The sequence below is a fragment of the Micromonospora zhanjiangensis genome, assembly GCF_042650605.1.
Classification (GTDB): Bacteria; Actinomycetota; Actinomycetes; order Mycobacteriales; family Micromonosporaceae; genus Micromonospora_J; species Micromonospora_J zhanjiangensis.
The window spans coordinates 170,808-226,174 of the sequence record NZ_JBHSBN010000007.1 but is presented as its reverse complement, the minus strand read 5'-3'; the positions used below and the strand labels follow the sequence as shown (position 1 = coordinate 226,174).

General features: G+C 73.1%; 55 protein-coding genes (2 of these 55 cut by a window edge). 20 read left to right on the top strand and 35 right to left on the bottom strand.

Annotated features, from left to right (window positions below; translation table 11 throughout):
• On the bottom strand, positions 1-1,355 hold the 5' portion of the coding sequence (locus ACFOX0_RS13380) for an ATP-dependent DNA helicase UvrD2 (protein WP_377545275.1). 904 nt of this gene lie to the left of the window's left edge; the window shows 1,355 of its 2,259 coding nt (coding positions 1-1,355); its start codon is at positions 1,353-1,355; its stop codon lies beyond the left edge, outside the window.
• Positions 1,356-1,446: 91 nt separating this feature from the next.
• On the opposite strand from ACFOX0_RS13380, the gene ACFOX0_RS13375 reads away from it, so the two are divergent.
• The 3 genes from ACFOX0_RS13375 (at position 1,447) to ACFOX0_RS13365 (ending at position 3,138) form a co-directional block, all read left to right on the top strand.
• Positions 1,447-1,689 (top strand): mycoredoxin, encoded by a 243-nt coding sequence (locus ACFOX0_RS13375; RefSeq protein ID WP_377545273.1) that lies wholly within the window; start codon positions 1,447-1,449, stop codon positions 1,687-1,689.
• Between the two features lie 191 nt (positions 1,690-1,880).
• Positions 1,881-2,861 (top strand): helix-turn-helix domain-containing protein, encoded by a 981-nt coding sequence (locus ACFOX0_RS13370; protein ID WP_377545271.1) that lies wholly within the window; start codon positions 1,881-1,883, stop codon positions 2,859-2,861.
• Between the two features lie 64 nt (positions 2,862-2,925).
• Positions 2,926-3,138, top strand: a complete 213-nt coding sequence (locus ACFOX0_RS13365; protein ID WP_377545269.1) for a DUF397 domain-containing protein — start codon at positions 2,926-2,928, stop codon at positions 3,136-3,138.
• A 170-nt stretch (positions 3,139-3,308) separates the two neighbouring features.
• Here the strand turns inward: ACFOX0_RS13365 and ACFOX0_RS13360 are convergent, their stop codons facing one another.
• Positions 3,309-3,437 carry a hypothetical protein gene (locus ACFOX0_RS13360; RefSeq protein WP_377545267.1) on the bottom strand — a complete coding sequence of 43 codons (129 nt, stop codon included), beginning with the start codon at positions 3,435-3,437 and terminating at the stop codon, positions 3,309-3,311.
• Between the two features lie 12 nt (positions 3,438-3,449).
• Here ACFOX0_RS13360 and ACFOX0_RS13355 point away from each other — a divergent pair, with 12 nt between their 5' ends.
• Positions 3,450-3,740, top strand: coding sequence for a hypothetical protein (locus ACFOX0_RS13355; RefSeq protein ID WP_377545265.1), 291 nt, complete (start codon positions 3,450-3,452; stop codon positions 3,738-3,740).
• 164 nt (positions 3,741-3,904) lie between these two features.
• Here ACFOX0_RS13355 and nudC read toward each other — a convergent pair whose 3' ends face one another.
• Genes nudC through ACFOX0_RS13340 form a run of 3 tightly spaced genes read right to left on the bottom strand, consistent with a single transcriptional unit; the run spans position 3,905 to position 7,502 of the window.
• Positions 3,905-4,873 (bottom strand): NAD(+) diphosphatase, encoded by a 969-nt coding sequence (gene nudC / locus ACFOX0_RS13350; protein WP_377545263.1) that lies wholly within the window; start codon positions 4,871-4,873, stop codon positions 3,905-3,907.
• The gene (locus ACFOX0_RS13345) at positions 4,870-6,195 is read right to left on the bottom strand and encodes a M16 family metallopeptidase (RefSeq protein WP_377545261.1); all 1,326 of its coding nucleotides are present in this window, start codon (positions 6,193-6,195) and stop codon (positions 4,870-4,872) included. The genes nudC and ACFOX0_RS13345 overlap by 4 nt, the downstream gene beginning before the upstream one ends.
• On the bottom strand, positions 6,192-7,502 hold the full coding sequence (locus tag ACFOX0_RS13340; protein WP_377545259.1) for a M16 family metallopeptidase: 1,311 nt from the start codon (positions 7,500-7,502) through the stop codon (positions 6,192-6,194). Before ACFOX0_RS13340 ends, ACFOX0_RS13345 begins: the two co-directional genes overlap by 4 nt.
• 203 nt (positions 7,503-7,705) lie before the next feature.
• Here ACFOX0_RS13340 and ACFOX0_RS13335 point away from each other — a divergent pair, with 203 nt between their 5' ends.
• From ACFOX0_RS13335 to ACFOX0_RS13325, 3 genes are read left to right on the top strand one after another with little or no spacing between them, the layout of a single operon-like run.
• Positions 7,706-8,767, top strand: a complete 1,062-nt coding sequence (locus ACFOX0_RS13335; RefSeq protein WP_377545257.1) for an ABC transporter substrate-binding protein — start codon at positions 7,706-7,708, stop codon at positions 8,765-8,767.
• On the top strand, positions 8,764-9,543 hold the full coding sequence (locus ACFOX0_RS13330; RefSeq protein WP_377545255.1) for an ABC transporter ATP-binding protein: 780 nt from the start codon (positions 8,764-8,766) through the stop codon (positions 9,541-9,543). Before ACFOX0_RS13335 ends, ACFOX0_RS13330 begins: the two co-directional genes overlap by 4 nt.
• Positions 9,533-10,414, top strand: a complete 882-nt coding sequence (locus tag ACFOX0_RS13325) for an ABC transporter permease (protein WP_377545253.1) — start codon at positions 9,533-9,535, stop codon at positions 10,412-10,414. Before ACFOX0_RS13330 ends, ACFOX0_RS13325 begins: the two co-directional genes overlap by 11 nt.
• Before the next feature lie 164 nt (positions 10,415-10,578).
• Here the strand turns inward: ACFOX0_RS13325 and ACFOX0_RS13320 are convergent, their stop codons facing one another.
• Positions 10,579-10,782: a hypothetical protein gene (locus ACFOX0_RS13320; RefSeq protein WP_377545251.1), complete on the bottom strand. Its 204-nt coding sequence runs from the start codon at positions 10,780-10,782 to the stop codon at positions 10,579-10,581.
• A 188-nt stretch (positions 10,783-10,970) separates the two neighbouring features.
• Between ACFOX0_RS13320 and ACFOX0_RS13315 the strand changes: the two genes are divergently transcribed.
• On the top strand, positions 10,971-11,378 hold the full coding sequence (locus ACFOX0_RS13315; protein ID WP_377545249.1) for a pilus assembly protein CpaE: 408 nt from the start codon (positions 10,971-10,973) through the stop codon (positions 11,376-11,378).
• A 158-nt stretch (positions 11,379-11,536) separates the two neighbouring features.
• Here ACFOX0_RS13315 and ACFOX0_RS13310 read toward each other — a convergent pair whose 3' ends face one another.
• The 7 genes from ACFOX0_RS13310 to ACFOX0_RS13280 form a co-directional block, all read right to left on the bottom strand.
• Positions 11,537-12,190, bottom strand: coding sequence for a class I SAM-dependent methyltransferase (locus ACFOX0_RS13310; protein WP_377545247.1), 654 nt, complete (start codon positions 12,188-12,190; stop codon positions 11,537-11,539).
• 117 nt (positions 12,191-12,307) lie between these two features.
• Positions 12,308-13,621: a DEAD/DEAH box helicase gene (locus tag ACFOX0_RS13305; protein ID WP_377545245.1), complete on the bottom strand. Its 1,314-nt coding sequence runs from the start codon at positions 13,619-13,621 to the stop codon at positions 12,308-12,310.
• Between the two features lie 344 nt (positions 13,622-13,965).
• A complete protein-coding gene (cspE, locus tag ACFOX0_RS13300; protein WP_007464836.1) occupies positions 13,966-14,169 on the bottom strand; it encodes a transcription antiterminator/RNA stability regulator CspE in 204 nt (67 codons plus the stop codon).
• Between the two features lie 285 nt (positions 14,170-14,454).
• A complete protein-coding gene (locus tag ACFOX0_RS13295; RefSeq protein ID WP_377545243.1) occupies positions 14,455-17,829 on the bottom strand; it encodes an ATP-dependent helicase in 3,375 nt (1,124 codons plus the stop codon).
• On the bottom strand, positions 17,826-21,347 hold the full coding sequence (locus ACFOX0_RS13290) for an ATP-dependent helicase (RefSeq protein ID WP_377545462.1): 3,522 nt from the start codon (positions 21,345-21,347) through the stop codon (positions 17,826-17,828). Before ACFOX0_RS13290 ends, ACFOX0_RS13295 begins: the two co-directional genes overlap by 4 nt.
• Positions 21,348-21,470: 123 nt before the next feature.
• Entirely contained in the window at positions 21,471-22,016 is a 546-nt protein-coding gene (locus ACFOX0_RS13285) for an LOG family protein (RefSeq protein WP_377545241.1), read from the bottom strand.
• A 3-nt stretch (positions 22,017-22,019) separates the two neighbouring features.
• Entirely contained in the window at positions 22,020-22,862 is an 843-nt protein-coding gene (locus ACFOX0_RS13280) for an LOG family protein (RefSeq protein WP_377545239.1), read from the bottom strand.
• 177 nt (positions 22,863-23,039) lie between these two features.
• On the opposite strand from ACFOX0_RS13280, the gene ACFOX0_RS13275 reads away from it, so the two are divergent.
• Positions 23,040-23,207 carry a hypothetical protein gene (locus ACFOX0_RS13275; protein WP_377545237.1) on the top strand — a complete coding sequence of 56 codons (168 nt, stop codon included), beginning with the start codon at positions 23,040-23,042 and terminating at the stop codon, positions 23,205-23,207.
• 19 nt (positions 23,208-23,226) lie between these two features.
• On the opposite strand, the gene dapE is transcribed toward ACFOX0_RS13275, so the two are convergent.
• Complete coding sequence (dapE, locus tag ACFOX0_RS13270; protein ID WP_377545235.1) at positions 23,227-24,300, bottom strand: succinyl-diaminopimelate desuccinylase; 1,074 nt, start codon at positions 24,298-24,300, stop codon at positions 23,227-23,229.
• 92 nt (positions 24,301-24,392) lie between these two features.
• Here dapE and dapD point away from each other — a divergent pair, with 92 nt between their 5' ends.
• From dapD to ACFOX0_RS13250, 4 genes are all read left to right on the top strand, one after another.
• Positions 24,393-25,352, top strand: a complete 960-nt coding sequence (gene dapD, locus ACFOX0_RS13265; protein ID WP_377545233.1) for a 2,3,4,5-tetrahydropyridine-2,6-dicarboxylate N-succinyltransferase — start codon at positions 24,393-24,395, stop codon at positions 25,350-25,352.
• Between the two features lie 154 nt (positions 25,353-25,506).
• Entirely contained in the window at positions 25,507-28,110 is a 2,604-nt protein-coding gene (locus tag ACFOX0_RS13260; RefSeq protein ID WP_377545231.1) for a hypothetical protein, read from the top strand.
• A gap of 82 nt (positions 28,111-28,192) precedes the next feature.
• The gene (locus tag ACFOX0_RS13255; RefSeq protein ID WP_377545229.1) at positions 28,193-28,399 is read left to right on the top strand and encodes a ribbon-helix-helix domain-containing protein; all 207 of its coding nucleotides are present in this window, start codon (positions 28,193-28,195) and stop codon (positions 28,397-28,399) included.
• The gene (locus tag ACFOX0_RS13250; RefSeq protein ID WP_377545227.1) at positions 28,393-28,710 is read left to right on the top strand and encodes a type II toxin-antitoxin system PemK/MazF family toxin; all 318 of its coding nucleotides are present in this window, start codon (positions 28,393-28,395) and stop codon (positions 28,708-28,710) included. Before ACFOX0_RS13255 ends, ACFOX0_RS13250 begins: the two co-directional genes overlap by 7 nt.
• 32 nt (positions 28,711-28,742) lie before the next feature.
• Here the strand turns inward: ACFOX0_RS13250 and ACFOX0_RS13245 are convergent, their stop codons facing one another.
• The 3 genes from ACFOX0_RS13245 to ACFOX0_RS13235 are packed head-to-tail and all read right to left on the bottom strand — an operon-like array spanning position 28,743 to position 30,406.
• Positions 28,743-29,405 (bottom strand): SanA/YdcF family protein, encoded by a 663-nt coding sequence (locus ACFOX0_RS13245; protein WP_377545225.1) that lies wholly within the window; start codon positions 29,403-29,405, stop codon positions 28,743-28,745.
• Positions 29,406-29,447: 42 nt separating this feature from the next.
• Positions 29,448-29,648 carry a DUF397 domain-containing protein gene (locus tag ACFOX0_RS13240; protein WP_377545223.1) on the bottom strand — a complete coding sequence of 67 codons (201 nt, stop codon included), beginning with the start codon at positions 29,646-29,648 and terminating at the stop codon, positions 29,448-29,450.
• Positions 29,639-30,406 carry a helix-turn-helix domain-containing protein gene (locus ACFOX0_RS13235; protein WP_377545221.1) on the bottom strand — a complete coding sequence of 256 codons (768 nt, stop codon included), beginning with the start codon at positions 30,404-30,406 and terminating at the stop codon, positions 29,639-29,641. The genes ACFOX0_RS13240 and ACFOX0_RS13235 overlap by 10 nt, the downstream gene beginning before the upstream one ends.
• A gap of 198 nt (positions 30,407-30,604) precedes the next feature.
• Here ACFOX0_RS13235 and ACFOX0_RS13230 point away from each other — a divergent pair, with 198 nt between their 5' ends.
• A complete protein-coding gene (locus tag ACFOX0_RS13230; RefSeq protein WP_377545219.1) occupies positions 30,605-30,895 on the top strand; it encodes a hypothetical protein in 291 nt (96 codons plus the stop codon).
• Positions 30,896-31,009: 114 nt separating this feature from the next.
• Here ACFOX0_RS13230 and ACFOX0_RS13225 read toward each other — a convergent pair whose 3' ends face one another.
• Positions 31,010-31,603 carry a PadR family transcriptional regulator gene (locus ACFOX0_RS13225; RefSeq protein WP_377545217.1) on the bottom strand — a complete coding sequence of 198 codons (594 nt, stop codon included), beginning with the start codon at positions 31,601-31,603 and terminating at the stop codon, positions 31,010-31,012.
• Positions 31,604-31,897: 294 nt separating this feature from the next.
• On the opposite strand from ACFOX0_RS13225, the gene ACFOX0_RS13220 reads away from it, so the two are divergent.
• The 3 genes from ACFOX0_RS13220 to ACFOX0_RS13210 are packed head-to-tail and all read left to right on the top strand — an operon-like array spanning position 31,898 to position 33,611.
• On the top strand, positions 31,898-32,545 hold the full coding sequence (locus tag ACFOX0_RS13220) for a hypothetical protein (RefSeq protein WP_377545216.1): 648 nt from the start codon (positions 31,898-31,900) through the stop codon (positions 32,543-32,545).
• The gene (locus ACFOX0_RS13215) at positions 32,542-32,997 is read left to right on the top strand and encodes a phage holin family protein (RefSeq protein ID WP_377545215.1); all 456 of its coding nucleotides are present in this window, start codon (positions 32,542-32,544) and stop codon (positions 32,995-32,997) included. The genes ACFOX0_RS13220 and ACFOX0_RS13215 overlap by 4 nt, the downstream gene beginning before the upstream one ends.
• Positions 32,997-33,611, top strand: coding sequence for a DUF3618 domain-containing protein (locus ACFOX0_RS13210; RefSeq protein WP_377545214.1), 615 nt, complete (start codon positions 32,997-32,999; stop codon positions 33,609-33,611). Before ACFOX0_RS13215 ends, ACFOX0_RS13210 begins: the two co-directional genes overlap by 1 nt.
• 103 nt (positions 33,612-33,714) lie before the next feature.
• Here the strand turns inward: ACFOX0_RS13210 and ACFOX0_RS13205 are convergent, their stop codons facing one another.
• The 9 genes from ACFOX0_RS13205 to fdxA form a co-directional block, all read right to left on the bottom strand.
• On the bottom strand, positions 33,715-35,004 hold the full coding sequence (locus tag ACFOX0_RS13205; RefSeq protein WP_377545212.1) for a M20 metallopeptidase family protein: 1,290 nt from the start codon (positions 35,002-35,004) through the stop codon (positions 33,715-33,717).
• Between the two features lie 30 nt (positions 35,005-35,034).
• Entirely contained in the window at positions 35,035-35,910 is an 876-nt protein-coding gene (locus ACFOX0_RS13200) for a carbohydrate ABC transporter permease (protein WP_377545210.1), read from the bottom strand.
• The gene (locus tag ACFOX0_RS13195) at positions 35,907-36,353 is read right to left on the bottom strand and encodes a carbohydrate ABC transporter permease (RefSeq protein ID WP_377545208.1); all 447 of its coding nucleotides are present in this window, start codon (positions 36,351-36,353) and stop codon (positions 35,907-35,909) included. Before ACFOX0_RS13195 ends, ACFOX0_RS13200 begins: the two co-directional genes overlap by 4 nt.
• 322 nt (positions 36,354-36,675) lie before the next feature.
• Entirely contained in the window at positions 36,676-37,926 is a 1,251-nt protein-coding gene (locus ACFOX0_RS13190) for an HNH endonuclease signature motif containing protein (protein WP_377545460.1), read from the bottom strand.
• 484 nt (positions 37,927-38,410) lie between these two features.
• A complete protein-coding gene (locus tag ACFOX0_RS13185; protein WP_377545458.1) occupies positions 38,411-39,055 on the bottom strand; it encodes a nucleoside/nucleotide kinase family protein in 645 nt (214 codons plus the stop codon).
• 150 nt (positions 39,056-39,205) lie between these two features.
• Entirely contained in the window at positions 39,206-39,871 is a 666-nt protein-coding gene (locus ACFOX0_RS13180; RefSeq protein ID WP_377545207.1) for an SIMPL domain-containing protein, read from the bottom strand.
• A gap of 198 nt (positions 39,872-40,069) precedes the next feature.
• The gene (locus tag ACFOX0_RS13175; RefSeq protein WP_377545205.1) at positions 40,070-41,104 is read right to left on the bottom strand and encodes a prephenate dehydrogenase; all 1,035 of its coding nucleotides are present in this window, start codon (positions 41,102-41,104) and stop codon (positions 40,070-40,072) included.
• 110 nt (positions 41,105-41,214) lie between these two features.
• Positions 41,215-42,333 carry a succinyldiaminopimelate transaminase gene (dapC, locus tag ACFOX0_RS13170; RefSeq protein WP_377545203.1) on the bottom strand — a complete coding sequence of 373 codons (1,119 nt, stop codon included), beginning with the start codon at positions 42,331-42,333 and terminating at the stop codon, positions 41,215-41,217.
• Positions 42,334-42,347: 14 nt separating this feature from the next.
• Positions 42,348-42,674, bottom strand: a complete 327-nt coding sequence (fdxA, locus tag ACFOX0_RS13165) for a ferredoxin (protein ID WP_377545201.1) — start codon at positions 42,672-42,674, stop codon at positions 42,348-42,350.
• 80 nt (positions 42,675-42,754) lie between these two features.
• Between fdxA and ACFOX0_RS13160 the strand changes: the two genes are divergently transcribed.
• The gene (locus ACFOX0_RS13160; protein WP_377545199.1) at positions 42,755-43,873 is read left to right on the top strand and encodes a GNAT family N-acetyltransferase; all 1,119 of its coding nucleotides are present in this window, start codon (positions 42,755-42,757) and stop codon (positions 43,871-43,873) included.
• A 4-nt stretch (positions 43,874-43,877) separates the two neighbouring features.
• Here the strand turns inward: ACFOX0_RS13160 and ACFOX0_RS13155 are convergent, their stop codons facing one another.
• From ACFOX0_RS13155 to mshB, 3 genes are all read right to left on the bottom strand, one after another.
• A complete protein-coding gene (locus ACFOX0_RS13155) occupies positions 43,878-44,342 on the bottom strand; it encodes a hypothetical protein (RefSeq protein WP_377545197.1) in 465 nt (154 codons plus the stop codon).
• 203 nt (positions 44,343-44,545) lie between these two features.
• Entirely contained in the window at positions 44,546-44,986 is a 441-nt protein-coding gene (locus ACFOX0_RS13150) for a hypothetical protein (protein WP_377545195.1), read from the bottom strand.
• Between the two features lie 17 nt (positions 44,987-45,003).
• Entirely contained in the window at positions 45,004-46,038 is a 1,035-nt protein-coding gene (gene mshB, locus ACFOX0_RS13145) for an N-acetyl-1-D-myo-inositol-2-amino-2-deoxy-alpha-D-glucopyranoside deacetylase (RefSeq protein WP_377545193.1), read from the bottom strand.
• Between the two features lie 102 nt (positions 46,039-46,140).
• On the opposite strand from mshB, the gene ACFOX0_RS13140 reads away from it, so the two are divergent.
• Positions 46,141-48,357 (top strand): S9 family peptidase, encoded by a 2,217-nt coding sequence (locus tag ACFOX0_RS13140; RefSeq protein WP_377545191.1) that lies wholly within the window; start codon positions 46,141-46,143, stop codon positions 48,355-48,357.
• A 141-nt stretch (positions 48,358-48,498) separates the two neighbouring features.
• Here the strand turns inward: ACFOX0_RS13140 and ACFOX0_RS13135 are convergent, their stop codons facing one another.
• From ACFOX0_RS13135 to ACFOX0_RS13115, 5 genes are all read right to left on the bottom strand, one after another.
• On the bottom strand, positions 48,499-50,259 hold the full coding sequence (locus tag ACFOX0_RS13135; RefSeq protein WP_377545189.1) for an ABC transporter substrate-binding protein: 1,761 nt from the start codon (positions 50,257-50,259) through the stop codon (positions 48,499-48,501).
• A 112-nt stretch (positions 50,260-50,371) separates the two neighbouring features.
• Positions 50,372-51,367, bottom strand: coding sequence for an ABC transporter permease (locus tag ACFOX0_RS13130; RefSeq protein ID WP_377545187.1), 996 nt, complete (start codon positions 51,365-51,367; stop codon positions 50,372-50,374).
• 9 nt (positions 51,368-51,376) lie between these two features.
• Positions 51,377-52,399 carry an ABC transporter permease gene (locus ACFOX0_RS13125; RefSeq protein WP_377545185.1) on the bottom strand — a complete coding sequence of 341 codons (1,023 nt, stop codon included), beginning with the start codon at positions 52,397-52,399 and terminating at the stop codon, positions 51,377-51,379.
• Entirely contained in the window at positions 52,396-53,418 is a 1,023-nt protein-coding gene (locus ACFOX0_RS13120) for an ABC transporter ATP-binding protein (RefSeq protein WP_377545183.1), read from the bottom strand. The genes ACFOX0_RS13125 and ACFOX0_RS13120 overlap by 4 nt, the downstream gene beginning before the upstream one ends.
• A 79-nt stretch (positions 53,419-53,497) precedes the next feature.
• A complete protein-coding gene (locus ACFOX0_RS13115; protein ID WP_377545456.1) occupies positions 53,498-54,553 on the bottom strand; it encodes an ABC transporter ATP-binding protein in 1,056 nt (351 codons plus the stop codon).
• A 434-nt stretch (positions 54,554-54,987) separates the two neighbouring features.
• Between ACFOX0_RS13115 and ACFOX0_RS13110 the strand changes: the two genes are divergently transcribed.
• Positions 54,988-55,367, top strand: partial view of a Uma2 family endonuclease gene (locus tag ACFOX0_RS13110; RefSeq protein ID WP_377545181.1) — the 5' portion only. Its footprint extends 175 nt past the window's final position; 380 of the gene's 555 nt are visible here — the first part of the coding sequence; the start codon lies at positions 54,988-54,990; its stop codon lies beyond the right edge, outside the window.

The window sequence follows — 55,367 nt, the reverse complement described above, 5'->3', positions numbered from 1 at the left end:
AGCGCGGCGAGCGCCTCCCAGCGCTCCCGGGCCGCACCGCCGGCGGGTGGCTGGTCCGGTGCCCAGCCGACCGCGGTCAGCGCCTCGACCACCGCCGGCACCAGCGGGGTCTCGCCCGGGGTCGACCGCACCGCCGAACGCAGCGCGACCATCGCCTGCCGTACCTCGGCCCGCTCGAAGAACCGCTCCGCGCCCTGCACCACGTACGGCACCTCGGCCTCGCTGAGCGCCTTCTCGTACGCCTCGGACTGGGCGTTCGTCCGGAACAGCACGGCGATCTCCCGGGCCGGGGTGCCGGTGTCCACCAGTTGCCGGCAGCGCGCCGCCACCGCCGCCGCCTCGGCCGGCTCGTCCGGGAAGATCCGCAGGTCGGGTTCCGGGCCGGGGGGCCGTTGCCCGACCAGTTGCAGGCGCAACCGGGATCCGCTTCCCCGGGCCTGCCCGATCACCGCGTTGGCCAGCCCGACCACCTGCGGGGTGGACCGGTAGTCGCGGACCAGCCGGACCACCACCGCGTCCCGCCGCTGCCGGGAGAAGTCGATCAGATAGTCGGCGGTGGCCCCGGTGAACGAGTAGATCGTCTGGCTGACGTCACCCACCACGGTGAGGTCGTCCCGGCCGCCGAGCCAGGCCGTCAGCAGCCGCTGCTGGAGCGGGTTGACGTCCTGGTACTCGTCGACGACGAAGTGCCGGTACTGGGCGCGGACCTGCTCGGCCACGTCCCGGTGTTCCTCGATCCCCCAGACCGCGGCCCGCAGCAGGTCCTCGAAGTCGATCACCCCGGAGGAGCGCTTGACCTTCTCGTAGTGCGCGAAGATCTCGGCCACCCGGGCCGCCTCGTACGGGATGTCCCGGGCCGCCTTGGCCGCGGCCACCGGATACTCGGTCGGTTCCACCAGCGACGACTTCGCCCATTCGATCTCCCCGGCCAGGTCGCGGGCGGCGGCCCGGTCGGCCCGCACCCCGGCCCTGGCGGCGGCGAGGGTGACCAGTCGCACCTTGCTGTCCAGCAGTTCGGGCATGGCCCGCCCGTCGAGCAGCCGGGGGGCGAAGTAGCGGACCTGGCGCATCGCCGCGGCGTGGAAGGTGCGGGCCTGCACCCCGCCGACGCCCAGCGCGGTGAGCCGGGCGCGCATCTCGGCCGCGGCCCGCGCGGTGAAGGTGACGGCCAGGACGTGCCGGGCGGCGATCTCGCCGGACAGCGCCCGGTAGGCGATCCGGTGGGTGATCGCCCGGGTCTTGCCGGTGCCGGCACCGGCCAGGATGCAGACCGGTCCGGCCGGCGCGGTCACCGCCGCCCGCTGCTCGGGGTCCAGCCCGGCCAACACCCGCTGCGCGCCTGAGTCAACCGCCACAGCAAGGAATCATGGCAGCCCGCCCGGACGTTGCACTCGTTAGCCTGTCGGCACGACGGGTGCGTCACCTCATCCCACGGAGGACCTGACCATGCTGACGATGTACTCCACCCCCTGGTGCGGCTACTGCCACCGGCTCAAGTCGCAGTTCGACCGGGAGGGCATCGGCTACCAGGTCGTCGACATCGAGCAGGACCCGGCCGCCGCCGAGTACGTGATGAGTGTCAACGGCGGCAACCAGACCGTGCCGACCGTCAAATTTTCCGACGGCACCGCGCTGACCAACCCGTCGATCGTCCAGGTCAAGGAGCGGCTGGCCAGCCTGTCCGCCTGACCGTTCCGCAGCCCCGATCCGGCTCCGGTCGCCCACCTGGCGGCCGGAGCCGTCGCGTCTGCGGGGTCGACACGCGGGCGAAGGGGTGAGATGCGGGCCTTTCGGCGGTCGCATACTTACGGTGGGGGGCGCATTCCGTACGGTGATCAACCTGCGGCATGCTCGTTTCGATACGATCGAGTGAGGGATCAATGCCTGCTCCCCAGCAAAGTCCGATCCGCCGACGCGGCCGCCTCGGCTCCGAGCTGCGCCAACTTCGCGAGGCCGCCGGACTCACCGGCGACCAGGTCATCGAGCGGATCGGGTGGAATTCGGCCTCCAAGCTGTCCCGGCTGGAGAACGGCCGGAGCAAACCCGAGGTGCAGGACGTCGTCGCCCTGCTCGATCTCTACGGGGCCGACCCCGCGAAGCGCGACGAGGTCGTCATGATCGCCCGCGACGCGGGCGACCTGAAGGGCTGGCTGCGCTCCTACGCCTCCAAGATGACCGACGCCCAGATGCCGTACGCGGAACTGGAGGCCGGTTGTGCGGAGATCTGGGAGTTCAGCCCGATCGTCGTGCCCGGCCTGCTGCAGACCGCGGACTACACCCGGATCCGGCTCGAGTCCACCCAGCCGCTCAACCAGGCCCATCCGCCCAAGCGCGAGCTGGCGGCCCTGGAGGCGGAGGTGAGCGCCCGGACCTCGCGGCAGATGTTGCTGACCCGCGAGGAGGAGCCGGCCCTGTACCACGCCGTGCTGGACGAGGCGGTCTTCGGCGTCCGCGCCGGCCCGCCGAACGTGCTCCAGTCACAGATCCGCCGGCTCCGTACGCTCGCCGAGCTGCCGAACGTGACGATCCAACTGCTGCTCCGCGACACGCCGGTCAACGGTGGCTGGTATCTGCCGCACACCGGCTTCTCGCTCTACCGGTTCCCCGATCCGAACGACCCGGAGGCCGGCTCGATCGAAGGACTCGACAGCAATCTGGCCATTGACGACGAAAAAGAGATAAAGCGGTATAAAATGGTGTTCGGGTGGCTGCAGGCGGCGGCACTCTCGGCCGAGGACACGATCCGCTGGTTGGCCGAGGCGGCGCTGACCCGGACGAACGGATCGCACGATTCCCATCCGGGGGTGCCGAAGCCGCCGTCGCAGCGCGGCCCACGCACCGGACGACTCACAGAGCCGTGAGCGCCGCTCCGGTGCGGCCGCGTGCCACTCGGCTCGCAGAACCGTTCAACACCAGGAGCACTTCATGAACAACGATCGCCTGGCCAACGCCGCGTGGCGTAAGAGCACGCGCAGCCAGACCTCCAACTGCGTCGAGATCGCCCCGCTCGGCACCGGTAGCGCACCGGTGGCGCTGCGCGACAGCAAGGACCGGAACGGGCCCGTCCTGGTCTTCGGGCGCGACGGTTGGCTCGACTTCATCGCCGGCACCAAGGCCGGCGAGTTCGACCTGAACTGACCGCCACCCGGTGGACCACGGCGGTCCCCACCGCATCCGTGGCCGACCGGGTACGCGACGACGGCTGTCGAATCCCCTCCCCCAGGGATCCGACAGCCCTCGTCGCGTACCCGTGACGACGGCTCTCGGGCCGGCTGCGACCCGCCTATCGGCCGGTACCGGTTACCGCATCACCCGAACGGATTACCCGCGGTTCCGATCAGGATGTTCTCCTTGCCCTCCGTGGCGGACGGCGTGACCATGGCTGAGGGGCGCTCGTGGAAGTTCCACGAAACCCCGCTCCATTCCTCGCGGTTCATCCGGAGACACCCATGCGGTTCCTGATCGTGCGCACCGACATCCGCGTCGCCGCCGATGACGAGCTGGCCGCCGCCTGGGCCGGCGGACGGTGCCTCCGCGACGAGCAGACCGCCCCCGAGCAGCGGCGACAGACATTGCGCGCCGAGGACCGCGAGGCCGCCATGGTGGTGGCCCGCGCGCTGTCCACGGTCGGCGCCGTCCGCGCCGGTCGGCAGCGGGTCAAGGTTCTGCCCCTCGGTGAATCGGGGCACCCACCACCCGCCGCGCCGCCGGTCCGCAGTTTCGGACCGGGCCGGGGTTAGCGGCCGTCGGGCCGGGTGCGGCACCCGTCGCACATCGCGCCAACCGGCCACGACGGCTCGGAAAACCTCGGTCCGTGACCGCTGCGGCAACAGCGGTCACGGACCGAGGTCCACCGACCGCGCCGCGGGTCCACCGACCGCGACGGCCCGGTACGGACGGACGGTCAGCCGGCTCCGGCCAGCCAGCGGTCCACCAGGAACAGCGCGATCGAGGACGGCGGGGGCAGTACCAGCCGCCGCCCGTCGCCGACGTCGAGCCGGTCACCGGCCAGCACCCCGGCGACCTCCCGTCGGCTGAACCAGCGGGCCTGCGCTATCTCCGTCGGGTCCAGCCGCAGGGGCGCGTCCGGGTCGGCCACCGCGAGGAAGCCGAGCATCAACGAACCGGGAAACGGCCAGGACTGGCTGCCGGCGTACGCGATGTGCCGGACCGGGAGGCCGACCTCCTCGCCGACCTCGCGGAGCACCGCCGCCTCGGCGGACTCCCCCGGCTCGACGTAGCCGGCGAGGCAGGAGAACCGCCGGCCGTCCCGGTGCTCCGGCCAGGCCGCGTTGCGGCCGAGCAGGCACCGACCGTCCGGCCCGGCGACCCCGTCGTGCACCAGCACGATCATCGCCGGGTCGGTCCGGGGCCAGAGTTGCCCGCCGTCGGGTTCCACCCGGCTCCAGCCGGCCTCGGCGATCTCGGTGGGCTGTCCGGTGACCGGCGAGTACCGGTGCCGGGCGTGCCAGTTGGCCAACGCCACCGCCGTGGTGAGCAGCCCGGCGTCCCGGTCGCTGAGCAGGTGGCCGCTCTCCCGCAGGCTCACCCGGGGCGCCGTACCGGACGGCGGCAGGGGTGCGTCGACGGCGAACACCGGGGTGCCGTCCGGCTCGACCCCGAGGAACAGCCGCGCCCGGGGATCGTGCGGGCCGACCTGCGCGGCGTCCAGCAGCAGCAACCCGGGGCGCTCTGCGGCCGGCCCGGCCAGCGCCCGACCACCGGCCGCCGTGTCGACGACCAGCACCTTCGCGCGTTCCCACGCCTCGGCCAACCACCGTGAATCGGCCCGCCGGTGCGCGGCCCGGTCCACCCCCGCCCGGCCCAGTGGCGGCCCGGCCGGACCGCCGGCCGCGGGGTGTTCACCGGTCACGAGGGGGCGCTCTCCCGCTCGATCGAGGCCAGCGCCGACAGCGGTCCGGCGATCCGTTCCGCGTCGCCGAGGACCACCGTCACCGCCCGCGCGGGCGCGAGGTAGCTGGTCGCCGCAGCGGCCACGTCGTCCACCGTGACCCGGGCCAGCCGGTCGGCGTGCTCGGCCAGGAAGTCCAGCCGCAACCCGGAGCCCGCGTACGCGCTGGCCAGCGCGGCCAGTCCGGCCTGGGTGGACATGCCCAGTTGCAGCGTGCCCAGGGCGTACTGCCGGGCCTGTTCCAGCTCGTCCGCGCCGGGCGGCAGGGAGGCGAGCCGGCCCAGTTCGTACAGCGTCTCCAGCAGTGCCGGGCCGGTCACCTCGGTGGCCACCTCGGCGGCGACCACCAGGGCGGACCCGGCGACCGAGTGCTCCACCAGCGAGTGCGGCCCGTAGGTGTAGCCCTTGTCCTCGCGGATGTTCTCCACCCAGCGGGAGGAGAAGTAGCCGCCGAAGATCATGTTGGCCAGTTGCAGCGCCGCGTGGTCGGGATGCGTACGCGGCACCGCGGGCAGCGCCAGCCGCATCGACGACTGCACCGAGTCGGGGCGGTCCACCAGCAACAGCGGACCGGCCGACAACGGCGGGGTGGGCGGCAGTTCCGGCGCGGCGCCGACGGCCTTCCAGTCGCCCAACGCGCGTTCCGCCGCGTCCAGCGCCCGGTCCGGCTGAACGTCACCGACCAGCACCAGGACCGCCCCGGTGGGCTGCACCCGCTCGGCGTGCAGGGTGCGCAACTGGGCCGGTCGGACCGCCCGGACCTGGCTCGCGTCGGGCGTCTGCACCGCGTACGGGTGCTTGCCGTACATCCGCTTCAGCAGCGCCACCCGGGCCAGGTGGGCCGGTTGGCTGCCGGCCACCTGGATCCGGTCGACCAGCCGCTCCCGCTCGGTACCGACCTCGTCGGTCGGGTATGCGGCGCCGGTGAGCACCTCGGCGAGCAGTTCCAGGATCCGGTCCAGCCCGGTGGCCAGCGCGTTGCCGGACACCATCAGCCGGTCCGGGTCGATCCCGGCGAACAGGCCGCCGCCGACGGTCTGCAACTCGGCCGCAAGCCGCACGTTGGTCCGCTCGGCGGTGCCGGCCAGCAGGGTCTGCGAGAGCATCGCCGAGCGGGCCAGGTGCGCGCCGCCGAACGGCACCCAGAGCCGCAACTCCACCAGCGGCACCGCGGGACGCCGGATGGCGATCACCGTCAGCCCGTTCGGCAGCGTGCGCTCGACCTGCTTGGGCAGCTTGAGCTTACGGTTCGGGCCGAGCGGCGGAAGCGGACGGACACTCATTTGCTACCTCCGGGGACTACCTCAACCGACGCCCGGCGCTCCGGGCGCAGCGCCGCGGCCGCGGTCCGGATCTGGTCCTCGGTCACCTCGCCGATCAGCCGGGGCAGGTCGTTCAACAGCCCCGGCTCGCCGCGCTGCTGTTCCAGCACGGCCATGCTCAGCGCCCGGCCGAGCACCGCGTCGGTGTCCCGCAGCAGGTGCGTGGCCATCCGGGCCTGGGTCCGGTCGAGTTCACCCGGGGCGAGCCCGTCCGCGGCGAGCCGGTCGAGTTCCTCGTCGACGGCGCGCAGCACCTTGTCGGTCGAACCACCCGGTGGCAGGTGCGCCTGCAACAGCAGGGCGGTGGGATCGCGGACGTCGAACGGGTCGCCCATGAAGCCGAGGTAACCGCCGACGCTGGACACCGTCCGGTCCCGCAGCACCAGCCGCTCGACCAGCCGGGACGCGTCGCCGTCGGTGAGCACCTCGGCCAGCACCACGTACGGGAGGTAGCCGGCGAAGTCACCGACCGGGTCCGGCACCCGCCAGCCGCTGGCCACCGCGGGCAGCGGCGCCAACCGGTCGGTGTACGACTCGCGCCGCTCGGCCGTCAGGTCCGGCTCGGCGAAGTCCGGCCGCCGGGGCGCCGGCCGGGCCGGTACGTCGCCGAAGTGCGTCTCGATCAGCCGGGTCGCCTCGGCCACGTCCAGGTCGCCGGAGACCGCCAGTACGGCGTTGCCGCAGGCGTAGTAGCGGGTGAAGAAGTCGGCGGCGTCGGCGACGGTGGCGCTCTCCAGGTCGACGAACGAGCCGTACCCGTCGTGGGCGTTGGGGAACGTGTCGAACATGACCGGCGGCAGGGTGAGCCAGGGGAACCCGCCGTACGGCCGGTTGAGCACGTTGACCCGGATCTCCTCCTTGACCACGTCGACCTGGTTGCGCAGGTTCTCCTCGGTCAACCGGGGGCCGCGCATCCGGTCGGCCTCCAGGAACAGCGCCCGCTCCAGGGCGTTGCTGGGCAGCGTCTCGAAGTAGTCGGTGTAGTCCAGGTGGGTGGACCCGTTGAAGGTGCCGCCGGCGCCCTGCACGTGCCGGAAGTGGGCCAGCTTCTCCAGGTTCTCCGAGCCCTGGAACATCAGGTGTTCGAAGAGGTGCGCGAAGCCGGTCCGGCCCTCCGGCTCGGACCGGATGCCCACGTCGTAGACGACGGCGACGCCGATGACCGGTGCGCTGCGGTCCGGGGTCAGCACCACCCGCAGGCCGTTGTCGAGGGTGAACCGCTCGACCGGGTATTTCGTCGCTGGAATTCTGGATCTCCGGGCCGCCACGCACCGACCCTAGCGCGTCGCTCGTCGGCCGTGCGGCTGCCCGTCCGGACGGTGCCCGGGTAGCCCGGAAGGCGCCCGGGAGGGAACTGTCCCGCCGGACTTCCCGGCCCGCTTCCCGGCATATGGATGGGGCCTTGACCCGAGGGTCGGCACGCAGTCCACTCTTCCTATCAAATAAGTAGGGAATCTGGATTGGATGGCCGATGAACCGACTCCCGTACCGCCGGCTCGGCACCCTGGCCGCTGCCGCGCTGGTGGCCGCCGCGACGCTCGGCGGCACCGCCGCCTGCGGCGGCGACAGCGCGCCGGGCGCGTCCTCGGGACCGACCACCCTGCGCCTCGGCTACTTCCCCAACATCACCCACGCGCCGGCCGTGGTCGGGGTCGAACGGGGCATCTTCGCCGACAAGCTCGGCTCCGGCGTCAAGCTCGAGACGAAGACCTTCAACGCCGGGCCCGCCGCGATCGAGGCGGTCTTCTCCGGCGCCCTGGACGCGACGTACATCGGCCCCAACCCGACCGTCAACGCGTTCTCCAAGAGCAAGGGCCAGGCCGTACGGGTGGTCTCCGGCGCCGCGTCCGGCGGGGTGGCCCTGGTGGTCAAGCCCGGGATCACCTCGGTCGAGGGACTGCGCGGGAAGAAGATCGCCACCCCACAGCTCGGCAACACCCAGGACGTGGCGCTGCGCTACTGGCTCAAGGAGAAGGGCCTGGCCACCACCAAGGAGGGCGGCGGCGACGTCAAGGTCGTACCGCAGGAGAACGCCCAGACGGTGCAGACCTTCACCAGCGGCGCCATCGACGGCGCCTGGGTGCCCGAACCGTTCGTCTCCCGGCTGGTGAACGCGGGCGGCAAGGTCCTGGTCGACGAGCGCGACCTGTGGCCGGACAAGCGGTTCGTCATCACCAACCTGCTGGTCAGCACCAAGTTCCTCAAGGCGCACCCGGACGTGGTCAAGAAGCTGGTCGAGGGCCAGGTGGCGGCGAACGAGTTCGTCAACACCCACCTGGAAGAGACGCAGCAGGCCATCGCGACGCACATCGGCAAGATCACCGGCAAGCCGCTGGATCTCAAGCTGATCAAGCAGGCCTGGCCCACGTTGGAGTTCCTCAACGACCCGATCGCCGGCTCGCTGAAGACCGGACTGGACCACGCGGTCGCGGTCGGTCTGACCCAGCCGGTCGACCTCAACGGCCTCTACGACCTGAGCTTCCTCAACGAGGTCCTCAAGGCGCAGGGCAAATCGGAGGTGGCACTGCCGTGACCGCGACGACGACGGTGCCGGCCAGCACGACCGACGCGGTCGCGCTGTCCGGCGTCACCAAGGTGTACGGCCGGGGCGACCAGGCCGTGCTGGCGCTGGACGGGGTGTCGCTGGACGTGGCGCCCGGCGAGTTCGTCTGCCTGGTCGGCGCGTCCGGCTGTGGCAAGAGCACGCTGCTCAACCTGGTGGCCGGGCTGGACACGGTCAGCTCCGGCACGGTCCGGGTCGCCGACAACGCCGACCCCGGGCTGATGTTCCAGGAACCGGCGCTGTTCCCGTGGCTGACGGTGGCCGCCAACGTGGAGATGCCGCTGCGGCTGCGCGGACTGCCCCGGGCCGAGCGCCGGGCCCGGGTCGCCGAGCTGCTCGACGTGGTGCACCTCGGCGAGTTCGCCCGACGACGGCCGCACGAGTTGTCCGGCGGGATGCGCCAGCGGGTCGCGCTGGCCCGTACCCTCGCGCTGGACACCCCGGTGCTGCTGATGGACGAACCGTTCGGGGCGCTGGACGCGATGACCCGGGACGTCCTGCACGACGAACTGGAACGGATCTGGTCGGAACGCCGGCTCACCGTCCTGTTCGTCACGCACAACGTCCGGGAGGCGGCCCGGCTGGCCGACCGGATCGTGCTGCTGTCCAGCCGCCCGGGCCGGATCATCTACTCCACCCGGGTCGAGGTGCCCCGCCCGCGCCGGATCGACTCCCCCGAGATCGCGGCGATCGCCGCCGAGGTCACCACCCGACTACGTACGGAGGTGGGTCGCCATGGCCAGTGACACCCTCACCCGCGACGACCGCACGGAGACCCTCTCCGGCCTGGACGCGCTGGAGGTCGCCGCCCGGCAGAAGACCACCGGCCGGTCCGGCCGGTTCTGGTCCGCCACCTGGCCGAAGCTCGCCGCCCTCGGGCTGGCCGTGCTGGTCTGGGAGCTGGTCTACCTGAGCGGGTGGAAGGAACCGTGGGTGCTGCCCGGCCCGGCCACCGTCGGCAAGGACCTGGGCCATTACTTCCTCACCGCCGCGCTCTGGGACGGGCTCGCCACCACCGGCCGCCGGGCGGTGACCGGCTTCGCCGCCGCGGTGGCGGTCGGCCTGCTGCTCGGCCTCGCGGTGGCCCGGATCCGGGTGCTCCGGGCCGCCCTCGGCTCGATGATCACCGCGCTGCAGACCATGCCGTCGATCGCCTGGTTCCCGCTGGCCATCCTGCTGTTCCAGCTCAGCGAGCAGGCCATCTTCTTCGTGGTGGTGCTCGGCGCCGCCCCGTCGATCGCCAACGGCGTCATCCACGGGGTGGACTACCTGCCACCGCTGCTGCTGCGCGCCGGCCGCAATCTCGGTGCCCGGGGCTTCTCCCTCTACCGGTACGTCATCGCGCCCGCCGCGCTGCCGGCCATCGTGGCCGGGCTCAAGCAGGGGTGGGCGTTCGCCTGGCGCAGCCTGATGGCCGGTGAGCTGCTGGTGGTCATCGCGACCAAGACCTCCATCGGCGCCCAGCTGCAGTACGCCCGGGAGTTCTCCGACGCGCCACGACTGCTCGCCATCATGATCGTGATCCTGGTGGTGGGCCTGCTGGTCGACGCCGCGTTCGGCGCCGCCGACCGGGCCATCCGCCGCCGCTGGGGCGTGCTCGACCAGGCCGGCAACTGACCCGCCCAGGGCACGGCGCCGTCGGTCGACCCCAGCGACCGGCGGCGCCGCGGCCGGCGACGAATCCGATCGACGGCGACGAACCGGCTCGGCGGCCGCGACCCCGGCCGGCGCGCACCCGACCGGCGGATTCGCCGGGCGCGGGTCCCGTGCCCGTCCCTCGGTCAGCCGATGGCCGCGTGGGAGGTCTGGCCGGGCGGCGGCTCGGCCGGCGCGTGCATCTCCACGATCTGCGGCCGGGGCGGGGTGGTGGTCGGTGCGTACCATGGCGTGAAGGCGGCCAGCAGGGCCAGCAGCAGGCCGGCGAGGCCGAGCGCGAGCACGACAAGGATCTCCCGGAGCGCCCCCGCTCCCACCTGCCCGACCATTCCGACCTCCTTCACCGGACCGCCCCGCGGCTGACGCCAGTCGACGTGTCCGGACCAGGATGTCGGATCAACGGTCACAGGACAGTCGCCCATCGGACGCAATCCGGCGCCGCAATGGTTCCGCCCCGCCGGTGCCGACACTCCGGACGAGTTGGCCGATCCCCCGCCGCCCGGGCACAGTGGAACACGTGCTACCCGTCGACCTGGCGGTCCGCCTCAAGGAGGCCGGCCTGAGCTGGAAACCCGCGCCGGGCGACCGGTTCGCCGTGCCGGACCGCGATCTCGACGAGGACGTCTTCGTCCTGAGTGACATGACCATCGCGGTGCACCACCTGCCGGACGGCCCGGTCATCGGGTTCAACGGCACCACCGAATGGGCGTTGGACGACATCGAGCAGTCCGAGGCGGTCTGGCTGCCCCGCGAGGACCAGCTCCGGAACCTGCTCGGCGGCACCTTCCGCGGTTTGGACCGGACCGACGAGGGCTACCGGGTCGCCCTCGACCTGCCGGGCGGACCAGCCGCCGTCACCGCGCCCACCGCCGAGCAGGCGTACGGTGAGGCGTTGCTGCGGCTGATCCGCCTCGGCACCGACTGAGCCGGCTCGCCCCTCGATCGAGCCGGTTCGTTCCGGCTGTCAGCCCAGCTGCACAGTGTCGGCACCGCCCGGCCACAGCATTCGACCGAGTCCCAAACCCACGGTCCAACAGGGCTGACGACGACAACGACTCCGCGGCCGGAAGGTGGGGACGAAGGTCAGTCATCTGAAAAGGGATGCCGGGCGGGCGGTTTGCGGGCGACCAACCGTTCGACCGCGCCGAGGGCGAACCGTTCCCGCCGCTCGACCGTGAACCCCAGCGCCCGGACCCGGGGCAGCGGCCGGCGGCGGTAGTGCTCGCCGTACAGCGGGACGGTGACCGCGTCCAGCAGCGCCTGCGCCCCGCGGACCAGCCAGTTCGACGAGCCGATGTGGTCGGCCAGCAGCAGCCGGCCGCCCGGTCGGAGCACCCGGGCGAACTCGCCCAGCGCCGCCTCGTGGTCCGGTATGCCGCACAGCGAGAACGTGCACACCACCGTGTCGAACCGGCCGTCGGGGAAGTCCAACCGGCGGGCGTCGCCCTGCCGCAGGTCGACCGGCCGACCGAGGTCGGCGGCCCGGCGCCGGGCCACGGCCAGCATCGCCGGGCTCCACTCCACGCCGGCCAGGCGCACGTCGGCCGGGTAGTGGGCCAGGTTCAGCCCGGTGCCGACCGCCACCTCCAGAGTGTCGCCGACGGCCTGACCGCAGAGCCAGGGCCGGGTGTCGGCGAAGAAGCGGCGCTCGGCGAAGGCCATCTTGCGGTCGTACGAGTCGGCCTGCTGGTCCCAGAACCGGCGCAGCCGCCCGTCCCGCGTCGGGGAATCCGCCATCGACCCACCGTAACCGGGCCGGACCAGTCACCGCCGACCCGGCGGGGCCGGCCGCCGGGGCGGGCGCGGCGCGGGCGCGGGCGCCGGCCGTCGACCGGCGGGCGCCCGTACCCGGGATCAGGCCGTGCCGGTGCGGCGCGGCCGGCGCGGCCGGCCGGAACCGCGGTGCGCGGCCCGCGCCGGGCGGCCCGCTGAGCCGCCGGGCTGCTTGGTCCGGACCGGCTGCGGAGCCGGCGCGGCGATGGTCACCGGTACGCCGGACGGCACCCGCGCCCCGGTCACCCGGACCAGGTCGGCGTCACCCGGGGCGACCCGGACGGTCTCCGGCGTGATCCCGGCGGTGGCCATCAACCGGGACACGTCCCGGCGCTGCTCGGGCAGGACGAGGGTGACCACCGAGCCGGCCTCACCGGCCCGGGCGGTACGGCCGCCGCGGTGCAGGTAGTCCTTCGCCTCGGTCGGCGGGTCGACGTTGACCACCAGGTCCAGCCCGTCGACGTGGATGCCCCGGGCCGCCACGTCGGTGGCCACCAGCGCGGTCACCTGACCGGCCTTGAACTGCTCCAGGATCCGGGTCCGCTGCGGCTGGGACTTGCCGCCGTGCAGCGCCGCCGCCCGGACCCCGCGGTTGAGCAGTTGCCGGGCGAGCCGGTCGGCCCGGTGCTTGGTGCCGATGAACATGATGGTGCGGCCCTCCCGGGCGGCGATCTCGGCGGTGGTGGCCACCTTGTCGACGGCCTCGACCTGCAGCACGTGGTGGGTCATCGCGGTCACCGTTGCGGTGTCCGGGTCGACCGAGTGCGACACCGGGTCGGTGAGAAAGCGGCGGACCAGTCGGTCCACGCCCCGGTCCAGGGTGGCCGAGAAGAGCATCCGCTGCCCGTTCGGCGCGACCTGCTCCAACAGGCGGGTGACCTGCGGCAGGAAGCCCATGTCGGCCATCTGGTCGGCCTCGTCCAGCACGGTGATGGCGACCTGGTCCAGCCGGCAGTCGCCCCGGTTGATCAGGTCGGCCAGCCGACCCGGCGTCGCGACGACGACCTCGGCGCCGGCCCGCAGGGCGTCCGCCTGCCGGCCCAGCGACAGGCCGCCGACCACGGTGGCGCAGCGCAGCCCGACCGCGCGGGCGTACGGCTCCAGGGCGGTGGTGACCTGCTGCGCCAACTCCCGGGTCGGGACCAGGACCAGGGCCAACGGGCGGCCGGGCCGGGCCCGGCGGCCGGTGGTCCGGGACAGCAGCGGCAGGCCGAAGGCGAGGGTCTTGCCGGAGCCGGTGCGGCCCCGGCCGAGCACGTCCCGGCCGGCGAGCGAGTCGGGCAGGGTGGCCGACTGGATGGGGAACGGCTCGGTGATGCCGTTCGCGACCAACGCGGCGTGCAGGCCGTCGGCCAGCGGCGCGTCGGCGAACGACGGAACGACGGACATGGTCATGGGAAACCTCTCCTCGGGTGCGGCACGTGTCGAGGAAAGGCGCCGAGTGGGCGGCGCTGCCGGCACCCCGCGCGGCGGCGGGAGTGCGGTCGCAAGCACGAACCGGAATGATGCGGATCACACGCCTCCGGCCCGCACCGATGACGGCGCGGGCCGGATACGGTGCCGCGCCGGGTGTGGCGTGGCGGTGCTGTCTGCCGAACCCGGCGGGCGGCGCGGCGATGAGGCCACCTCGCCCGCCGGGCGGCGGAGCTTGGGTGCCGGACCGCGCCGTCAGGCGGCGCGGCCGGCGCGGGCGTGCTCGGTGAACCTACGGCCGAGCGGTACCCGGGGTGAGCCGAGGCTCAGAGCGGGCGGATGTTCTCCGCCTGCGGGCCCTTCTGGCCCTGGGTCACCTCGAACTCGACCCGCTGGTTCTCGTCCAGGCTGCGGTAGCCGGACGACTGGATCGCCGAGAAGTGGGCGAAGACGTCCGCGCCGCCGCCGTCCGGGGTGATGAAGCCGAAGCCCTTGTCAGCGTTGAACCACTTGACGGTGCCAATTGCCATTTGTTTCGTCTCCTTGACGGAACGCTCGGACCCGCACTTGTTGCGGACCCGAAGGGTGTGGACCGCGCAGTTGCGCACGGACCGGTGTCGCGCTGGTCGCCCCGCCCGGAGAACTCCGGACACAACAAAGAGCGCCTGGGGCCACAATCCCGCCAGGCGCACACAGAGTCTCTGGTAACCAAAACTGCAACTGGGAAACCGTAGCATGCCTGACGCCGTACCGGCACCCCCTGACTCCGATCATCTTGCCGCCGACCGCCCTGACCACCCTCCGCGTCGCCGTCGCTACGGCCGCTCGGCCTGCTCCGGCAGGCCGGCGAGCAGGGCGGCCAGCCCGTCGGCGTCCAACAGGTCCGCCGGCCGCACGGTCACCCCGTCCCGTACGTAGTGGAAACCGGCCCGGACGTGTTCCACCGGTACGCCGGCCAGCTCCGCCCAGGCCAGCCGGTACGCGGCCAACTGCACCGCCGCCGCCTTCGCCTCCTGCCCGGTGGGCTGCCGGCCGGTCTTCCAGTCGATCACGTCGAACCGGCCGCCCGGTGCGGTGAACACCGCGTCCATCCGGCCCCGGACCACCACACCGGCGATGACCGTGGCGAACGGCACCTCCACCTCGTACGGGCTGCGGTCGGCCCACTCGCTGGCCAGGAAGCGGTCCTGCAACTCGGCCAGGGCCTCGTCGGGTGCCGCGTCCTCGTCGGCGGAACCGGGCAACTCGTCCACGTCCAGCAGCCGCCCGGCGCCGAACCGCTGTTCCAGCCAGGCGTGGAACGCGGTGCCCCGGCGGGCGTACGGGTCGGGTCGGGCCGGCATCGGCCGGCGCAGCGTACGGGCCAGCGCCTGCGGGTCGCGGCGCAACGTCACCAGCTGCGACACCGACAGGTGACCGGGCAGCGCCACCTCGACCGGGCCGTCCCGCCGGGCCAGCCGCTCCCGTTCGGCGAGCAGCAGGTCCGCCTCCCGCCGCCAGCCCAGCACCACCGGGTCCGGCGGCTCGGTGCCGGCGTCGTCCCGGGGCGCCAGGAAGCTCCGCACCAGGGCCGCCGCCTCGGCCATCACCGGCCGGCGCGCGCCGAGCGGGTCGGCCGGCCACTCGGCCCGCATCACCACCTCGGTGGTCGGGTTGACCGCGTCACCCGCGGGTTCGGGCGCCCAGACGTCCACCACCCCGGCGCCGGCCAGGCACTGGTCGTGCACCTCGCGCAGGAACCCGGACGGGCCGCGTGGCCGCTTCACCCCGTCGCCCCACCAGTAGCCGGAGCAGAGCAGCAGCCGGCGCGGCCGGGTCACCGCCACGTACGCCAGCCGGCGCTCCTCCCGCTCGTCGTGGGCCGCCCACCGCTCGCCGAAGGTGGTCAGCGCCCGGGCCACACCGCGCTGGTCCTCGGCCTCGTCGAGCGGGAACTCCGGCAGCCCGTCCGCGTCCCCGCGCAGCGGGAACGGCAGCGCCCCGAGGCCGAAGAGGTAATGGTCGGAGCCGCGCACCAGGCCGGGCCACACGCCGCGGCTCAGCCCGGCCACCGCGACCACGTCCCACTCCAGCCCCTTCGCGGCGTGCGCGGTGAGGATCTGCACCGCGCCCTCGACCACCTCCACCTCGCCCGGGGCCAGGCCACGTTCCTCGTCCTCGGCGGCGGTGAGGAAGGCCAGGAAGGCCGACAGCGGCGCGCCGCCGGTGTCGCCGGCGAACCGGGCCGCCACGTCGCCGAGGGCGTCCAGGTGGCCGCGGGCCAGCCCGGCGTCGCCGCCCGCGCCGTCCCGGCCGGCCCGGACCGCGACCTCCACGTCCAGCCCGATGGTCCGTTCCACGTCGGCGACCAGGTCCGGCAGCGGCTGGTCCAGCCGGTGCCGGAGCAGGGCGAGTTCCAGCCCGTACGCGCGCATCCGGGCGTAGCCCTCGGCCGAGTAGAGCTGTGCCGGACCCAGGTCCGCGAGGGCCTCCACCAGCGTTGCCTCGTCGAGCTGGTCGGTCACCAGCTCCGGGTCCACCGAGCCGCTCTCCGGGCCGCCGCCGGCCAGCCGGGGCAGCTCCCGCCGAGCGGCGGCGATCGACCGGGCCCGTCGGTGCAGGGCCACCAGGTCGCGTGGGCCGATCCGCCAGCGCGCGCCGGTGAGCAGCCGCAGCAGCGACGCGCCGTCGGTCGGGTCGGCCAGCACCCGCAGGGTGCAGACCACGTCCCGGACCTCGGGGGTGTCCAGCAGGCCACCCAGGCCGACCACCTCGACCGGCAGGCCCCGGGAGCGCAGCGCCGCCTCGATCGCCGGGATCTGGCTGCGCAGCCGGACCAGGACGGCGGTCGTCGGCCGGCGGTCGACCGGGATGTGCTCGGGCAGCGCACCCGACATCCGGGCCGCGCCGCGCCAGGCCGCCAGCACGCTGTCCGCGATCCAGTCGGCCTCGTCCGCGTACGTGGGCAGCAGCGCGCAGTGCACCGTCCCGCCGCTGGCCCCGCGGGCCGTCCGGCCGGGGATCGCCTCGTCCACCCCGTACGCCGGGGCCAGCTCGGCGACCTGCGCCCCGGCGGCCCGCAGCGGGGTGGAGAGGGTGTTCGCCACGGCCAGGATCTCCGGCCGGTTGCGCCAGCTCGTGGTCAACGTCAGCACCCGGGCCGACCGGCCGTCGGCGTGCGCGAACTCGGTCGGGAACCGGTCCAGGGTGCCGGCGCTGGCCCCCCGCCAGCCGTAGATCGACTGGCACGGGTCGCCGACCGCGGTGACCGGGTGCCCACCGCCGTAGAGCGAGCACAGCAGCACCACCTGCGCGTGGCTGGTGTCCTGGTACTCGTCCAGCAGCACCACCCGGTAACGCTCCCGCTCGATCGCGCCGACCTCGGGATGGTCCCGGGCCACCCGGGCCGCGCGGGCCATCTGGTCGCCGAAGTCCATCGCCTCGAAGTCCTGCTTGCGCTGGTCGTACGCGCGGACGATGGGCAGCAGCCGGAGCCGGGCCTGCTGGATCGCCAGCGCCTTGCGGACGTCGGCGTAGACCTTGCCGGGCCGGGACTGCACCTCGGCGAAGAACCGGCCGGTCCAGCCGGCCAACTCGTCCGTGGTGACCAGGTGTTCGGCGAGTTCCCCGGCGAGCGCCAGCACCGCGTCGGTGATGGTGCTGGGCATCCGGTCCACCCCGGACATGTCCCCGTCGTAGTTGCGGACCAGCCAGTCGACCACCTGCCACCGGGTCGCCTCGGTGAGCAGCCGGGTGGACGGTTCGTAGCCGGCGCGCAGGCCGTGCTCGGTGACGATCCGGGCCGCGTACGAGTGGTAGGTGGCCACGGTCGGCTCCCCGCCGAGCGCGTCATCGGCCGGGTCCCGGCCCTCCCGCCCCAACCGGCGCACCAACTGGTCCAGCCGGGTACGGATCCGGTGCGACAGCTCACCGGCCGCCTTGCGGGTGAAGGTGAGGCCGAGGATCTGCTCCGGCCGGGCGTACCCGTTGGCGACCAGCCAGACCACCCGGGCGGCCATCGTCTCGGTCTTGCCGGAGCCGGCCCCGGCCACCACCAGCAGCGGTCGCACCGGCGCGGCCACGATGGCGGCCTGCTCCCGGGTGGGCGCGTGCAGCCGCAGCAGCTTGGCCAGCTCGACCGGGGTGTAGCGCGGGCCGGCGTCGGCCGTCCGCTGCGACGGCGCCGCGGCGAACAGGGAGGGTTGGGTCATCGGCCGTCCCCGGGAGCCCTCGGTGCCGGCGGCTCGCCGCCGCCGGCGCCACCCTCGACCGGCTGCGCGTCCGGGCGGACGGTCGGCGGCTCGACCACCTGCCGACCCTGGCCGGAGATCGGGCAGGCGCTGCGCACCGGGCAGACCCGGCACTTGGAGTTGGCCACCGCCGCGAACGTCGAGGCGGCCATCGTCTCGGCGGTGCGGCGGACCATCGCCCGCGCCCAGCTCGCCTCCTCGGCCGGATCCGCGTCGGCCGGCTCACCGTCCCCGGGTGCCGCCTGCGCCTGTTCCTTCGCCTCCTTCGCGGAGGTGCCGAGCTGCACCAGCGCCGCCCCACCGGACCGGTCGCCGTACTCGGCGAACGCGCCCGCCTCCACCGCCGTCTGGTACGCGCCGAGCTGCGGATGCTCGGCCAGCTCCGCCCCGGTGACGGCGGTGGACCGGCCGGTCTTCAGGTCGACGACGACCAGCCGCCCCTCGGCGTCCACCTCCAGCCGGTCCACCCGGCCGGACAGGTCGATCGGCCGGTCCGGGTCGTCGAGGCGGACCGCGAACTCCTGCTCGATGGCGAGCAGCCGGCGCGGGTTCCCGGCCAGCCAGCGCAGCAGCTTGTCCACCATCGCCTCGGCCCGGGCCCGTTCCGGCCCGGCCATCCAGCGGGCGGCCAGGTCGATCGCGTCGAACCGACCGGCCACGTAGTCGATCAGCTGCTGCCGGTCGACGGCGGCGTCCTCCGCCAGCATCGCGGCCGCGTGCACCAGGTTGCCGACCCCCTGCGCGGCGCTGGCCGGCCCGCCGCCGCCGTGCCGTTCCAGCAGCCAGCGCAGGCTGCACCGCAGGGCACTCTCCATGGTGGACGGGGTGACCTTGACCGGCTCCCCCGGGTCGACCAGCGGCCGGTCGTCGGAGAGCCCACGCAGGCCCCACCAGTCGTCCGGATGCGCGCCGGGCACCCCCGCGGCGGCCAGCCGGGCCAGCTCGGCCGCGGCCCCGCGCCGCCGGGCCAGTGGCAACGCCGGGTCGGTGACGGCGGTACGCAGCTCGGCCACCAGCGCCGGCAGGGTCAGTGCCCGGGGCGGCCGGCCGGCCGGCAGCTCGACGGCCCGCTCCGGCCCGTGCTCGTCGTCGTCCGGCTCGGGCGGGACCGGCGACGGGCCGGTCGGATCACCGTCCGGCCCCGGCCCACCCGACGGCCCACCCGACGGCCCACCCGACGGTCCACCCGGCGGCCCGCCCGCGGGGTCGTCGCCACCGTCACCGGCGGGCGGTTCGACCTGGCCCAGCTCGTAGAGGAAGCGGCTGGGTTGTTCCTCGTGGTCGGAGCCGCCGCCCACCGCGGCCGACGCCACCGCGCTGACCAGCAGCCACCGCCGGGCCCGGGTCGCGGCCACGTAGAACAGCCGGCGCTCCTCGTCCAGCAGGCCGGACATCTGCCCGACGATGGTGGCCACCCGACCGGCGCCCTCGGCCCGGCCGGCGAGCACGTCCACCAGCCGTTCCGAACCGAGCAGGCTGCCGCGCAGCCGCAGGTCCGGCCAGACGCCCTCCTGCACCCCGGCCACGGCGACCAGGTCCCACTCCAGCCCCTTGGCCGCGTGCGCGGTGAGCAGGCGGACCGCCTCGCCCCGGTCGGCGCTCGGGGCCAGCGTGTCGGCCGGCAACTGCTGGCCGAGCACGTGGTCGAGGAAGACCTCGGTACGCGCGCCGGGCAGCCGGTCGACGAACCGGGCCGCCGCGTCGAAGAGCACCACAACCGCGTCCAGGTCCCGGTCGGCCGAGGCGGCCCGCCAGCGCGGCCCGGCGTCGGTCTCGCCGGACGCGGCCCGGCCCCGGACGATCGCCCCGGCCCACCGGTCGGCCAGGCCGCTGGCCCGCCACACCGCCCAGAGCACCGTCTCGGCGGTGGCCCCCGACGCGGCGGCCGCCTCCCGGGCGGTCTGCAGCAGCCCGGCGACCGCCTTGGCCGGTCGCGCCCAGCGGCGGTCCACCGCGGCCAGCTCGGCCGGCTCGCGCAGCGCCTCGACCAGCAGGTCACCGGAGGGCCGCCGGTCGCCGGCGGCCAGCGCCAGTGCCCGCAGCCCCTGCCGCAACCGCCGCTCGGCCAACGGGTCGGCGTCACCCAGCGGCGAGTGCAGCAGCGCCACCGCCGCCTCCTCGTCCAGCCGGTCCGGCTCCAGCGCGCAGCGCAGCAACAGCAGCAGCGGGGCCACCCCGGGTTGCAGGTGCAGCGGCAGGTCCTCGGCGTGCACCACGGTGGGCACCCCGGCGGCGTGCAGGGCCCGCTGCAACGACGGCAGCTGCAACGTGGTCGACCGGACCAGGACCGCCATCCGCGACCACGGCACGCCGTCGAGCAGGTGCGCGGACCGCAACGCGTGCGCCAGGTAGGCCGACTCGCTGGTGGTCGAACGGAACGTGCGGACCCGGACCTCGCCGGGTTCCGCGTCGGGCAGCGGGTGCAGCTCGCGGTGCGCCACCGGCCCGCGCAACCGCCTGGCCACCCGGCCGGTCGCCGCGAGCAGCCCCGGCCCGGCCCGGTAGGAGGTGGTCAGCACCACCGTCCGGGCCACCGCGCCGGACGCCGTCCGGAACCGGTGCGGGAACGCGCCGACCCCGCTCGGGTCGGCGCCCCGGAAGGCGTACGTGGAGGAGTCCGGGTCGGCGAACGCGATTACCGTCTTGCCGCCACCCGCCACCAGGGCCAACAGGTCCTGCTGGGCCGGGTCGGTGTCGGCCAGCTCGTCGACGTAGACGTACGCCAGCCGGCGGCGCTCGGCCGCCAGCAGGTCCGGTTCGTCGGTGAGCAGGCCGGCGGCGGCCCGGACCAGCTCGGCCGCGTCGTACGCGATGGAGCCGCGGTTGGCGACGTCGCGCAGGGCCAGCACGGCGACGTACTCGCGGAGGAACCGGGCGGCGGCCGGCCAGTCCGACCGGCCCAGCCGCTCGCCGAGCCGGGCCAGTTGCACCGGGCCGACGCCGCGCTCGGCGGCCCGTAGCAGCAGGTCCCGCAGCTGCTCGGCGAACGCCCGGGTGCGCAACGCCGGGCGCAGCGACTCGGGCCAGCCGATCGGGTCGTCCGCGCCGTCCTCGCCGACCACGTCCAGCAGCTCGCGGATGATCAGATCCTGCTCGGGCCCGGTGAGCAGCCGGGGCGACGGTTCGCCGCGCTCGGCGGCGGCCCGGCGCAGCAGTCCGAACGCGTACGCCGGGAAGGTGCGCACCAGCGGCTCGTGCATCACCCGGCCGGCGGCCCCGGCGACCCGGGCCTCGATCCGGTGCCGCAGCGCGGTGGCCTGCCGCCGGCCGTAGGTGAGCACCAGGATCCGCTCCGGGTCGACGCCCTGGGCGACCCGGGCCGCCACCGCCTCCACCAGCACGTCGGTCTTGCCGGTGCCGGGCCCACCGGTGACCAGCAGCGGACCGTCGGTGTGCGCGACGACCTCGGCCTGCACGGGGTCGGCACGGCGCGCCGGCGCGGCGTCGGCCCGCCGGCGGACCAGCCGGTACGCCTGCACGCCGCCCATCAGATCACGACCGTACGACCGAGGCGCGCACCGAGGGTGCGTCGTCACCGCCGGTGTCCACAACGGTGCGCACCGCCGGTGTCCGGCCCGGTGGTCGCGGGGTGGGTTCGGCGGTCAGGCCAGCCGGGACTCGATCGCGTCGAACGCGGCCGGCACCGAGTCCACCACCACCAGCAGGTCGACCGCGGCACGACCGACGAACGCCGTACCGGTGAGGCCGCGCAGCCAGTCCACCAGGCCGCGGTAGAAACCGTCGGCGTCGAGCAGTACCACCGGCTTGTGGTGCACCCGCAGCGTCGCGGTGGTCCAGACCTCGAACAGCTCGTCCAGGGTGCCCAGCCCGCCCGGCAGGGTGAGGAAGGCGTCCGACCGGTGCATCATCACGCTCTTGCGGTCGAACATGCCGTCGGTGACCACCAGCTCGTCGGCGTGCGGGTCGGCGACCTCCAGGTCGACCAGCAGCTTCGGGATCACCCCGAGGGTGTGCGCGCCGCCGGCCCGGGCGGCGTCGGCCAGCGCGCCCATCATCCCGACGCACCCGCCGCCGGACACCAGCCGGTGTCCGCGCCGGGCGAGCTCACCGCCGGCCTCGGCGGCCAGGTCCAGCCAGCGCCGGTCGAGGGTACGGGAGGACGCGCAGAAAACGCCGATGGCGGCCACGGTTCAATCCTTTCGTCGGGGGGTGGCCGCCGCCTGCTGGGCGGCCTCGTTCTGGCTGATCGCCGACTCCTGCAGGGCCACCTGCTCGGCGGCCAGCGCCGCGTCGGCGTCCACGATGTGCTTCACCGCGGCCGGCACGTCGTCGGTCACGCAGATCAACTCCAGGTCGGTCGGGCCGATCTTGCCGTCGCCGGCCATGCTGTCGCGCAGCCAGTCGAGCAGCCCCTGCCAATAGCTCTGGCCCATCAGCACCACCGGGAACCGGGTGACCTTGCCGGTCTGCACCAGGGTCAGTGCCTCGAACAGCTCGTCCATCGTGCCGAACCCGCCGGGCAGCACCACGAACGCCTGGGCGTACTTGACGAACATCGTCTTGCGGGCGAAGAAGTAGCGGAAGTCGATGGCCAGGTCGACCCAGTCGTTGAGGCCCTGCTCGAACGGCAGCTCGATGCCGAGGCCGACCGACAGGCCGCCCGCCTCGGTCGCGCCGCGGTTGGCCGCCTCCATCACCCCGGGTCCGCCGCCGGTGATCACCGCGTACCCGGCCCGGGCCAGCGCGCCGCCCAACTCCTCGGCCAGTTGGCACTCCGGGCTGTCCCGCTTGCTGCGGGCCGAGCCGAACACGCTCACCGCCGGTGGCAGTTCGGCCAGCGTGTCGAAGCCCTCCACGAACTCCGACAGGATCCGCAGCGCCCGCCAGGCGTCCCGGGTCTTCCAGTCGGCCCGGCTGCGCGAGTCCAGCAGCCGCTGGTCGGCCGTGCTCGCCGGGATGGCCTCCCGACGCAGCGTCACCGCGCCGCGGTGCCGTTCCCGGCCCGGTTCCCGACCGCCGTTACCTCGAGTCATGCGATCAACCGTAGTGCGCCACCGGCCGGCCGGCGGCACGTCGGCCGGCCGGTCGGCAAGAAAAGGCCCGAACCGGTGCAACCAATTCGGTGGCCGGAGCGTCTTACTTTTCACATACTTGGTATGCACGGACGTCCGGCGGAGGGCCCGGACACCTCGGGGGGAGGACCAGCCGTGATGAACAACAGCGACATGCTCCGCTACCGGCGACAGATGCACCGGCGGATCCGCGACGTGGTGGCCGAGCGGCGGCTGGCCCGCCAGGTCGGTCACGCCGAGGACGACACCGAGGCCGGACCGGCCCCGGTTGAACAGACCGGGACCGATCACTCCCTGATCGCCTGATGACCCGGGCGGCGGCGCCTCAGGGCGTGCCGAGCCAGCGGTGCAGGGTGACCGCGCCCTCGCGGATCTTGTCGATCTCGACGTGCTCGTCCGGGTGGTGGGCCAGGTTCGGATCCCCCGGGCCGAAGTTCAGCGCCGGGATGCCCAACGCCGCGAAGCGGGCCACGTCGGTCCAGCCCAGCTTGCCGATCGGCGGTCGGCCCACGGCGGCCAGGAACTCCTTCGCCGGCGCGGCGGCCAGGCCCGGCGGGGCGCCCTCCACCCGGTCGGTGACGAGCACGTCGAAGCCGTCGAACACCTCGCGCAGGTGGGCCTCCGCCTCGGCACCCGTCCGGTCCGGGGCGAACCGGTAGTTGATCTCCACCTCGCAGCGGTCCGGGATCACGTTGCCGGCCACCCCGCCGGTGATCCGGACCGCGTTCATCCCCTCCCGGTAGGTGCAGCCGTCGATGGTCACCGACCGGGCCCGGTACGCCCGCAGCCGGTCCAGCACCTCCCCGGCCGCGTGGATCGCGTTCACCCCGTGCCAGGACCGGGCCGAGTGGGCCCGTACGCCGGTGGTGCTGACGATGGTGCGCATGGTGCCCTGGCAGCCGGCCTCGACGATCCCGTACGTCGGTTCGAGCAGCACCGCGAAGTCGGCGGTCAACCAGTCCGGGTGGGTCGCCGCGACCAGGGTCAGCCCGTTGTACCGGGACTCGATCTCCTCGGCCTCGTAGAACAGGTACGTCACGTCGTACCGGGGGTCGGGCAGGGTCACCGCCAGGTTCAACGCGTACGCGACGCCCGACTTCATGTCCGAGGTGCCGCAGCCGTAGAGCAGGTCGCCGCGCAGGCTGGACGGGAAGTTGTTGTTCAACGGCACCGTGTCCAGGTGCCCGGCCAGCACGACCCGGCTGGACCGGCCCAGGTCGGTACGCGCCATCACCGTGTTGCTGTGCCGGTCCACCGTCAGGTGCGGCACGGCCCGCAGCACCTCCTCCACCCAGTCGGCGATCTGCTTCTCGTTCAGCGACACCGACTCGATGTCCACCAGGGTGCGGGTCAGCGCGACGGGATCGGCCAGGACTTCGGGGGTCAGCGGGTTGGTCATGCTGGGCACGGTACCGTCAGAAACGTGAGGGCGGGCACGGTGTTCGCCCGCGGACACGCCGGGCGTACCGGCGGCGCAGGAAAGGTTGACCCGTGACGAACGCGCAGCCCGCCTGGGGTATCGGCCTGGCGACCGTGACCGCCGCCGACCAGATCCTGGACGTCTGGTACCCGACCGGGAAGCTGGGCCTGGGCGCACTGCCGCTGGTGTCCGGCGAGGACCAGGGCGACGTGCTCGACCTGCCGCCGTCGGCGATCGGCGAGCGGGCGCTGCCCGGGCTGCGTACGGTCGAGGTGACCACCGAGATCGGGTCGCTGGCCGATCCGATCAAGGACGCGGCCGACGCGTACCTGCGGTTGCACCTGCTCTCCCACCGCCTGGTGCGGCCCAACGAGCTGAACCTCGACGGCATCTTCGGGCTGCTGGCCAACGTGGCCTGGACCTCGGCCGGGCCGTGCCCGCCGGAGCGGGTCGACGAGCTGCGGGTGATCGAGCGGGCCGCCGGCCGGCACCTGGCCGTCTACGGGGTGGACAAGTTCCCCCGGATGACCGACTACGTGGTGCCCGCCGGGGTGCGGATCGCCGACGCGGACCGGGTCCGGCTCGGCGCCCACCTGGCCGCCGGCACCACCGTGATGCACGAGGGCTTCTGCAACTTCAACGCCGGCACGCTGGGCTCCTCCATGGTCGAGGGCCGGATCGTGCAGGGCGTGGTGGTCGGCGACGGCTCGGACGTCGGCGCGGGCGCCTCGATCATGGGCACCCTCTCCGGCGGCGGTACGGAGAAGGTCCGGATCGGCGAGCGCAGCCTGCTCGGCGCCAACGCCGGCATCGGCATCTCGCTGGGCGACGACTGCGTGGTCGAGGCGGGCTGCTACATCACCGCCGGCTCGAAGGTGACCCTGCCGGACGGCCGGGTGGTCAAGGCCCGCGAGCTGTCCGGGGTGAACGGGCTGCTGTTCTGGCGCAACTCGGTCACCGGCGCGCTGGAGGCGAAGCCGCGCACCGGTCGCGGCATCGAACTCAACGCCGCCCTGCACGCCAACGACTGACCGGCCCGGCCGGGGCCGGCCAGCCGCGGCGGCCAAACGTGATTGCCGCGAAAGGGGACATTCATCCGGGGTAGGCCTGGCCGATCGGACGATCCGATCGAACGGGTGTGCGCGCACTCTATGTAGTGAGGCGATTACTCTCCGGGAGGTTGCCGTGGCCGGCCGGCTGATCGAGCTCCGCGTACACGGGGTGTCAAACACCCCACCGGCGGACATCCTCGGCATGCCCCCGGCGCCGGACGGCTCGTCCGAACCGATGGCCCGGCCGTGGCTGGTCGCCGGGGACGCGACCACCGGCTTCTACCGCTCGCCGGCCGACAACCCCAACGACCCGGTGGCGGTCGAGGCGTACAGCTGGGGGCAGTTGACCTCGGGCGCCCGGGCGGCCAAGGACGTCGAACGCGCCCTGTGGACCCTGCTGCTGCCGTTCACCCTGGCCAACGTGGCGCTGCACGCCAGCCCCGAGATCCCCGCCGACCCGCGGCAGGAACGCTGGGCCAGCCGCCCCGGCATCACCGCCTGGCTGGTCCGGCTGTTCTGCCTCAGCCTGACCGTGACGTTCGTGCTGGCCGCGGCCGGCCTGGGCGTCGACCTGATCGGCTGGCAGTGCGTCGACCGCGCCTGCCTGAAGCAGATCCCCGGCCCGTGGGAGTTCCTCGGCACCGGCTGGTGGAGCGAGTCCACCCACCCGCTCGCCGTCGGCCTGCTGCTGCCGCTCACCCTGCTTGCCGTGGTGGGCCTGCTGACCTGGCGGACGTACCAGTACGAGGCGGAGATGCCGGCCGCGCCGGCCGACCCGGCGGACCGGCCGCTGGACAACCCGCTGCAGGATCCCACCTTCTGGTGCGGCGAGGGGCAGGTGCGCCGGTTGGCCGCGCTGCACCTGGCCACCGGCGCCGCGGTGGCCGCCGCCGTCCCGCTCGGCGCGGTCATCATCTCCGAACCCCTGGTCGGCGCGCGGGCGGCGGTCGGCTGGCCGGCCGCGGCCGCGCTCGGCGCGAGCGTCGTGCTGGCCGCCGCGGCGCTGGGCCACCCGTACGCCACCCGGCGCAGCGGCGACACCCCGGTCGGCCGGTACGGGACGGTCATCGTCTGCCTCGCCCTGCTCGGCGTGGTCGGCACCTTCCTGGTGCTGCTGCTGCCGGACGTCCCCGCCGGGAGCCGGCTGGCCGGCCTGCGCCCGCCGCCGGGCTGCGCCACCGACGCGACCATCGCCGGCTGCGGCCAGGACCGGTCGCTGCCCGGCTACGAGGCACTGATCGCCTGGCTGTCCAGCTTCCAGGTGCTGCTGCTGATCGCGGTCGCCGGCGTCGCCCGGACCGGCCGGTGGGCGCTCTGCCCGCCGATCATGGCGGCGCTGGCCCTCCCGCTCGGCCACCTGTGGGCCACCGATCGGCTGCCCGGGACCACCCCGCCGCCGTCCTACCTGCGTACCTGGATGGTCACCGGCGTCGTCGTCGCGCTGGCCGCGGCGGTCACCCTGCTGCTGCCCCGGCATCCGACCCGGCCGCCCGAGCGACCACCGGACCGACGTACGGCGATGGCCTGGGGCGGTCGCGGCCCGGCGGTGCTCGCCGGGCTCGGCTGGCTGCTCACCGTCTCGTACAGCGTCGGGGTGCTCTACTGGGCCGCCAACCGGCTCAACCACGGCACCGCGCCGGGCGGGCTCCCGCCGGTCACCCTGCCGGTCCCGGTGCTCTGGGCCGGGCCGGCGTTCGTCGTCGCGTTGCTGGTCGCGGCCGGCGTCGCCGGTCGGGCCTGGCTGCTGTTCGCGGGGCTGCGCCGGCGCTGCCTGGCCGAGTTGTTCCACCAGGCCGGCGAGTTGTCCGCGCACGAACGCCGGCGGGCCCGGGACGTGGCCAGCTTCCGCGCCCTGCACCGGCTGGTCGGCGGGCACGCCCTGCGCCTGGTCGGGCGGCTCACCACCGCCGCGGTCGGCCTCGCCGCCGCCGGTACGGTCGCCGCCCTGGCCGGCCTGCGCCCGCAGCCGCGCAGCCCGGACGCCTGGGCCATGGCGGTCAAGGCGGCGGTCGACGTCGGCGCCTCGCTCGCCGGCCTGCTCCCGGTGCTGATCGCCGGGGTGGGGCTGCTCGTCTACCGCAACGACAGCGTGCGCCGGGCGGTGGGCGTGATCTGGGACGTCGGTACGTTCTGGCCCCGCTCGGCGCATCCGCTCGCCCCACCCAGCTACGCCGAGCGGGCCGTACCGCAGCTGCAGACCCGCACCACCGGGCTGCTCGCGCTGCCCGAGCAGGACCCACGCCGGGCCGAGGCAATCGTCCTGTCCGGACACAGCCAGGGCGCCGTGATCTCCGCCGCGGTCATCCTGCAGCTGCCGTCCCGCTGGCGCCGCCGGGTCTGGTTCTTCTCGTACGGCTGTCAGCTCACCCGCCTCTACGGCCGGGTCTTCCCGGCCTACTTCGGCCCGGACCGGCTGCCCGCCGTGGCCGCCACCCTCACCGGCCCGAGCGACCAGCCCCGCTGGACGAACTTCTGGCGGGAGACCGACCCGCTCGGCTGGCCGGTCGGCGCCGGCGAACGCCAGATCCCGGTCCGCGACCCGGAGGCGCTGCACCCGCGCGACGGCGAGGTCCGCGACCCCCCGATCCGCAGCCACGGCGGCTACCCCGAATCCCCGGAATACCAGCTCGAACGCTCGGCCGTGGTCGCGGCGATGCTCACCGGCGCGGTTCCCGTCCCGCGCCGTCCCAGCACGCCCACCCCCGACCCCACCGAACCCACCCCGACCCCGCCCTAGCGGCTGGTCTCATGAGGCGTCGCGACACGCCGAACAGATCGGTGATCGTGTCATCAGCAGTGTTGTTGATAGTGTCGCCGATGTGACCATGAGCATTTCCATCACGCTGGATGACGACCTCGGCGCAGAACTCAACGCGGCTGTCGCCGGCAGCAATCGGTCAGCGCTGGTCGCGGAGGCGATCCGCGAATATCTCGATAAGCGCGCCATCGCGGACGCCACGGCGTGGCACGCCACACTTGACGGCGAGGACGCCGCCGCGTTCGCTGACTTCAACGCGGCGTGGTAGGCGCGGCGGCGCTCGCCCGAGGCGACGTCGTCGACTACCTCTTGGGCAGCCGACGCATCCGAGTCCTGGTGGTGAGTGCGAACGCATACTCCCGCGCCTATCCGATCATTGTGTTGATCCACAGCCGCGCTGACGGCGATGTTCCTGGCATCCTGTTGCCACTTCCCGCCGACCTGGCGGGTGGCGGCACGATCGACCTCTCCCGGATCCGGTTCGCCGACCCGTCGGCCTTCGGCCACCGTCACGGCCGCATCCCCGCCGCGCTCGTGGCGAAGGTCGACCACGGTCTACGCCGCCTGCTCTCGCTCTAGCATTCAGCGGCCGTGGTCAAGGCGTACTCGGGTCAGGTGGCGCGCAGGGCCTCGCGTACCGACGGGTCGGCGGGTGACTGGACCGCCGGTGGGCGGTCGCGGACCGCGTCCCAGGCCGCCTTGCCGCAGGCGAAGTAGTCCCGGACGGCCTTCTCCGCCAGCAGGCCCGCCGAACAGCCGGGGCAGCCCGCGGTGACCCCTTCGGTCGCCAGTCCCACGTGCCGGCAGAGCGCCACCGCGCGGGACAGGTGGTAGTCCTGCGTCACGATCAGCGCGCTCGTCACGCCGTAGACGTCGCGCGCCCGGACGCAACTGTCGTAGGTGTCCAGCCCGTACCTGTCGGACACCACCTGCCGCCGATCGACGCCGAGCCCGGCCAGATAGTCCGTCATCACGGTGGGTTCGTCACCGGACGCGCCGCCGCCGTCCCCGGAGACCAGGACCGCCCGGACCCGACCGGCCCGGACCAACTCGGCGGCGGCATCCAGCCGCCCGGTCAGCCGGTCACCCGGACGCTGCCGGTCGGCCGCCACCTCGGTGCCCAGCACGATCACCACGTCGGCGACGGGTGCGTCGGCCACGTCGTACTCGTGCCCGGCCGCGGCGACCTCCGTCCACAGCCACGGCGCACTGACCAGTACGAGTCCGGCCACCGCGATGCCCGCCGCGGTCAGCAGCAGACGTCGTCGCCGCATCTGTCACTCCCCTTGGAGGGTGAACGTCCGACCTGTCCCGGATCAGCCGACCGGGCCGATCCGCTTCGCGAGATCCACGAAACCCCGCCACTGCGCCGGCCCGAAGGCGAGGTTCCCACCGTCCCGGTCCTTGCTGTCCCGGACCAGCACCACCCCGCCAAGGTTGTCAGCGACCTCGACGCACGAACCGCCGTTGTTGCCGCTGCGTGTGCTCTTCCGCCAACGCGCTCCGGTCACGTCCATGATGATGCCGCTTCCTTGATCAGATCCAGGGACTGGCCTCGGGAGAGCGCTTCGCCCCGGATGAGTTCCCACCGTCGGTCAAAGGTAGCAATGTTTCGCGGACCCCTTTCCACATGTGCCTGGGCCTGGCTGTCCACATGCGCGACCCGCTCGCCGTCCGGCAACTCGGCAATGATGAACGGCCCGCCGAGACCCGGGTACATGCCGACGCCCACCGGCACGAGGTGGATCTGCACCGTCGGGAGCATCGCGCACTCCGCCAGAAACTCGCACTGCTCGCGCATCAACTTGCGGTCGCCATAGGCGGATCGACGAAGCACCGCCTCCTCCAGCACGGCCGTCAGCAGCGGCGGTCGGTCCCGGCGCAAAATCGCCTGACGCCCCAGCCGCGCCGCCACAAGGTGATCCACTTCCTCCGGCGTCAATGCCTCTCCCGTGAGAGTCGCCCGCGCGTAGGCCTCGGTCTGCAGCAGGCCCGGCACCCAGGCCAACTCGAACCATCGGAGGGCCGTCGCCTCCCGCTCCCATTCGACCCACTCACGCAACCACACCGGCTCCCGACGCTTCAGGACGTCCGGCCAAAGGTCCACAACGTCCTGTCCGAGTACCTCGGCGGCTACCGATCGGTGTCGGGCGTGTGGGATGCGGCCCGGGGTGACCCAGCGCGCCACCGTCTTCGGATCCACCCCTACCTTCTCCGCAAGTGACTCGGCGGTCTCGCCGGCCGCCACCATGGCCGCACGCAGGACGATGTTCATCAACACTCCCCATCGGACGTTCCGAATATCCGCGCAGCACACCGTAGCGCAGTGTAAGCGTCCCGTCACCCCCGGAATGCTGTCGGTCAGCGGAACCGCTCGGGGCTGCGGCAACAGACCCGAACTGCGAACGGGCGGAACCGTGTGGGCCGCCCCACCGGAGGGGCGGCCCCGTCCAACGACGAGGGGGCCCGCCCGATGTGTGACCAGGCCATGAAGGAACTACCGCCCGGCGTACGACCGCACGTCCCCCGGCGTCCACTGTGGCTCTGCCGGGCCTGCGCCGACGTCTGGCCGTGTCCGACCGCCCGCCTCAAACTGAAGGCCGTGTACGGCGACGACCGGGCCGGCCTGTGCGTCCTCCTCTGCGGTCTGCTCTACGAGGCGATCGAGGACCTGCACCGGCTCAACCCGCGCACCGGACCGAGCCCCCAGGGCCTGTTCGACCGCCTGGTCGGCTGGGCCGCCCCGCGCAGCCACGTCGACTGACCGCCGCCCGCTGTCGAATCGCGCCGGCCGGGCCGGTGGCGGAAAATGGGCCGGTGCCGGCGGCCATGGCTTAGACCCGGCTCACACCGCTGAAGGACAGCACCGGCCGCGCGGTCACCGCTCGCTCCGCTGCATCGCGCGCCGCGCCGCCGGCCGGGCCGCCCGGCGCGACCGGACCGGCGCGGCGAGCCGACCACCCCGGCGCAGCACCGTCGCCTCGACGTGGTCGAGCCACCGCACCTCGCCCTCCAGCGCGAACACCACGCTGTCCAGCAGCAGCACACCGGCGTCGTCACCGTCGGCCTCGGCGTCCCGCCGCAGGCTGGTGTAGTCGCGCATCATCCGCAGCGACTCCGTACGCTGCCGCTGCACCACCGTGGTGACGTCGACCCCGGGGGTGGTGGCCGCCATCAGCAGCTTGACGGCCAGCTCGTTGCGGGGCCGGTCGGCATCCGTCACCGGCGTGCTGAACCACTCGTCCAGCGTCGCCCGGCCGGCCTCGGTCATCGTGTACATCGCCCGCCCGTCGGCGTTCGTGCCCTCGGCCGCGACCAGGCCGTCCCGCTCCAGCCGCTCCAGGGTGGTGTAGACCTGACCGACGTTGACCGCCCAGGTGCCCCCGGTCCGTTCGTCGAACTCGATACGCAACTGGTAGCCGTACTTGGGGCCGTCGGCGAACAACGCCAGCAGGCCGAACTTCACGCTCATCGCCGTTACCTTACCTGGTAAGTAGTTACTGGGTAAGTGGTCCCGGACCGTTGCGGCACCGTTGTCAACCTGACCGCCACGGACCCGCGTGTGAACGACACGCCTGGGTAAGCGGGCGACGGATGCGCAGCAGATGACCGCTGACCTGCCCGGATCCGAGAAATTCCCGGAGTCGGCAGGCATGGATCGGCTCCCCCCGGGCAGGGGACAGGGGCAGGGAGCACAGCCGGCAACCAGGACTGTCCAGCATGAAGGAGAGCAGACCTGGTCATATGCGCCACTGGAGGAGCTTCTATGACCGAGCAGAGCAAACAGGTGGGTCAGCACGCCGCCCAGGCCGGTGGCGAGGTGGCGCAGACCGCCCAGCAGGAGGGCCGCCAGGTCGCGCAGGAGGCGAAGACGCAGGCCCGGGACCTGATGGGCGAGACGCGGGGCCAGCTCCAGGAACAGGCCCGGCAGCAGCAACACCGGGCCGCGTCCGGCCTGCGCGGCATCGGCTCCGAGCTGCGTTCGATGACCGACCGCGCGGAGTCGTCCGGACCGGCCGCCGAACTGCTCCGGCAGGCCGGCGGGCGGATCGACGGTGCCGCCGACTGGCTGGAGAACCGGGAACCCGGCCAGCTCGTGGAAGAGGTGCGGGGCTACGCCCGGCGGCACCCGGTGGCCTTCCTTGCCGGCGCCGCCGCACTCGGCGTGCTGGCCGGCCGGTTGACCCGCAACGTGACCGCCGCGTCGCACCACGGACCGTCGTCCACCGCAGCCGCGCCGTCCGGTGCCGGCGACGGCCGGTCAAGCTACGGACGGGGTCAGGCCGGTACGGGCCAGGCCGGTACGGGGACGCAGACCGGCAGATCGCGGCCGGCGTTCGAGGAGCCGGCGGCGTACCCGACGGTCGAGACACCGTACGGCGAGGACGTGCACGGCGCGGGACGGCGGGCATGACCGCGCCCGGCAGCCGGGACGGCTACGCCCAGCCCACCGGGTACGCGGACCCGGCGGGAGCGCCGGACATCCAGGGCCGGTCCCTCGGCGACCTGATGGGCGAGGTCACCCGGGACATGTCCACGCTGGTCCGCCAGGAGGTCGAGCTGGCCAAGGCGGAACTGCGCGAGGACGCCAGGAGGGCCGGCAAGGCCGCCGGCATGTTCGGCGGCGCCGGTGTCGCGGGCTTCCTCGTCCTGTTCTTCCTGTCCAACGCCCTGTGGTGGGGCCTGTCGAACGTCATGGATCAGGGCTGGGCGGCACTGATCGTCGCGGTGATCTGGGCCGTGATCGGCGCCGTGCTGTACTCCCGGGCGCGTACTCAGATGAAGAACGTCCGGGGGTTGTCCCGGACGGCCGACACCGCCCGGCAGGTTCCCGATGCGCTGAAGCCCCACGGAGGAGGCAACTGATGACGGATCCGGACCAGATCAAGCAGCAGATCGAGACCACCCGCCGGGACCTGAGCGACGACGTGGACGCGTTGGCCTACAAGGCCAGCCCGCACCGGATGGTCGAGGACCGAAAGCAGCGGATGCGCGGTGCCGTCACCAACGTGAAGGACAGGATCATGGGTAGCGCGCACCAGGCGGGCGACGCGGGTCAGTCCACGATGGGCACCATGCAGGACAAGGCGCACTCGGCGACCGCCACCATGCAGGACGCGGCGCAGCGAGCGCCGCAGACGGTACGCCAGCAGGCCCAGGGAAACCCGCTGGCGGTCGGTCTGATCGCCTTCGGCGTGGGCTGGCTGGTGTCCTCGCTGCTGCCGGAGAGCCAGCGGGAGCAGCAGGCCGCCGAGCGTCTCAAGGAGGGGGTGCGGGAGCACTCCGGCACCATCAAGGAGAAGGCCGGCGACGTCGCGCACGAGGTGAGGGGCAACCTCCAGGAACCGGCCCGACAGGCCGCCCAGTCGGTCCGCGACCGGGCCGGCTCGGCGGCGCAGAACATCAAGGAGGGCAGCCGGTCCGAGGCGGCCCAGGTCCGTGACCACGCCCAGGACGCCCGGAACGACATGCGGTCGTAACCGGAAGCGGGTCGGCGGGCGGTGCGGCTCCGGCCGTACCGCCCGCCCCTACCTCGCGGCTCCGCCCGCGCCGCCGGCCGGCCGGTCGCGCCGGTGGCGGCCCTCAGTGACGGGTACGCCGGGCCAGCCAGCCCGTCATTGCGCGGACGCCGTGACCGATGGCCCGCTCGTCCGGGTCGAAGCTATCGAAGTGCGAGTAACTGGTCTCGATGGCGGCGCCGGGCGCCCGGACGCCAAGGAAGGTGTACGTGCCGGGAACCCGGTCGAGGAACAGGCCGAAGTCCTCACCGCTGAACGGGACCGCGGCGTACGCCACCCGGGTCCGGTCGCGGCCGACGGCCCGGTGCAGGTACCGCTCGAGCGCCAGACCCTCCGGGCGGGGGCAGACCATGGCGGGGAACGGATCGTCCGGAAAGGCGACCGACGCCGCGCCGGACGCCTGGCCGAGACGGCGAACGTCCGCGCGGATTCCGGCATACCGGCTCTCCGGCCAGCACCGGTACGACACCTGGATCTCGGCCCGGTCCTCGGCCCCGGACACCCGGGTCGACATGAAGACGAACCTCTCCAGCGGCCCGTGCGGCGTCTGGAGGTCGGCCACCAACCGTTCGAGGTCGGCGGACGTAGCGGGGCGGGAGACCGTACCGAGCGCGTCGATCCGCGCCGCGAGCTGGCGCGCCCGCGCCACCGCGTCCGCGCCGGTGAACGTGACCAGGCCGCGGTCCCGGCCCGGCAGCCCGGACCCGGGTGTGACGACGAACTGGCCGACCGGAAACGGACCGCAGTGCAAGGCGTGGATCTCCGCGGGCCGGTGCCGGGCGAACACGCCGTCGGCGAGCATGGCGGCGGCGCCGGTGAGCTGCTCCTCGGCCGGCTGGAAGACGAACATGGCCGTGCCGTTCAGCCGTTCGCGCAATCGCGCCAGGACCGACGCGACACCCACGCCCACGGCGGTGTGCAGGTCGTGCCCGCACAGGTGGGCCACCTCCGCGCCGCCCCCGACCTGGTCGCCGGGCGGCACGGCGTCCATGTCGGCCCGGTAGGCCACCGTCCGACCGGGCCGGGCACCACGGAGGATCCCCACCACCCCGTGTCCACCGACGCCCGTGTTGACGTCCAGACCGGCCGCCCGGAGCCGCTGCGCCACCAGCCCGGCGGTGCGCTGCTCCTGACCCGCCGCCTCGGGGTGCCGGTGGATCTCCCGGCGCAGCGCGATCAGCGAGGAATCCAATCCGGACGCGACCTCGTCCACCAGGCGATCGTCCACCCGTCCGGGCGTCCGCCTCCCGCCCGCGTACGCCGACGAAGCCGGCCCCAGCAGCACCGCCGCACTCGCGGCGGCGCCACCGAGCACGGCGCGCCGCCCGACGACGCGATCTTTTGAATCCCCCACGGTTCCTCCAGTGACAGGTACGAGGGCCAGCTACCCGAACTGACCAGATCGACCTTGTCGCACCCGACCGTGGATCACACTGACGCCTGCCCCCGGATCCGGCCTAGGGCTGTCCCTACCCCGGCCGCCCCACCCCGGCCGCCCCACCCCGGCCGCCCCGGTCCGGCCGCCCCACCCCGGCCGCCCCGGTCCGGCCGGCCGGAACGGCGGTCGCCCGGGAGACGGCCGATACTTCACGCCGCCCGCGGTCAGGCCGGCCACGATCCGGCGCTGGAACATCAGCACCAACACGACCAGCGGGATGGTGACCAGCACGCCGGCGGCCATCTGACTGCCGAACGGGGTCTCGAACTTCGTCGCGAACTTCGTCGCGCCGGTGAACTTGGCGATGGCCACCGGCGCGGTCTGCACGGCCGCGTCGTCGGTCATGCTCAGCGCGATCATGAATTCGTTCCAGGCCCCGACGAACACCACGATGGCCACCACCGGGAACATCGACATCGCGATGACGAACAGCAGCAGCGTGCGCTTGAACCGCAGCGGCAACCGGGCCAGGGCGTAACCGCAGACCGTACCGATCAGCAGCGCCAGCACCGTGGTCGTGCCGGCCACGACCAGACTGTTCAGCAGCGCCCGGCCGAAGCCCTGGGCCGGGTCCAGCACGGCCCGGTAGTTCTCCAGCGAGACCGGGTCCGGCAGCGGCGACTTGGCGAAGATGTTGGACGTGCGGCGCAGGCTGGACACGATCATCCAGTAGAACGGCGCCACGCAGTACAACACGATGACGGCCATTCCCGCGTACACCAGGCCCGCGCGCCAGCCGCGGCGCTGTCGGATCCCGCGGTCGCCCGCCGGGCGCGGCGCCGCGGGTCGGGCCCGCCGGTCCGGTTCGGTGCCGATTGTCATGACCGCGTTCCCGCCTTTTCGGGTACGCCGGCACCCCGGCCCGGGCGCCGCGGCTGGTTCCGGCGCCGGCCGCGCGAGCGCTCGGCCGCGTCGCCGAGCAGGTCGGCCCCGAGCAGCTTCACGAAGGCCACCGCGACCAGGAACAGATAGAGGAAGAGCACCACGGCGTACGCGGCGGCCGGGCCGTACCGGGTGTTCGCCGCCTCGTTCTGGGCCAGCATCGACAGGGTCTCCACCGAACTCTTGCGCGGCCCGATCAGCACGTACGGCAGGTCGAACATCCGCAGCGTGTCGAGGATCCGGAAGAGGACCGCCACCAGCAGGGCCGGCCGGACCAGCGGCAGCGTGACGCTGACCAGCCGCCGCCAGGCCGACGCGCCGTCCAGTTGGGCCGCCTCGTGGATTTCCGGCGCGATCAGTTGCAACCCGGCCAGCACCAGCACTGGTGGTAGGCGACAGCACGAGCCCTCCACCGACCGGTGCGAGCCGACGTCAGTAAGCGAACCGACGGCAGTGAGCGGAACAAGCCGTCCCGGAGCGGGCACGAAGCCGCCACCTCTGCTACGGCGGCGCCGCCGCGCGGCACCGCCACCATGCGCAGCACCGCCATCCCCACCGCGCAGCACCACCACCGCGCGGCACCACCATTTCGGCTGCGGCAGTGACGCAGCGCGGCACGGCCGCGACCGGCGCAGCCGAGAGCGGAGCCGCGTCTCCTCGGGGGGATCCGAGGAGCGGCTGGAGCGGAAGTGGTGGTCCCGGGGGTCAGCATCGTCGGTGGTAGTGGTTGCGGCGGGGTTGGCCGGTCGGGTCGAGCCAGGCCGGTGGGAGGAACTCGGGTAGCCCGTCGGCGGCCAGGCGTACCTGCCAGCCGTCGTGGTGCACGACCCGGTGGTGATACCGGCACAACAGCACCGCGTTGGTCAGGCAGGTCTGGCCGCCGTCGGCCCAGTGCACGATGTGATGCCCGTCGCTCCAGCGGGGCGGCCGGTCACAGCCGGGGAACGCGCACCCGCCGTCGCGCAACACCAACGCCCGCCGCAACGGCCCGGTGAACAACCGCCGCTGCCGACCCAGATCCAGCACCTGACCCGCGCCGTCGAGCACGGCGGGCAAGACCTGCGCATCGCACGCCACTCGCCGCACCGTCTCCGGCGTCAGGCGTTCCCCGCCGTCCAGGGTGGCGGTGCCGACCCGCTCGCGCAGAGTGTCCAGGTCGACGGTGACGACCACCTGCGGCCGATCACCACCGTTGTCGGGAAGGGCACCGGTGTGCAGGGCGAGGCGGCACACGTCGGCCAACGCATCAGCCCGCCGCTGACCCGGCGACCGGTCATCCCCCACGCCCGACGGTCCACTGATCGGGTCGAGCGCGGCCCGAACCACCGCCGCGCTCTCCGCGTCGAGGCGGCCGGTGAGACGCACCTGCCCGTCCGATCCCGGCGAGGACAGGGTGACATGCCGCCGATCGTGCGCGCGGGCCTCCGCGGCGGTCAGCGCCGCCAGCTCGGCCTGCTCGGCAATCTGCGGGGCGACGTGGAACAGGACCCGCTCCCCCAACCGCCGCAACGCACCCGGCTCGAAATCGACGGCGGCGTCGACCAGCACCTGCGCGGCCTTGTCCACCACCTCCACCCCGGCACTCGCCGGCAGCGCGGCGGTCACGTCGGTGATGACCCGCGCCTGCTCCACCCCGACCACACCCCGCGCCAACGCCTGCGCGACCACCGCCGGCCCCACATCCAGAGCAGCCGCCAACCCGACCGTCCGACGCGCCGCGCCCGCACCGACCCGCAACCGATCACGCAACCACACCGCCGTGGACGACGCACCGTGCCCACCCGCGACCGCCCGCCCGTCGACCTCCCGCACCAACGCCAACTTCACCGCGACCAGCCGCTGCTCCAACACGTGCACCGCGTCCAACGCCGCGAGCAGATCCTCCTCCGACAACGCCCAGACGGACGTGTCAGCACACGACGAGATCGCCTCACCCGCCCGCGCCAACACGTCCATCACGAACAGCAGATTAGAACAGTCGTACGACAATTTCCGACTGGCCAGAGATCGACAACAAAAAATCTTGAAACAAATCCAGTCGGCCCGGCACCGCAGTGTCCTGACGCATGATCAGCAAATGCCTCCATGCGGTACTGGCCACCGCCGCAGTGTCGAACTACCGGTGGGAAGTGCACGTCCCCGATGTCGACGGCCCGTTCGGCGAGGCCCAGGCGCGGGCACAGGTGTGCTGGGCGCGGGCACAGGCGTGCTGGGCGCGGGCACAGCCGTGCTGGGCGCGGGCACAGGCGTGCTGGGAGCGCGTCGCCGTCGTACGCGGGCGGCCCTGCCCGCGCCGGATGCCAGCCACCATCGCTGGGGACGCGAGCCGGCGTCGCCTGTGGTGCGAGCCGTCGTCGATTGGGACGCGATCCGAGATCGGTTGATGCGAACCGACATCGGCTGATGCGAGACGACATCCGCCCGGGTCCGGGGACGCCGGTCAGCTCGGCGAGCCGGGATCCTCGACCAGGCGGAAGACCAGGTCGGCCCGGGGCGCCGTGGCCGCGATCAGGCGGGCGTTGGCCTCGTCGACGACCCGCGCCCGGGTCGAGGCCGTCCCCGGGTCCCGACCGAACCGGACGTGCCGGTCGGTGAGCCGGCGCAGCCGTTCCTCCCGGTCGAGGTCGAGGAACCACACCTCGTCGAGCAGCCCCCGCAGGGCGGCCCACGGACCGTCGGGAACGAGCAGGTAATTGCCCTCGGCCACCACCAGCCGGACCGACGGCGGGACCGGGATCGCACCCGCGACGGGTTCCTCGATCTCCCGCCGGAAATGCGGCGCGTAGACGGTGGCCGCTCCTGGGGTACGCAGCCGGTGGACCAACGCGACGAACCCGTCCCCGTCGAACGTGTCGACGGCGCCCTTGCGCTCGTGCCGGCCGAGCCGGTGCAGTTCCGCCTCGGCGAGGTGGAAACCGTCCATCGGCACCAGCGCCGCCGCGTCACCGAGCGCGGCCACCAGGCGTGCGGCCAGCGTCGACTTGCCCGCCCCGGGCGCTCCGGTGATGCCGAGCAGCCGCCGCCCACCCGCGGCCCCGGCCGCCGAGCGCCGGCCACCGGCCGCCGCGTCGGCGGAGCCGGCCACCGAAACCGCGCCACCGGCCGCCGCGGAAGCGCCACCGGCCGCCGAGACCGCGCCACCGGCAGCCGAGGAAGCGGAGCCGAACAGGGTGCGGGCCCGGGCGACGAGTTGGTCGAACGTCAGTGGTTCGGCGAGTCTGCTCACGGACGGCGGTCAGTGCTCCGTCGGGGCCACCACCGCGGTCGGCTCGCTGATCGCGAACCGCGCCTCGACGCCCGCCTGCACCGTCTGCACCTGGGGATCGAGATCGAGGCTCGGCGGCGCGCCGCCGGCCGCTCCGCCCGCGTACGCCGCCCGGACCATCATCGGCTGGGGGTTGCTCATGCCGGTGTCGGCCAGCTCCAGCAGACCGGTGACCCGGGCGCCGAGCGCGTCGGCGTACTCCCGGGCCCGGTCGATCGCGTCGGCGATGGCGGCCCGGCGGGCCTCCCGGTGCGCCGGGCTGTCCGGGCGCAGCGACCACCACGGTCCGGCGACGGTGGCCTGGTCCTGGTCGGCCAGCCGCAGCATCAGTTCGCCGAGCACCGTGAAATCGGTCACCGTCACGGTCGTCGACACGCTCCCGTGGTACGCCTTGATCCGCTCACCGGAGCGCTTCAGCTCGGGCGACACCCGCAGGTCACCGGACTCCCGCCGGTCGATCGCCGGACCGTACGTGTCGACCACCGCACGCACCGCGTCGGCCCGCTCGGCCAGCCGGGCCAGGGTGGACTGTCGGTCGGCGTCGCGGGCCTGCACGGTCACCGAGAACCGGGCGATCTCCGGCGGCACCTCGCGGAACGCCTCACCGCGGACCCTGACGATCGGTTGGTCGGCCATGGTCCTCACCCTAACGACCGCCCGCCCACCCCGCCCAACGCGCGAACCGTGCGGGCTCGGCCGGCCGGCCCGTCTCGTGCCGACCGGCCCGACCCGCCGCAGCGCGGACCGTGCGGGCACGGCCCGGTTCGTTGCATGCCGACCGGCACCGACCCGCCGCAGCGCGGACCGTGCGGGCACCGACCGGGACCGGGTGGTTCAGGCGTCGTCGTCGGGCGGGTCGGGATCGGGCCGGCGCACGGTGTAGCGGGCGGTCGGGCCGTCCGTCGTGATCCGCTCGATCCAGCCGCCTTGGCCGCCCAACCGCAGCAGGAAATCCAACTCGGCGGTGGATCCCGCCGCCGGGAAATCGTGGTCGGAGCGGGCGGCGGCCGGGCGGAACAGCTCCTGTCGCAGCGCGCGGGCCTCGCCGAGGTGACCGGCCAACGCGGCCGCGTCGCCGGTCCGCAGTGCCGCCGTCAGGTCGGCGAGGAAATTCTCGACCAGGCCGAGTTCGCGCAGTACGAAGTCGCGGTTCGCGATCAGCATGTCGGCGGTACGCCGGCTGGGCGCACCGGCCACCCGGGTGCCGTCCCGGAAGCTGCCGGCGGCCAGGCCGACCACCGCCGGGCGCGACGGTGCCCGGGCCGTACCGCCGGCCAGCGCGCCGGCCAACAGGTGCGGGATGTGCGACGACAGCGCCACCACCGCGTCGTGCACGGGGACGGACAGCGGCACGACCCGCGCCGCGAAGACGTCGGCGAGCAGACCGGCCAGCGCCCGGAACCGGGTCAGCTCCCCGTCCGGCGCGGGGCAGAGCACCCAGGCCGCGTCCTGGAACAGTCCCGCCACGGCCGAGGTCAGGCCGGCCCGTTCGGTGCCGGCCATCGGATGGCCGGGTACGAACCGGTGGGTCAGCCCGAACCGGGCGGCGGCCTCCGCCACGGCGGACTTGGTGCTGCCCACGTCGGTCAGGACGCAGTCGTCGCCGACGACGCCGGCCACCTCGGCCAGGGTGTCCGGCAGGGTCCGCAGCGGACCGCAGAGGAAGACGACGTCCCGGTCGCGTACCGCGTCGGCGGGGGTGTCGGCGAACGGCACCCCGCGGTCCCGGCCGTGCCGGCGGGTCTGCGGGTCCGGGTCCCAGCCGCGCGCGTCCAGGCCGGCCTCCCGCAGCCGGAGCAGGATCGACCCACCGATCAGGCCGGTGCCCAGCACGGCCACCCGGACGCCCAGACCGCCGGCAGCGAACATCAGTCCTCCCGGATCAGCGACGCCCGGTCGGACGCCCGGACCACCCGACACGAACACCGACCGACCGACGCCGGCCGGCCGGGCGGCCCGAGCGCGAACGCGACCATCGCTCAGCCGGCGAGCCGGGCGGGCACGGCGGCGACGTGCTCGTCCGTCTCGGTCAGCGCCACCCGCACGTGCCGCTGACCGGCCGGGCCGTAGAAGACCCCGGGTGCCACCAGTACGCCCCGACGAGCGAACCACTCGACCGTCTGCCAGCAGTCCTCGTCCCGGGTGGCCCACAGGTAGAGCCCCGCCTCGGAGTGTTCGATCCCGAAGCCGGCGGCCAGCAGCGCGGCACGCAGGGTCTCCCGCCGGGCCCGGTAGCGTTCCCGCTGCTCGTCGGCGTGCCGCTCGTCGGCCAGCGCGGCGACCATGGCGGCCTGCACCGGCGTCGGGACGATCATCCCGGCGTGCTTACGGATCTTGAGCAGCTCGGCGACCAGCTCGGGGTCGCCCGCGACGAACCCGGCCCGGTAACCGGCCAGGTTCGACCGTTTGGAGAGCGAGTGCACGGCCAGCAGCCCCGCGTACGACCCGCCGCTGACCTCGTCGGCGAGGATCGAGGTGGGCGTGGTCTCCCAGCCCAGCGGCAGGTAGCACTCGTCGCTGGCGACCACCGCACCCCGCTCCCGGGCCCAGTCGACCACCTTGCGCAGGTGCGCCGGGGGCAGCACCTGGCCGGTCGGGTTGTTCGGCGAGTTGACCCAGACCAGGCGTACCCGGGGGGTCGGGCCGACCGCGGTGAGCGAGTCCGCGCGCAGCACCTCGGCCCCGGCGAGCCGGGCCCCGTCGGCGTACGTCGGGTAGCAGATCCGCGGCACCACCACCGTGTCGCCCGGTCCGATGCCGAGCAACGTCGGCAGCCAGCCGACCAGCTCCTTCGAGCCGATCGTGGGCAGCACGCCGTACCCGTCGCCGCCGGTGCCGCAGGTCCGGGCCACCCAGGCCGAGATCGCCGAACGCAACCCGGCGGAACCCGCCGTCAGCGGGTAGCCGGGGGCGTCCGCCGCGCCGGCCAGCGCCTGGCGGATCGGTTCCGGGACCGGATCGACGGGGGTGCCCATCGACAGGTTGATCAGACCGTCCGGATGGTCGGCGGCCAACGCGCGGGAGGACTCCAGCGCGTCCCAGGTGAACTCGGGCAGCCGGGCCGAGACCCGCCGGTCCGCGGCTGCGGCACCACCCACCCCGGAACCGCCGCTCAGTGTGCGTCCCCGCGCGGCGGCTGGGAGGCGACGAACGGCGTGTCCTTCTCGATCTTGCCGGTCTTGGCGGCACCGCCCGGCGAGCCGAGATCCTCGAAGAACTCGTAGTTCGCGGTGGTGTAGTCCTTCCACTGCTCCGGCACGTCGTCCTCGTAGAAGATGGCCTCGACCGGGCAGACCGGCTCGCAGGCCCCGCAGTCGACGCACTCGTCGGGGTGGATGTACAACATCCGGTTGCCCTCGTAGATGCAGTCGACCGGGCATTCTTCGATGCACGCCTTGTCGAGCACGTCCACGCACGGCTCAGCGATGATGTAGGTCACCGGTCTTCTCCTCCGCGAAGCTTCGCCGCGATCATCCGCGACGGTTAGAGCCTAGTATCTCGCCGTGGAGGGGGTGGATCGTGCTCCGACAGCAGGATGTGGGACACCGGATAGTAGTCCGCCGGGTGATCGGCGTCCGGGCCGGCAGGACGGTCTTCTCGGACGCGCTCGGCGAGCTCACCGAGCTGACCGAGACCCATCTCACGGTGAACACCGCGACCGGCCCGCAGCGCGTACCGCTGACCGAGGTGCACCGGGCCAAGCGGGTGCCGGCCGCGCGGCGCCCGACCGCCGCGGCCGTCGTCGCCCTGGAACTCGCCGCCGACGAGGCCTGGCCGGCACCGGTACGCGACCGGCTCGGCGGCTGGCTGCTGCGCTCGGCCGAGGGGTGGACCGGGCGGGCCAACTCGGCGCTGCCGGTCGGTGACCCGGACCGCCCGCTGCCGGCCGCGATCGACGCCGTGCGGGCCTGGTACGCCGACCGCGGCCAGCCCGCGATGATCAACGTACCGCTGCCGCTGGCCACGCCGGTCTCGGCCGAACTGGACGATCGCGGCTGGGGCGACGCCCGACCGTTGGTCCTGGTGCAGACCGCGCCGCTGGCGAGGGTCCGCGCGGCCCTGGGCGGGCCGGTGCCACCGGACGGTCCGACCGAGCCGGGACCGGCGGCCGCACCGGCGGCGGAGCTGACGACCGAGCCGACGGCCGGGTGGATCGCCATGGTCGCCGCCCGCAAGGCCGGCCTGCCGACCGCCGCCCGGCACGTGCTCACCGCCGTGGACCAGGTCCGGTTCGCCCACGTGTACGCGACCGGGGCCGGCTTCGACCCGGCCGACTCCGACCCGGCCGGCGCGGACGGCACCGAGGCGGCCGGCGTGCTGGCGGCCGGCACCCGGCCGGCGGGCCCTGAACTGCTGGCGATCGGTCGGGGCACGGTGACCGGCGGCGGGCGCTGGCTCGGGCTGACCCTGATCGAGGTGGCGCCCTCGGCCCGGCGGCGTGGCCTGGCCCGCCAGGTGATCCGGGCGCTGGTCGACTGGGCCGACGGGCTCGGCGCGACCCAGGCCTTCCTCCAGGTCGAGGAGTCGAACACCGCGGCGGTGACGCTCTACCGTGAACTCGGCTTCACCACCCACCACACCTACCGCACCCGCATCGCCCCGGCGGGTCGTCCTGACGAACCGGACGCGACGCGTTGACCCACTAGCGACGGACGACGCGGCGCGGCTTGGACGTCTTCAGCTCGGCATACCGCTTCAGCGACTCCGACCGGTAGTCCCAACCGAGGGCGGTGAGCACGAGGTAGCCGAGCATGGTCCCGATCAGGGCGCAGCCGGCGTAGAGCCAGATCTGCGAGAAGAACGCGCCGGCGCCCGCGGCGAACGGCTGGCTGCCGCTGAGGAACGGACCGATGAAGATCGTCAGGACCATGGCGACCAGCACCGCCGCCGCGACGTCGGCCGTCCAGTGGGCGAGCGGCACCCGCCGGCCCTGGGTGAAGGCGATGCCGGCGAGGATCAGCCCGATCACCACGAACATCCCCAACGAGACCCGGTCGGAGACCTCGGTGTCGTTGTCGAAGCCCCATCGGACGACCAGGCGGGCGATCACGTTGAGGGCGAACAGCACTCCCGCGAGCACACCGACCGGAAGCCACCGCTGTCTCATCGTCCGCCCCTCCCAGATTGTCACCTCACGAATACCGCACCGAAATATCTACCATCCGGCCGGGCCGGTATCCATGGGCCGATCCTGGGAACAGGCTGAGAATCAACCGGGCAGCGCGGCCGGAGCGGCCGGAGAGCCAGGGCCGGGCCGGAAACCGGACGGGAAGGGGAAGCCGGGCGTGGCGAAGGCTGAGCGGGAGACCGTCAGCGGATCGACGGCGGTGGGCTCATGACCAGTTTGAAGCCGACCACGGCGAAGGTCATCGCGCCCGCGATGATCATCGCCATGCCCACCCAGTTGTTCCCGGCGAGCAGATAGTCGCCCTCGCGGGTGCCACCCGCGGCGGGCACCATCAACCCGAACCAGACGATCGCGGGCAGCGCCACCGCGCCCTTGCGGCCCACCCCGTGGTACGCGAACCAGCTCAGCGCCAGGTTGGCCAGCACCGCCAGCAGCACCGACAGGCCGATCAGGTGGCCGCCGACGCGCAGCGTGGCGAACATCAACTCCAGCCCGCCGGTGACCACCGCGGCCACCACCGAGATCAGTCCGGCGGCCACCCGCAGCAGCAGGTCGACGGTCCGGTTCGGCCCGGACGGCTCCGGCCCCGGCGGCGGCTGCGGTACGTCGGTGGGCGCGGACACGGGCGGGCTCGGCACCGTCACCGGACGCCCGCCCCGGCGGACGCCGAGTCACCGGTCGGTGCGGCCCCGGACCCGGCCGCACCACCGGCCGACCCGGGCACGTCGTCGGTCGCCGTCGGGCCGGTCGCCGTCGGGCTGAGCGGCGTCGTCAGGCCGGCGAACAGGTCGTCCTCCCAGCCGTACCGGCCGGTGCCCGGGCCTTTTCCGCCGGCCGCGAGGGTGTAGAACTCCACTCCCAGGGACTCGGCGCCGAAGTTGCGGGCGATCGAGTGGAGCCACGAATTCGCCGGGATCTGCGTGGCGTGGGCGCGCATCGCGGCCTCCTTGGCGGCGCCGCTGTCGGTCGCGTCGATCCGGGCCGCGATCTCCGATTCCGGGCTGCCGAACGGCAGGTCCTCGGCCCGCTCCACGCCGGCGAACGGGTTGTCCGAGGACGTCCCGAACGCCTCCAGGCCGGCCGCCAGCACGCTCTTCGGCAGCGCCGTCCAGTAGATCTTGTCGGGCCCGATCCCCTCGGCGGCGGCCAGCTCGGCCGCGCGCATCGCCACCCGGTGCGCCTGGATGTGGTCGGGATGCCCGTAGAAGCCGTTCGGGTCGTACGTGATCAGCACCTGCGGCCGGACCTCGCGCATGATCTCGACCAGCTGGCCGGCGGCGGTGTCCAGGTCGGCCCGCCAGAACGCCCGCGGGTGGTCGTTGGTGGGCAGGCCCAGCATGCCGCTGTCCCGGTACCGGCCGGCCCCGCCGAGGAACCGGTGGTCGGTGACGCCCAGCGCGGCGCAGGCGGCGGCGAGTTCGGCGACCCGGTAGCCGCCGAGCTGGTCGGCCTCGGCCGCGGCGAGCCCGGCCAGCGCCGGTACGTGGATCTCGCCCTCCTCACCCAGGGTGCAGGTGACCAGCGTGACGTGGGCGCCGGCGGCCGCGTAGTGGGCCATCGTGGCACCGGTGGAGATCGACTCGTCGTCCGGGTGCGCGTGCACCAGCAGCAGGCGGCGGGCGGGCGGTTCGCCGATCGCGGCGCGCGGGCCGGGACGCACGGCGTGGTTCGTCACGACGTCACTGTACGCGGCCCGGCGCCCGCCGCCGGCGTCACGGATGGCTGTTCGATCCGCAGCTCAGCCCCATCACCGAACGCCCGGCTCTACGATCGCGATGTGGAATTTCCCGAGCTGGCCACACGTACCCGCCGGTTCACCCGTGGCGCGCCGCGGCGGGTGACGGTGGCGGCGGACGGCTCGCGGGTGTTGTTCCTGCGCTCGCAGGGTCCGGAGGACCCGGCGGACTCGCTCTGGTGCTACGACGTGGCCGGCGACACCGAGCGGTTGATCGCCGATCCGGCGGTCCTGCTCGGCCCGCACGGCGACGCGGCACCGCCGGCGGCCGAGCGGAAGCGCCGGGAGCGGCAGCGGCTGACCGCCGCCGGCATCGCCGACTACGTCGTCGATCCGCCGGGCCGGGTGGCCGTGTTCGCGCTGGGCGGCCGGTTGTTCCGGGCCGACCTGGTACACGGCGACGTGATCGAGGTGCCCACCGTCGGGCCGGTGATCGATCCGCGGCCGGATCCCGCCGGTCGCCGGCTGGCCTACGTCACCGTGCCGGCCGCCGCCCCGGAGGCCACCGGCCCGGCCGGGACCGGACCCTCCCGGCGGGGGCCGTTCGGCGCCCCGGCCCGGGACGAACCGACCGGCGGACAGCTCCGGGTGATCGACTCGGACGGCACCGACTCGCTGCTGGCCGGCGAGGACGGCGGCGTGAGCTGGGGGCTCGCCGAGTTCGTCGCCGCCGAGGAGTTCGACCGGCACCGCGGGTACTGGTGGGCACCGGACGGGCAGTCGATCCTGGCGACCCGGGTCGACGAGTCCCGGCTGCCGCGCTGGTACCTGCACGACCCGGGCGACCCGGCCCGCCCGCCCCGGGCGGTCGCCTACCCGTGCGCCGGCGGCCCGAACGCCGAGGTCAGCCTGCACCTGCTCGACCTCGACGACGGTTGGGTGGACGTGCACTGGGACCGGGAGACCTACCCGTACCTGGTCTCGGTCCACTGGTCCGAGGGCGGTCCGCTGATCACCGTGCTGCGCCGGATGCAGCAGCACGGCCTGGTGCTGGCCATCGACCCGCGTACCGGGGAGACGCAGGTGCACGCGGAGCTGGCCGACCCGCGCTGGGTGGAGCCGGTGGCCGGCACGCCGGGCCACCTGCCCGACGGGCGGGTGCTGGTCGGTGGCGAGCTGGCCCACGACGGGTACGACGCCCGTTGCCTGTTCGCCGACGGGACCCTGCTCACCCCGCCGTCGCTCTACGTCCGGCGGGTGGTCGGGCAGCTCGCCGCCGGTAGTGGCACGGCACCGGACCTGCTGGTCGAGGCGAGCGAGGGCGAGCCCAGTCAGCAGCACCTGTTCCGGGTGCGTACCTCGGTCGGCGGGGGCGGGATCGAGGCCCGCCGGATCACCACCGACCCGGGCTGGCACACCGCGGCCGTCGGCGGTGACGTGCTGGTGGTGGGCACCTCGTCGCTGGACCACGCGGGCGTGCGCTGGACGGTGTGGCGGGGCGGCAGCGAGGTGGGCAGCCTGCGGTCGATGGCCGCCGCGCCGCCGTACGCGCCGAGGCCGGTGCTGGACCGGGTGACCGACCGCCGGTTGCCGGCCGCGGTGCTCTATCCCCGCAACCACGTCGACGGTCGCCGGCTGCCGGTGCTGCTGGACGTCTACGGCGGTCCCGGTCACCAGGAGGTGCTGGCGACCCGGTCCGCCTGGCTGGAACGGCAGTGGTGGGCCGACGCCGGGTTCGCGGTGGTCACCGTCGACAACCGCGGTACGCCCGGCGTGGCGCCGTCGTACGAGAAGGTGATCCACCGGCGGTTGGCCGACGTCATCCTGGCCGACCAGATCGACGCGCTGACCGCGCTGGCCGGCAAGCACCCGGACCTGGACCTGGACCGTACGGCGGTGCGTGGCTGGTCGTTCGGCGGCTGGCTGGCCGCGCTGGCCGTGCTGCGCCGGCCGGACCGGTTCCGGTGCGCCATCGCCGGCGCCCCGGTCACCGACTGGGCGCTGTACGACACCGCCTACGTCGAGCGGTATCTCGGTCTGCCGGAGGACAGCGCCGACGTCTACGCCCACCACTCGCTGATCGAGCTGGCCGACGAGCCGGTCGGCGACCCGGAGCAGGCCCGCCCGTTGCTGCTGGTGCACGGCATGGCCGACGACAACGTGGTGGCCGCGCACACCCTGCGCCTGTCGGCCGCGCTGCTGCGGACCGCCCGCCCGCACGCCGTGATCCCGCTGACCGGCACCACCCACATGGCCGCCGACGGCACCGCCGAACGTCTCCTCGCCGTCGAACTCGACTTCCTCCGCCGGCACCTCTGAGCAGCGCCCCCGCCGCCGGACCCCCGGCACGCCGAAGGGGTCACCCGGCGGCTCCGGCGAACCGGAACCGCACAGGTGACCCCCGCGACTACCCGGAAGGGATCAGCCGGACCACGACGGGCCCGGCCCACCCCTCCGGTCTCATTGCTTGAGGTAGGCGTTGTAGAGGACCTCGGTGCCGAGGTTGTTGGAGAAGATCAGGCCGCCGACCTTGGAGCCGTGCACGCTGATCGTCTTGGACTGGTAGATCGGCACGACCGGGTAGTACTTCTCCTGGATCATCTGGTCGATCTTCGCCCAGTCGTCGCCCGCCTCGCCGGCCGGCAGCTTCGACGCCTTGTCGATCTCGGCGTTGACGTCGTCGGCGTTGAAGTAGGAGACGTTCGAGTTGCCCTTCGGGCCGAGCTTGCGCCCGTCGTAGAGCACCGGGATGGTGGACGCGCCGCTCGGCCAGTCGGCGGCCCAGTTGGAGATGTAGATGTCGTACTGGTTGCCGCGGGTGCGGGCGATCGGGTTGTGCTGCGGCCGGTCCACGTTGGAGACGACGACCTCGAAGCCGGCCTTCTCCAGGCTCTGCTTCACCACCGGCGCGGTCTGCTGGCCGTACTCGGTGTTGCGGGACATGAAGGCCAGCTTGACCTTCTGGCCACCGAGCAGCTGCTTGGCCTTCTCCGGGTCACCGGTCGGTCCGCAGCCGGTCGGGTCGGCGTAGTTCTTCCAGCCGATGGTGGTGTCGGCCTGCAGGGTGTTGGTCAGCTTGCCGGCCGCCTCGCCGCCCTGGGTGAGCAGGATGCCCTGCTTGTCGAGGGCGCAGCCGATCGCCTGGCGGACCTTGAGGTCCTTGATCCGCTCGTTGTTGATGCTCAGTACCCAGACGAACGGGTCGGTCCGGTTGATGGTCCGGTCCTTGATCGCCTGGTCGCCCTTGAGAACCCGGTCGACAAGCGACTGCGGGACCGGTTCCCAGGCGACGGTGTTGGCGTCGTCGCCGGAGGCGGCCAGGATGCGCTCGGTCTGCGCGGTCGCCGGGGCGCCGAACTCGACCACGATGTTGTCCGGGTAGTCGTGCCGCAGCGGGTCGGTCTTCGGGTCCCAGTTCGGGTTGCGCTCCAGGACCAGCCGCTGGTCCTTCAGGTATTCCTTGATCTTGTACGGGCCGGAGGAGAAGATCCGCCGGTCGTACTCGGTCCTGGTGTCCTTGGCCTGCGGCACCGGCGAGCCGGACGGCAGCGCGAGGGCGAACGGCAGGTCGCAGTGCGGCTGCTTGAAGCTGAACTTCAGGCCGTAGTCACCGTCGACGGTCAGCCCCGGCACGTTGACGTTGCCGGAGGTGTACGGCCCCTTGTACTGCGCGTTGTACTCGGGGTTGTCGGCCAGCCACTCCTGGATGTAGGTCGGGCCGCCGTCGATCGACTCCTCGAACGACCGGGCGATGCCGTACGCGACGTCGGCCGCCTTGATCTCGGAGCCGTCCTCGTACTTGACGCCCTTCTTGAGGGTGTACTCCCAGTTCTTGCAGTCGCCGTTGACGTCCTTGCCGGGGTTCTCGGCCAGGTCACCGATCAGGGTCAGCTTGCCCTTGCCGTCCTCGCGGAACGCGGTCAGCGTGCGGACCAGCATCTGCTCGGTCGACATCGCCTTGACCAGGTAGGACCGCTGCGGGTCGAGGTGCTCGAAGTCGGTCTCCAGGAGCAGCTTGAGGGTGCCGCCCTTCTTGGCGCCCTCGACCTCCGGGGCCGGCCCCTGCGAGTCCTTCGGGTCGGTGGAGATCGCGCTGGACTGCTGCTGGGTCTCCTCCTGCCCCGAGTCGCCCTCGCCGGTGTTCTTCGAGCACCCGCCCAGGGCCGCGGCCGCGAGCAGCATCGCGATGCCCGTGGCGGCCACCGCACGTCTTGGTCGCATAAATCGTCCCCTCCCGATCCTGGAGAAATTCTCCGGGCTGATTATCAATATCGAATATTTCTTTCGGGTAACGCCTCGTCCGCGCGGGTGGCGCGTCGGACCGGCGGCACCGTCACCCGAGCCGCACCCTCGGGTCGATCACCGCGTACAGCGCGTCGACGACCACGTTGCAGGCGATGATGAAGACCGCGGCCAGCAACACCGTGGCCATCACCAGCGGCATGTCCAGGTTGATCGCCGCGTTCAGGGACGCCTTGCCCAGGCCGGTGAACCCGAAGATCGTCTCGGTGATCACCGTGCCGCCGAGGTAGGTGCCGAGGTCCAGGCCCGCGATGGTGACGATCGGGGTGATCGCCGCCCGCAGCGCGTGCCGGCCGTAGACCTTCGCCTTGGCCAGGCCCTTGGCCCGGGCGGTACGGACGAAGTCCTCGGAGAGCGTCTCCAGCATCTGCGCCCGGGACAGCCGGGCGTACGAGGCCGAGTTGAGGAAGCCCAACGCGATCCAGGGCAGCACCATGGCGGACGCCCACTTCAGCGGGTCCTGGGTGAGCGGGACGTACTGCGGGTAGGACAGCAGGCCGCCCTCGTAGACGAAGATGATCAGCAGCAACGGTCCGAACAGCAGGATCGGCATCGATGCGCCCACCAGCGACGTAACCACCGCCAGCCGGTCGAAGACGGTGCCCCGGCGCAGCGCCGAGATCATGCCGATGCTGATCCCGATGACCAGCCAGACCACGGCGGCCCCGAACACGATGCTCAACGTGACCGGCAGGGTCCGACCGAGGATCGCGGTCACCGGCTCGTCGTTGCGGAACGAGTAGCCCAGGCAGGGCGCCGGGCACCTGCGCGCGCCGTCGCCCTCGCCGAACGTCCGGCCGGTCACGATGCCCGTCATGAAGTCGGCGTACTGGGTGACGATCGGCTTGTCCAGGCCCATCCGGCGCTCGATCGCCTGCTGCTGTTCGGTGCTGCAGGTCTTGCGGTTGCCGCACATCAGCTCGGCCGGGTTGGTCGGCACCGCGAAGAACAGGGCGAAGGTGAGCACGCTGACCGCGAACAGCGTACTGATCGCCAGCAGCGCCTTCTTGATGGCGAAGCGGAACATACGGGCCGCCTATCGGGTCGACTTCGGGTCGAGCGCGTCGCGCAGCGAGTCGCCGAAGAGGTTGAACGAGAGCACCAGCAGGAAGAGGGTGACGCCGCCGGTCATCGTGAACGCCGGGTCGTCCCGCAGGTAGACCACGCTGTCGGAGATCAACCGGCCGAGGTCGGGGGTGGGTTCCAGGATGCCGATGCCGAGGAAGGACAGGGCCGCCTCCGCGGTGATCAGGGCCGGCACGTTGAGCGAGAAGGTCACCAGGATCGGCGCCCACAGGTTGGGCAGCAACTGCCGGAACAGGATGTGCCCCAGGCCCGCGCCGGACGCCCGGGCCGCCTCGACGAACTCCCGCTCCCGCAGCGACAGCACCTGGCCACGGACCAGCCGCGCGGTGTACGTCCAGTTGAACAGCGCGAAGATCAGCACCAGCAACAGCGGCCGGAACCAGCTCGCCTCCTGGTCCCGGGGCCCGTAGAACTGGGCCACCGTGATCGGCACGAAGGCGAAGCAGAAGATGAAGAACGGGAACGCCAGCGTCAGGTCGGTGAACCAGCTGATCACCGCGTCGACCTTGCCGCCGAGGTAACCGGCGACGATGCCGATCAGGATGCCCAACGCGATGGTCAGCACCGCCGCGGTGAAGGCCACCATCAGCGACGTGCGCAGGCCGTACACGATCTGGATGAAGATGTCCCGGCCCAGCCGCGGCTGGATGCCCAGCCAGTGCTCCGGGCTCATTCCGCCGGCGTAGCCGAGCGGGTTGCCGTTGCGGTCCAGCAGCTTGCTGAACCGGTCCTCCGGGCTCTTGCCGTACACCCGGGCCACCAGCGGCGCGGCCACCGCCAGCAGGACGAAGAAGACCAACGCGCCGCCGCTGACCATGCCCACCCGGTCCCGCCGCAGCCGCAACCAGGCCAGTTGACCGGGCGACCGGCCGACGAACTCCTTGGCCGTGACGCCGGGCGGCGCCGCGCCCGGCTCCACCGGGTCGGCCGCCACGTCCAGCCCGACCGGCCCACCGATCCGGTTCTCGGTCACGCCAGGACCCCCTTCTCCGGGAAGTGACAGGCCGTCGCCTGCCGGCCGCCGTCCCGGGACGTCAGCGCCGGCTCGTCGGTGGCGCAGACGTCCTGGGCCTTCCAGCACCGGGTCCGGAACCGGCAGCCGGACGGCGGGTTCAGCGGCGTCGGCACGTCCCCGGTCAGCCGGATCCGGCCCGCCGGGCCGAGCTTCGTGACGTCCGGGATCGCCGACAGCAACGCCCGGGTGTACGGGTGCTGCGGCCGTTCGTAGATGTCGGCCCGGTCGCCGATCTCCACGATCTTGCCGAGGTACATCACCGCGACCCGCTGGCAGAAGTGCCGCACCACGGCCAGGTCGTGGGCGATGAACACGAACGCCAGGTCCAGCTCCCGCTGCAGGTCCCGCAGCAGGTTGATGACCTGGGCCTGGATGGACACGTCCAGCGCGGAGACCGGCTCGTCGGCGACGATGAGCTTGGGCCGCAGGGCCAGCGCCCGGGCGATGCCGATCCGCTGCCGCTGACCGCCGGAGAACTCGTGCGGGTAACGGTTGTAGTGCTCGGGGTTCAGGCCCACCGTCTCCAGCAGTTCCTGCACCCGCCGCTTCACCCCGCCGGGCGGAGTGATCCCGTTGACCTGCAACGGCATCGCCACGATCCGGCCCACCGTGTGCCGGGGGTTCAGCGAGGCGTACGGGTCCTGGAAGATGATCTGCAGGTCCTGGCGCAGCGGCCGCAGGGCCGACCGGCCCGCGTGGGTGATGTCCCGACCCGCGAAGACGATCCGGCCGTCGGTCGGTTCGAGCAACCGGACCAGCATCCGGCCGGTGGTGGTCTTGCCGCAGCCGGACTCGCCGACCAGGCCGAGCGTCTCGCCGGGGCGTACCTCGAAGTCCAGGCCGTCGACGGCCCGGACCGCGCCCGCGGACCGGAACCCGTCGCGGACCGGGAAGTGTTTGGTCAGGCCCTGGACCGTGAGCAACGGCTCGCGGTCCGGCCCGCCGGGTTCCGCCGGCGCGGCGCCGGGTTCGGTCACCGGGCCATGCTCGTCCACCGTCACAGCGGCGCCTCCGTTCGCGACTGCGGGGCTCGCAAAACCGGCTCACTCCTCGCGCTCACCGAGCCACTCCCACCTGTGCGATCTCCTCCGCGTAGATCCGCTTCCGGTCGTCCTCCGGCAGGTGGCAGGCCACCAGGTGACCCCGCTCCTGGACCTGCCGCAACTCCGGCACGTCGGTGAAGGACCGGTCGCCGTTGCGCCCCGCGTAGCGGCAGCGCGGATGGAACGCGCAGCCGGCCGGCAGGTTGATCAGGCTCGGCGGGTTGCCCTTGATGGGCAGCAGGTCCGCGTCGGCGTCGCCGCGCAACGACGGCACGCTGGAGAGCAACCCCCAGGTGTACGGGTGCTGCGGCCGGCGCAGCACCTGCTCCACGCCACCGTGCTCGACCGCCCGCCCGCCGTACATCACCAGCACGTCGTCGGCGACCTGGCTGACCACGCCGAGGTCGTGGGTGATCAGGATGATCGCGGAGTTGAACTCGGCCTGCAGGTCGGCCAGCAGGTCCAGGATCTGGGCCTGCACGGTCACGTCCAGCGCGGTGGTCGGCTCGTCGGCGATCAGCAGATCCGGGTCGTTGACCAGGGACATCGCGATCATCACCCGTTGCCGCATGCCGCCGGAGAACTCGTGCGGGTACTGGTCGTACCGCTTGTCGGGTTGCGGGATGCCGACCCGGTCGAGCATCTCCACGGCCCGCCGGCGCGCGGCGGCCCGCCCGGCGGCCGGGTGGTGGATCCGGTACGCCTCGGCGACCTGCCGGCCGACGGTGTAGAAGGGATGCAGCGCGGACAGCGGGTCCTGGAAGATCATCGCCATGTCCCGGCCGCGCAGCCGGCGGATCTGCTCGTCGTCGAGGCCGACCAGGTCCCGCCCGCCGACCCGGATCGCGCCGCTGATCTCCGTCCGCATCGGGTCGTGCAGGCCGAGGATGGCCAGGCTGGTCACGCTCTTGCCGGAACCGGACTCGCCCACGATGCCGAGGGTCCGTCCGCGCTCCACGGTGAACGAGACACCGTCCACCGCCCGGACCACACCGTCCTCTGTGGTGAACCGCACCCTGAGGTCGTCGACCTGCAGGTACGGGCCGTCGGACCGCGCCGATGCCGGCATGACCACGGGCCGCCTCCCCTCTCGTCCGTCCGCCTCGCGGATCGCCCCAGCACATATCCTGTCCGTCACGCTCAGCGAGCGACGACCGGGATGGCGTAGGTAACCTGCAAAACGGCTTAGGGGGTGAAACTAAGCTACATAGACGAAGCCTGTCAGCGGGGGTCGGGTAACGAGTTCGCATCGGGCATCGGCCCAGGTCACCGCCGGGCATGGGTGAGACGGGACCGTCGCCACAAATATCCGAGGTGGTGGCAACCACCGGCCGACCGGTCCGCCGAAACAGTCCTTCCCACCGATCGCGCGGCAGGCCGGAACGGTTCACCCGATGGTCCCTCATTAGCCGGACCGGACACGGACACGCCACGCACCGTAATATCCGAGATGGTGTGCGGGCCGGGCGGGAAACTGTCGGGCGTGACGAAGCGGAGGTGCGGATGACCGCGGCGATTTTCGGACACGGCGGGCCGTGGACCGAGGAGGAGTACCTCGCGCTGGGCGAAACCCCCGAACGCGTCGAACTCTTCGACGGGAGCCTGTACGTGACCCCAGCACCCACACCATGGCACCAGCGGATCTCGCGACGGCTTGGCAACGCCCTGGAACCCGCGGCCGAATCCGTCGGGCTACAGCTGCTGGAGGCTGTCAACATCCGGCTGAAGCACGGCCGACTGGCCATCCCGGACCTGGTGATCACCACAGACATCGATCTCAGGGAGCTGGTCATCGACGCCGCGGCGGTCCAGCTGGTCTGCGAGATCATCTCGCCGAGCAACGCCTCGACCGACCGGGTGCTCAAGATGCACTACTACGCCGC

Coding starts and splice junctions, on each gene's coding strand:
- ACFOX0_RS13375 (WP_377545273.1), top strand. CDS start 1,447: ATGCTGACGATGTACTCCACCCCCTGGTGCGGCTACTGCCACCGGCTC.
- ACFOX0_RS13370 (WP_377545271.1), top strand. CDS start 1,881: ATGCCTGCTCCCCAGCAAAGTCCGATCCGCCGACGCGGCCGCCTCGGC.
- ACFOX0_RS13365 (WP_377545269.1), top strand. CDS start 2,926: ATGAACAACGATCGCCTGGCCAACGCCGCGTGGCGTAAGAGCACGCGC.
- ACFOX0_RS13360 (WP_377545267.1), bottom strand. CDS start 3,437: ATGAACCGCGAGGAATGGAGCGGGGTTTCGTGGAACTTCCACGAGCGC.
- ACFOX0_RS13355 (WP_377545265.1), top strand. CDS start 3,450: ATGCGGTTCCTGATCGTGCGCACCGACATCCGCGTCGCCGCCGATGAC.
- ACFOX0_RS13345 (WP_377545261.1), bottom strand. CDS start 6,195: ATGAGTGTCCGTCCGCTTCCGCCGCTCGGCCCGAACCGTAAGCTCAAG.
- ACFOX0_RS13335 (WP_377545257.1), top strand. CDS start 7,706: ATGAACCGACTCCCGTACCGCCGGCTCGGCACCCTGGCCGCTGCCGCG.
- ACFOX0_RS13325 (WP_377545253.1), top strand. CDS start 9,533: ATGGCCAGTGACACCCTCACCCGCGACGACCGCACGGAGACCCTCTCC.
- ACFOX0_RS13320 (WP_377545251.1), bottom strand. CDS start 10,782: ATGGTCGGGCAGGTGGGAGCGGGGGCGCTCCGGGAGATCCTTGTCGTG.
- ACFOX0_RS13310 (WP_377545247.1), bottom strand. CDS start 12,190: ATGGCGGATTCCCCGACGCGGGACGGGCGGCTGCGCCGGTTCTGGGAC.
- ACFOX0_RS13305 (WP_377545245.1), bottom strand. CDS start 13,621: ATGACCATGTCCGTCGTTCCGTCGTTCGCCGACGCGCCGCTGGCCGAC.
- cspE (WP_007464836.1), bottom strand. CDS start 14,169: ATGGCAATTGGCACCGTCAAGTGGTTCAACGCTGACAAGGGCTTCGGC.
- ACFOX0_RS13295 (WP_377545243.1), bottom strand. CDS start 17,829: ATGACCCAACCCTCCCTGTTCGCCGCGGCGCCGTCGCAGCGGACGGCC.
- ACFOX0_RS13280 (WP_377545239.1), bottom strand. CDS start 22,862: ATGACTCGAGGTAACGGCGGTCGGGAACCGGGCCGGGAACGGCACCGC.
- ACFOX0_RS13275 (WP_377545237.1), top strand. CDS start 23,040: ATGAACAACAGCGACATGCTCCGCTACCGGCGACAGATGCACCGGCGG.
- dapE (WP_377545235.1), bottom strand. CDS start 24,300: ATGACCAACCCGCTGACCCCCGAAGTCCTGGCCGATCCCGTCGCGCTG.
- ACFOX0_RS13245 (WP_377545225.1), bottom strand. CDS start 29,405: ATGCGGCGACGACGTCTGCTGCTGACCGCGGCGGGCATCGCGGTGGCC.
- ACFOX0_RS13240 (WP_377545223.1), bottom strand. CDS start 29,648: ATGGACGTGACCGGAGCGCGTTGGCGGAAGAGCACACGCAGCGGCAAC.
- ACFOX0_RS13235 (WP_377545221.1), bottom strand. CDS start 30,406: ATGAACATCGTCCTGCGTGCGGCCATGGTGGCGGCCGGCGAGACCGCC.
- ACFOX0_RS13230 (WP_377545219.1), top strand. CDS start 30,605: ATGTGTGACCAGGCCATGAAGGAACTACCGCCCGGCGTACGACCGCAC.
- ACFOX0_RS13225 (WP_377545217.1), bottom strand. CDS start 31,603: ATGAGCGTGAAGTTCGGCCTGCTGGCGTTGTTCGCCGACGGCCCCAAG.
- ACFOX0_RS13220 (WP_377545216.1), top strand. CDS start 31,898: ATGACCGAGCAGAGCAAACAGGTGGGTCAGCACGCCGCCCAGGCCGGT.
- ACFOX0_RS13215 (WP_377545215.1), top strand. CDS start 32,542: ATGACCGCGCCCGGCAGCCGGGACGGCTACGCCCAGCCCACCGGGTAC.
- ACFOX0_RS13210 (WP_377545214.1), top strand. CDS start 32,997: ATGACGGATCCGGACCAGATCAAGCAGCAGATCGAGACCACCCGCCGG.
- ACFOX0_RS13200 (WP_377545210.1), bottom strand. CDS start 35,910: ATGACAATCGGCACCGAACCGGACCGGCGGGCCCGACCCGCGGCGCCG.
- ACFOX0_RS13190 (WP_377545460.1), bottom strand. CDS start 37,926: ATGGACGTGTTGGCGCGGGCGGGTGAGGCGATCTCGTCGTGTGCTGAC.
- ACFOX0_RS13180 (WP_377545207.1), bottom strand. CDS start 39,871: ATGGCCGACCAACCGATCGTCAGGGTCCGCGGTGAGGCGTTCCGCGAG.
- ACFOX0_RS13175 (WP_377545205.1), bottom strand. CDS start 41,104: ATGTTCGCTGCCGGCGGTCTGGGCGTCCGGGTGGCCGTGCTGGGCACC.
- ACFOX0_RS13155 (WP_377545197.1), bottom strand. CDS start 44,342: ATGAGACAGCGGTGGCTTCCGGTCGGTGTGCTCGCGGGAGTGCTGTTC.
- ACFOX0_RS13135 (WP_377545189.1), bottom strand. CDS start 50,259: ATGCGACCAAGACGTGCGGTGGCCGCCACGGGCATCGCGATGCTGCTC.
- ACFOX0_RS13130 (WP_377545187.1), bottom strand. CDS start 51,367: ATGTTCCGCTTCGCCATCAAGAAGGCGCTGCTGGCGATCAGTACGCTG.
- ACFOX0_RS13115 (WP_377545456.1), bottom strand. CDS start 54,553: ATGCCGGCATCGGCGCGGTCCGACGGCCCGTACCTGCAGGTCGACGAC.